General features: G+C 46.8%; 41 protein-coding genes and 1 tRNA gene. 2 read left to right on the top strand and 40 right to left on the bottom strand.

Annotation, left to right across the window (positions count from 1 at the left end):
• Positions 1-253: 253 nt before the first annotated feature.
• The 11 genes from lysS to tilS form a co-directional block, all read right to left on the bottom strand.
• Positions 254-1738, bottom strand: a complete 1485-nt coding sequence (gene lysS / locus CXF70_RS15775) for a lysine--tRNA ligase (RefSeq protein WP_101803443.1) — start codon at positions 1736-1738, stop codon at positions 254-256.
• A 157-nt stretch (positions 1739-1895) separates the two neighbouring features.
• On the bottom strand, positions 1896-2381 hold the full coding sequence (gene folK / locus CXF70_RS15770) for a 2-amino-4-hydroxy-6-hydroxymethyldihydropteridine diphosphokinase (RefSeq protein ID WP_101803442.1): 486 nt from the start codon (positions 2379-2381) through the stop codon (positions 1896-1898).
• Positions 2378-2743 carry a dihydroneopterin aldolase gene (folB, locus tag CXF70_RS15765; protein WP_101803441.1) on the bottom strand — a complete coding sequence of 122 codons (366 nt, stop codon included), beginning with the start codon at positions 2741-2743 and terminating at the stop codon, positions 2378-2380. The genes folK and folB overlap by 4 nt, the downstream gene beginning before the upstream one ends.
• On the bottom strand, positions 2743-3555 hold the full coding sequence (gene folP, locus CXF70_RS15760; RefSeq protein ID WP_233208661.1) for a dihydropteroate synthase: 813 nt from the start codon (positions 3553-3555) through the stop codon (positions 2743-2745). The genes folB and folP overlap by 1 nt, the downstream gene beginning before the upstream one ends.
• 130 nt (positions 3556-3685) lie before the next feature.
• The gene (gene cysK / locus CXF70_RS15755) at positions 3686-4618 is read right to left on the bottom strand and encodes a cysteine synthase A (RefSeq protein ID WP_084242222.1); all 933 of its coding nucleotides are present in this window, start codon (positions 4616-4618) and stop codon (positions 3686-3688) included.
• Positions 4619-4719: 101 nt separating this feature from the next.
• Positions 4720-5664, bottom strand: coding sequence for a peptidyl-prolyl cis-trans isomerase (locus tag CXF70_RS15750; RefSeq protein WP_101803440.1), 945 nt, complete (start codon positions 5662-5664; stop codon positions 4720-4722).
• Positions 5648-6529, bottom strand: a complete 882-nt coding sequence (hslO, locus tag CXF70_RS15745; protein ID WP_101803439.1) for an Hsp33 family molecular chaperone HslO — start codon at positions 6527-6529, stop codon at positions 5648-5650. Before hslO ends, CXF70_RS15750 begins: the two co-directional genes overlap by 17 nt.
• 18 nt (positions 6530-6547) lie before the next feature.
• Complete coding sequence (locus CXF70_RS15740) at positions 6548-7315, bottom strand: type III pantothenate kinase (RefSeq protein ID WP_101803438.1); 768 nt, start codon at positions 7313-7315, stop codon at positions 6548-6550.
• 113 nt (positions 7316-7428) lie between these two features.
• On the bottom strand, positions 7429-9441 hold the full coding sequence (gene ftsH, locus CXF70_RS15735) for an ATP-dependent zinc metalloprotease FtsH (RefSeq protein WP_101803437.1): 2013 nt from the start codon (positions 9439-9441) through the stop codon (positions 7429-7431).
• A 120-nt stretch (positions 9442-9561) separates the two neighbouring features.
• Positions 9562-10113 (bottom strand): hypoxanthine phosphoribosyltransferase, encoded by a 552-nt coding sequence (hpt, locus tag CXF70_RS15730; protein ID WP_084242227.1) that lies wholly within the window; start codon positions 10111-10113, stop codon positions 9562-9564.
• Between the two features lie 11 nt (positions 10114-10124).
• Positions 10125-11537 carry a tRNA lysidine(34) synthetase TilS gene (tilS, locus tag CXF70_RS15725; RefSeq protein ID WP_101803436.1) on the bottom strand — a complete coding sequence of 471 codons (1413 nt, stop codon included), beginning with the start codon at positions 11535-11537 and terminating at the stop codon, positions 10125-10127.
• Between the two features lie 120 nt (positions 11538-11657).
• On the opposite strand from tilS, the gene CXF70_RS15720 reads away from it, so the two are divergent.
• A tRNA-Met gene (locus CXF70_RS15720) sits at positions 11658-11731 on the top strand.
• 216 nt (positions 11732-11947) lie between these two features.
• Here CXF70_RS15720 and CXF70_RS15715 read toward each other — a convergent pair.
• The 20 genes from CXF70_RS15715 to metG form a co-directional block, all read right to left on the bottom strand.
• Entirely contained in the window at positions 11948-12367 is a 420-nt protein-coding gene (locus CXF70_RS15715; protein ID WP_084242229.1) for a S1 domain-containing RNA-binding protein, read from the bottom strand.
• A gap of 139 nt (positions 12368-12506) precedes the next feature.
• Positions 12507-12893, bottom strand: coding sequence for an FtsB family cell division protein (locus CXF70_RS15710; protein WP_084242230.1), 387 nt, complete (start codon positions 12891-12893; stop codon positions 12507-12509).
• 104 nt (positions 12894-12997) lie between these two features.
• A complete protein-coding gene (locus CXF70_RS15705) occupies positions 12998-13288 on the bottom strand; it encodes an RNA-binding S4 domain-containing protein (RefSeq protein ID WP_084242231.1) in 291 nt (96 codons plus the stop codon).
• 2 nt (positions 13289-13290) lie between these two features.
• Positions 13291-14754 carry a bifunctional methyltransferase/pyrophosphohydrolase YabN gene (gene yabN, locus CXF70_RS15700; protein ID WP_101803435.1) on the bottom strand — a complete coding sequence of 488 codons (1464 nt, stop codon included), beginning with the start codon at positions 14752-14754 and terminating at the stop codon, positions 13291-13293.
• On the bottom strand, positions 14751-16355 hold the full coding sequence (locus tag CXF70_RS15695; RefSeq protein WP_369916951.1) for a putative polysaccharide biosynthesis protein: 1605 nt from the start codon (positions 16353-16355) through the stop codon (positions 14751-14753). The genes yabN and CXF70_RS15695 overlap by 4 nt, the downstream gene beginning before the upstream one ends.
• Before the next feature lie 26 nt (positions 16356-16381).
• Entirely contained in the window at positions 16382-19915 is a 3534-nt protein-coding gene (gene mfd, locus CXF70_RS15690; protein WP_101803433.1) for a transcription-repair coupling factor, read from the bottom strand.
• Positions 19916-19978: 63 nt separating this feature from the next.
• Positions 19979-20542, bottom strand: coding sequence for an aminoacyl-tRNA hydrolase (pth, locus tag CXF70_RS15685; RefSeq protein WP_101803432.1), 564 nt, complete (start codon positions 20540-20542; stop codon positions 19979-19981).
• Positions 20543-20648: 106 nt separating this feature from the next.
• Entirely contained in the window at positions 20649-21308 is a 660-nt protein-coding gene (locus CXF70_RS15680) for a 50S ribosomal protein L25/general stress protein Ctc (protein ID WP_101803448.1), read from the bottom strand.
• 97 nt (positions 21309-21405) lie between these two features.
• A complete protein-coding gene (locus CXF70_RS15675) occupies positions 21406-22368 on the bottom strand; it encodes a ribose-phosphate diphosphokinase (RefSeq protein ID WP_084242236.1) in 963 nt (320 codons plus the stop codon).
• A 13-nt stretch (positions 22369-22381) separates the two neighbouring features.
• Entirely contained in the window at positions 22382-23755 is a 1374-nt protein-coding gene (gene glmU, locus CXF70_RS15670) for a bifunctional UDP-N-acetylglucosamine diphosphorylase/glucosamine-1-phosphate N-acetyltransferase GlmU (protein ID WP_101803431.1), read from the bottom strand.
• Between the two features lie 590 nt (positions 23756-24345).
• Positions 24346-24630: a septation regulator SpoVG gene (gene spoVG, locus CXF70_RS15665; protein ID WP_084242255.1), complete on the bottom strand. Its 285-nt coding sequence runs from the start codon at positions 24628-24630 to the stop codon at positions 24346-24348.
• Positions 24631-24783: 153 nt separating this feature from the next.
• Positions 24784-25158: a RidA family protein gene (locus tag CXF70_RS15660; RefSeq protein ID WP_084242239.1), complete on the bottom strand. Its 375-nt coding sequence runs from the start codon at positions 25156-25158 to the stop codon at positions 24784-24786.
• Positions 25159-25160: 2 nt separating this feature from the next.
• Complete coding sequence (gene purR, locus CXF70_RS15655) at positions 25161-25988, bottom strand: pur operon repressor (RefSeq protein WP_084242240.1); 828 nt, start codon at positions 25986-25988, stop codon at positions 25161-25163.
• Between the two features lie 56 nt (positions 25989-26044).
• The gene (gene ispE / locus CXF70_RS15650; protein ID WP_084242241.1) at positions 26045-26908 is read right to left on the bottom strand and encodes a 4-(cytidine 5'-diphospho)-2-C-methyl-D-erythritol kinase; all 864 of its coding nucleotides are present in this window, start codon (positions 26906-26908) and stop codon (positions 26045-26047) included.
• A 146-nt stretch (positions 26909-27054) separates the two neighbouring features.
• Positions 27055-27318, bottom strand: coding sequence for a biofilm formation stimulator Veg (veg, locus tag CXF70_RS15645; protein WP_071152415.1), 264 nt, complete (start codon positions 27316-27318; stop codon positions 27055-27057).
• Positions 27319-27478: 160 nt separating this feature from the next.
• Positions 27479-28357 (bottom strand): 16S rRNA (adenine(1518)-N(6)/adenine(1519)-N(6))-dimethyltransferase RsmA, encoded by an 879-nt coding sequence (rsmA, locus tag CXF70_RS15640; protein WP_101803430.1) that lies wholly within the window; start codon positions 28355-28357, stop codon positions 27479-27481.
• A complete protein-coding gene (gene rnmV, locus CXF70_RS15635) occupies positions 28354-28914 on the bottom strand; it encodes a ribonuclease M5 (RefSeq protein WP_101803429.1) in 561 nt (186 codons plus the stop codon). Before rnmV ends, rsmA begins: the two co-directional genes overlap by 4 nt.
• A 554-nt stretch (positions 28915-29468) precedes the next feature.
• Positions 29469-30776, bottom strand: coding sequence for a G5 and 3D domain-containing protein (locus tag CXF70_RS15630; RefSeq protein ID WP_233208660.1), 1308 nt, complete (start codon positions 30774-30776; stop codon positions 29469-29471).
• Positions 30777-30863: 87 nt separating this feature from the next.
• Complete coding sequence (locus tag CXF70_RS15625) at positions 30864-31631, bottom strand: TatD family hydrolase (RefSeq protein WP_101803428.1); 768 nt, start codon at positions 31629-31631, stop codon at positions 30864-30866.
• A gap of 191 nt (positions 31632-31822) precedes the next feature.
• A complete protein-coding gene (gene metG / locus CXF70_RS15620) occupies positions 31823-33781 on the bottom strand; it encodes a methionine--tRNA ligase (RefSeq protein ID WP_101803427.1) in 1959 nt (652 codons plus the stop codon).
• A 331-nt stretch (positions 33782-34112) separates the two neighbouring features.
• Between metG and CXF70_RS15615 the strand changes: the two genes are divergently transcribed.
• Positions 34113-34391: a transition state genes transcriptional regulator AbrB gene (locus CXF70_RS15615; protein WP_084242246.1), complete on the top strand. Its 279-nt coding sequence runs from the start codon at positions 34113-34115 to the stop codon at positions 34389-34391.
• Between the two features lie 42 nt (positions 34392-34433).
• Here the strand turns inward: CXF70_RS15615 and rsmI are convergent, their stop codons facing one another.
• The 9 genes from rsmI to CXF70_RS15570 all read right to left on the bottom strand — a co-directional run bounded on the left by rsmI (position 34434) and on the right by CXF70_RS15570 (position 41092).
• Positions 34434-35303, bottom strand: coding sequence for a 16S rRNA (cytidine(1402)-2'-O)-methyltransferase (rsmI, locus tag CXF70_RS15610; protein WP_101803426.1), 870 nt, complete (start codon positions 35301-35303; stop codon positions 34434-34436).
• On the bottom strand, positions 35303-35569 hold the full coding sequence (locus CXF70_RS15605) for a GIY-YIG nuclease family protein (protein ID WP_101803425.1): 267 nt from the start codon (positions 35567-35569) through the stop codon (positions 35303-35305). Before CXF70_RS15605 ends, rsmI begins: the two co-directional genes overlap by 1 nt.
• The gene (locus tag CXF70_RS15600) at positions 35556-36293 is read right to left on the bottom strand and encodes a tRNA1(Val) (adenine(37)-N6)-methyltransferase (RefSeq protein WP_101803446.1); all 738 of its coding nucleotides are present in this window, start codon (positions 36291-36293) and stop codon (positions 35556-35558) included. The genes CXF70_RS15605 and CXF70_RS15600 overlap by 14 nt, the downstream gene beginning before the upstream one ends.
• A 71-nt stretch (positions 36294-36364) precedes the next feature.
• The gene (gene yabA, locus CXF70_RS15595) at positions 36365-36727 is read right to left on the bottom strand and encodes a DNA replication initiation control protein YabA (protein WP_101803445.1); all 363 of its coding nucleotides are present in this window, start codon (positions 36725-36727) and stop codon (positions 36365-36367) included.
• 10 nt (positions 36728-36737) lie between these two features.
• Positions 36738-37550, bottom strand: a complete 813-nt coding sequence (locus tag CXF70_RS15590) for a PSP1 domain-containing protein (RefSeq protein ID WP_084242249.1) — start codon at positions 37548-37550, stop codon at positions 36738-36740.
• Positions 37551-37553: 3 nt separating this feature from the next.
• Positions 37554-38546: a DNA polymerase III subunit delta' gene (holB, locus tag CXF70_RS15585; protein ID WP_101803424.1), complete on the bottom strand. Its 993-nt coding sequence runs from the start codon at positions 38544-38546 to the stop codon at positions 37554-37556.
• An 80-nt stretch (positions 38547-38626) separates the two neighbouring features.
• Positions 38627-38956 carry a cyclic-di-AMP receptor gene (locus CXF70_RS15580; RefSeq protein WP_084242251.1) on the bottom strand — a complete coding sequence of 110 codons (330 nt, stop codon included), beginning with the start codon at positions 38954-38956 and terminating at the stop codon, positions 38627-38629.
• Between the two features lie 58 nt (positions 38957-39014).
• Positions 39015-39659 carry a dTMP kinase gene (gene tmk / locus CXF70_RS15575; protein ID WP_084242252.1) on the bottom strand — a complete coding sequence of 215 codons (645 nt, stop codon included), beginning with the start codon at positions 39657-39659 and terminating at the stop codon, positions 39015-39017.
• Complete coding sequence (locus tag CXF70_RS15570; protein WP_199172848.1) at positions 39656-41092, bottom strand: aminotransferase class I/II-fold pyridoxal phosphate-dependent enzyme; 1437 nt, start codon at positions 41090-41092, stop codon at positions 39656-39658. The genes tmk and CXF70_RS15570 overlap by 4 nt, the downstream gene beginning before the upstream one ends.
• Between the last annotated feature and the right edge of the window lie 189 nt (positions 41093-41281).

The following is a 41281-nucleotide window of genomic DNA, read 5'->3' as shown; positions in this document are numbered from 1 at the left end:
GTTTGTTTGTTGACGTTTTGCTGTTCAGTTTTCAAGGTTCATTTAATCTATATCGCCGTACCTGACAGCGACTTTTCAATATTACCAGCTTCTTTAAATGATGTCAACAATAAAATCGTTTAATCTTTTTGAAGCTTAAACGCGAATCAAAAACGCGACAAGAAATATTGTATCATTGCTTCTAAAAAAAGACAAGCGCTTTTTTAGAAAAAGAAAAAGCCCGTTTTAAAATGGGCTTTTCTTCTATAAAAGCTTAATCTCTCGGACGCATTTGGGGGAATAAAAGAACGTCTCTAATTGAGGCTGAATCAGTTAACAGCATTATCAATCTGTCGATGCCAATTCCCAAACCGCCAGTTGGAGGCATACCATATTCAAGTGCTTCAATAAAATCTTCATCCATTTCATGTGCTTCATCGTTGCCTTCTGCTTTTTCTATAAGTTGGGCTTCGAAACGTTGACGCTGGTCTATAGGATCATTTAATTCGGTAAAAGCATTTGCATGCTCTCTGCGTACAATAAATAATTCAAATCTGTCTGTGAAACGTTCATCTTCCGGGTTCTTTTTGGCAAGAGGTGAAATTTCAACTGGATGACCATAAATAAATGTAGGTTGCACCAATTGTTCTTCTACCTTTTGTTCAAAGAATTCGTTCAGAATATGACCTGTTTCCATAGTAGGTTTTATTTCAATATTATGTTCTTTCGCTAAAGCTTGTGCTTCTTCTTTGGCCATCGGCTTCCAAAAGTCCACGCCTACATATTCTTTAACGGCATCTGCCATATGGAGACGTTTCCAGCCTGGCGCAAGATTAATCTCTTCTCCATTGTAGCTGACAGTAGTCGTTCCAAGTACTTCTTGTGCCACATGAGCCACCAGATTCTCTGTAAGTTCCATTACATCGTTATAGTCTGCATATGCTTCATATAATTCGAGCATGGTGAATTCCGGGTTGTGACGAGTGGAGATTCCTTCGTTGCGGAATACACGGCCAATTTCATAAACCTTTTCAAGTCCGCCGACAATTAGGCGCTTCAAATGAAGTTCTATGGCGATCCGGATATATAATTCCATGTCCAACGCGTTATGATGCGTTACGAACGGGCGAGCGGCTGCTCCTCCGGCGATTGAATGCAGCATCGGCGTTTCAACCTCAAGAAAACCTAAGTTGTCCAGATAGCGGCGCATTGACTGGATAATTCGGCTGCGGAGAATGAAAGTCTCTTTGCTGTCTTCACTTGTAATTAAATCCAGATAGCGCTGACGGTAACGTTGTTCAACGTCTTTCAGTCCGTGAAATTTTTCAGGCAGCGGACGCAAAGCTTTTGTAAGAAACTCAACTTCTTTAGCTTTTACAGATAATTCACCAACATTAGTTTTAAAGACAGTACCCTTAACTCCGATAATGTCTCCTAAATCTGCTGTATTAAAGAAATTGTATGCTTCTTCTCCAATAGCATCTTTACGGACGTAGATCTGAATTTGGCCTTTTAAATCCTGAAGATGGGCAAATCCAGCTTTCCCTTTACCACGTTTTGTCATAATACGGCCGGCTATTACTACTTCGTGCCCCGCCTCTTCCAATTCTTCTTTGGAAAATTTATCGTATTGCTGTACGATTTCTTCAGATAAATGTGTGCGTTCGAAACGGGAGCCGAATGGATCCATTCCGCTATCACGTAAAGTTTGCATTTTTTGTCGTCTCACCAATATTTGATCATTTAACTCTTCTGACATTCCCTACACTCCTTTATTTATAAAAAACCACGCTCGTTCGTGTATTTATCTATTGTACACAATTTCTCATCTTCCTACATAAAAAAAGCTGCCGGAAATTTAAGACCGCTGAATATCCTCTGCTGACTTAACATTTCTTACAGCTTCAATTGCCATTCTATTCTTCAAGCAAAAATGATTCCACACTATTATAAGTCTTCCAAATCTCTATGCCCTCTCTTTCAGGTTCAATGAAATCCAGTTCCGGATCAAGTTCCAGCAACGGAACTAGCACAAAAGCGCGTTCATGCATCCGCGGATGCGGTATGACCAGATTTTCCGTTTCAAATTCATCCTGATTATAAAGCAGAATATCAAGGTCAATTGTCCGGGGGCCCCATCGAATTTCTCGTTTTCTATCCAATGTTTGTTCGATGTCCTGGCATATTTCCAGCAATTCATAAGCATTGAGATCAGTTTGCAATTGAACAACCATATTCAGAAATGCATCCTGCTCAGTAAATCCGACAGGAGCCGTTTCATATAAAGAAGAAATTTTCATAACATTGATTGCCGGATGCTCTTTCAATAAACGCACTGCCTGCCGGAGCATCCCCACACGATCCCCCATATTCGATCCGAGCGACAAATAACTTTTATTCATGTGAACGCTCCTCTGGTGATATCGACCGCTACGGATTTATAATGACCAGGAATCGGCGGATCGGGTTTGATCAATTGAATCCGAATCCCTTTTACTAATGAAAAAGTGGAAAGTATCTCAGCAGCAAGGCTTTCTGCTACTGCCTCCAGAAGCTTTTTCGGATTCCCCTCTATTACTGACTGGCATACACTGTAGACTTCCCCGTAATGGACGGTGTGCTCCAAGCCATCAGTTTCTCCAGCCTTTTTTAAATCTACAGCTAGCGAAACCGTCAAACGGAAGCGTTGACCAAGTTTCGTCTCTTCAGGAAAAACTCCGTGGTAACCATAGAACTCCATCTCATTCAAATGAATATAATCCATTATTCTGCCCCCTTGTAAGTTACTTTGCCATTCAGAACATCCGTTATTTTTAAAGCTCGCACTGTCTCTTTGACGTCATGAACACGAACGATGCTGCACCCTTTGCTCGCACCGTAGCAGGCCGTCGCCAAGGAACCTTCCAGCCGCTCGCTCACCGGTAGATCCAAAACCTTTCCGATCAATGATTTACGCGACGTCCCCAATAAAACCGGATAGCCCAATCCGCAAAATGGCTCCAATAATTGCATCATCTCGATGTTCTGTTGCGTAACTTTACCAAATCCAATGCCCGGATCAAGCCATATCTGATCTTTTTGAACACCGGCCGCCAAAGCGATTCGGATACTCTCTTCCATGTCATTTTTCACTTCATTCCAGAAATCTGTATATGACGTATCGTTACGGTTATGCATCAAAATGATGGGCACTTGATGTTTGGCCGCCACTGCCGCTATTGCAGAATCGTACTTTGCTCCCCAAATGTCATTGATAATATCGGCTCCTGCAGTGATAGCGGCTTCCGCTACTTCCGATTTATATGTATCGATTGAAATCGCAATATCCAACTCGGCTTTCAATGCCTTAATCGCCGGGACGACCCGGCTGATTTCCTCTTCGACAGAAATCTGTTTATGTCCCGGACGAGTAGACTCTCCGCCTATATCAATAATATCAGCGCCATCCGCCACCATTGCTTTTGCATGTTCCACAGCATTTTCGACAAAATTATACTTACCGCCATCGGAAAACGAATCGGGGGTTACATTCAATATACCCATTACCAGCGTTTTCGCATTAAAATCAATCTTCAAGATCGCCACCGTCCATTTCAATAAAAGCTTATTTTATTTCCCGGGAAATATTATCTGACTCTATCTTAACGCGAATAATCGGTTTTATACCACAAAAAAAGAGGCATGCGTCAGCATACCCCTCATTTTATCAGTTATTTTCTTCGAATTGGTATAACGGAGTGCTGAGGTAGCGTTCGCCGTTGGATGGAAGAACTGCCAGCACTTTCTTGCCTTTTCCGAGGCGTTTCGCCAGTTGAAGGGCTGCATATACTGCAGCACCTGAAGAAACGCCGCCCAGAATACCTTCTTCACGGGCAACTTTACGCGCCGTTTCGTAGGACTGGTCATTCGAGACTTGGATTACTTCATCGTAAATCTCTGTATTCAATACTTTTGGAACAAAGCCCGCTCCAATTCCCTGGATTTTATGTGGTCCTGGTTTACCACCCGATAAAACTGGTGAATCGGATGGCTCCACTGCTGCAATAAGAATATCAGGGTATTTCTCTTTCAATACTTGTCCGGCTCCCGTGATAGTTCCGCCTGTTCCGATACCTGAAACAAAGGCATCCAGCTGATCGCCCATCGCTTCCACGATTTCAGGACCCGTAGTCAGACGGTGAACTTCCGGATTTGCTTCGTTATTGAATTGCTGCGGCATGAACCAATTGTTTTCAGTTGCTTGCTGTTCGGCCATCTTGATCGCGCCGTTCATCCCTTCCGCTCCTGGAGTCAGAATAAGTTCCGCTCCATAAGCACGAAGAAGGTTGCGGCGTTCCATGCTCATCGTATCCGGCATAACCAAAATCGCTTTATAGCCTTTTGCAGCTGCAATCATTGCTAAGCCTATGCCGGTATTTCCGCTTGTCGGTTCGATGATAACATCGCCTTCTTTTAAATCTCCGGATTTTTCAGCCGCTTCGATCATGGACAGCGCAATGCGGTCTTTCACACTGCTGCCCGGGTTGAAATACTCCAATTTCAAGTAGACTTCCGCATCCTCTGCACCAGTCATACGATTTAACTTGACGATAGGCGTTTGCCCAATCAATCCTGTAATATCATTTGCAATACGAGCCATTATTCAACACTCCTAATCCCTAGTAGTTTAATCGGCATTTCATGGGTTCATCGTATCAATGTTTATCCCTCAATGTCAAACAGCTGGATTGGCTTTTGAATTTATTCGCCGTAGAACCATTCGGTGTCGAACTCCTGCCAGAATGCTTCCGGAGTCACGGATTGCGGCAATTGCTCCAAAGCCAGCTCACGGCTGATATGGCTTTCCACATCTTTGTATGTAAATGTCTGGCCATGCGCCTTATCGGTTACTGTTATTACAGCCACCCGGCCATCCGCCATCGTCAGCGGTTCCGACCATTTATCCGTTTCCACGGAAGCGACAGCATTCGTTACCGCCGCGTCGATAGTGGATTGGCCAGGGACCACATAGCCGATATCACCGCCGAGGCTGCCGGTTGCTGTATCGATCGAACGTTCCCGCGCCAGGGCTTCGAACGAAGAGCCGTTTTCAAGTTCTTCAATTACACCCTGTGCTTCTTCCGTTGATTGCAGCACAATCATCCGCGTTCTGTAGGAGTCCGGGATATCGTAAAGAGCCTGGTTGTCCTGATAGAAGGTTTCTATGGCAGCTTCTTCAATGACGACATCTTTCGTCAGCACTTTTTCAAGAATCAATTGCGACTTCACTTTTTCACGCATCCGCTCTTCATCAGCGGAATACAGTGTTTTTTCACTGCCGTCACGCGCTGAACGCATCATCGCCAGCTCCAGGTCCACTTCTTTGTCACTTACTTTGATGCCGTACTCCTTTGCCGCCGTTTCCATCACTTGGAGGTTGACGAGTTCAAGGAGTGTTTCGCGTCCATGCTGTTCTTCCATTGCCGCCATCCATTCCTGTCGGGTGATTTCTTTGCCGCTGACAGAAGCCACTTCTTCATTTCCCCCCGGATTGTCCGGTATCAGCCAGGCGATAAACCATAATAGATTTCCTGCGAATAAAATCAGCAACAGGTACATCAAAGGTTTTGTTTTTAATCTTCTTCTCGGTCTGCCCGCTTCACCCGGTGATGTGCCAGGGCGACCATGGTCACGATTGTAGCTCATCGATCATCGCTTCCAATTCTTCTTTTGAGTAACTGTAGGTTTCCAGACAGAAATGGCATTGCGTTTCAGCTGAGCCGTCTTCTTCAATCATTCTTTGGATTTCTTCTTTCCCCAAACTGATAATTCCTTCCGCAAAGCGTTCTTTGGAGCAATTGCATTCAAACTTCACCGGTATTGAATCCAGAATTTCAATATTGCCTTCACCAAAAATTTCTTTCAGAATATCTTCAGGGCTTAAGCCGCGTTTGATCATTGTTGAAACAGGATCGATTTGGGCCAGACGTTCTTCGAGCCTGGAAATCGCCCCTTCTTCCGCATCCGGCATGATTTGTACAATAAAACCGCCGGCGGCCAGAACGGAGTTGTCCGTATCCACCAGCACGCCAAGGCCCACTGAAGAAGGAATCTGTTCAGATACAGCAAAATAATAAGTCAGGTCTTCGGCAATTTCACCTGATACAATTGGACTCTGCCCCGTGAAAAAATCGCGCATGCCAAGGTCTTTGATTACTGAAAGCATGCCGTCTTTGCCGACTGCTCCGCCAACGTCCAATTTGCCGGCAGAACTGAGATCGAGATGAGTCTGGGGATTTTGGGGGTAGCCCCGCACTCCGCCACGGGCGTTGCTGTCCACAAGAATTGCACCCATAGGCCCGCCACCATCAATTTTCAAAACGACTTTGTCATCGCCCTTCAGCATTGCGCCGAACATAACGCCGCCTGTCATTAAGCGACCTACTGCCGCTGTAGCAGTCGGCCACATCATATGCCTCTTTTGTGCTTCCCCCACTGTTTCGGTGCTGTCCACCGCAAATGCCCGGACACTGCCGCCAAAGCCCAGTCCCCGCACTAAATAATCTGCCATTCCAATCGCCCTCTCTTGTTATGCTTCATTGCGCTTATAAATCAGGTAGAGTCCTTTTAATGTTAAAAATGGTTCCACTTTATCGATGAGCTTTGATTCCGACGCTATCAAGTTTGCCATTCCTCCAGTCGCAACGACCATCGGCTTTTCAGCACTTTGGTTTTTCATTCGTGCGATGATGCCTTCCGCCTGGCCGACAAAACCATAGACGATGCCGGCTTGCATAGCAGAGACCGTATTTTTTCCAACGACACTGTCCGGACGGGCAATTTCAATACGCGGCAATTTTGCCGCCCGGCTGTAGAGCGCTTCCGTTGAAATGCCGATTCCCGGCGCAATGGCTCCCCCCATGTATTGATGGGCTTCATTGATATAGCAATAGGTTGTCGCCGTACCGAAATCGGCAATAATGAGCGGGCCTCCGTATTCATGGATGGCTGCCACCGCATTCACGATCCGGTCTGCGCCTACTTCACGCGGATTATCGTATTTAATGTTCAAACCGGTTTTCAATCCTGGGCCTACAATCAATGGTTTAATATCAAAATATTTCAAAGCCATGCGTTCTAATGAAAACATGATCGGCGGAACTACCGATGACATGATAATGCCTTTGATATTCTTGAATTCCAATCCGGCGTCCTGCAGAAAGGCTTTGATCTTCATGCCATATTCATCTTCCGTTTTATGTCGGGCTGTTTCCATGCGCCAGTGATGAATCAGTGTATCCCGATCATAAATACCTATAGCGATATTGCTGTTGCCGATATCCATTACTAGAATCATTTCGCGGTCCCCATTTATCTGCAATTTTCCAAAATATCATACCATAGTTTCATAGGAAAGAAAAAAAGCTGGCGCCTATTCCCTAATGGAATCGGACGCCAGCTTTCAGCTTATTACTTACGGTCTTCCCGGATCGGATCTTTCACTTCTCCAGTGGATGGCTCTTCACTCGGAAGATCTCCAGCTGAAGGATCGCTTGGTGCTCCTGTTACGTCAGGAATTTCCGCGTCTTTTTCCAGGTCGACGTTTTTGTCTTCATACTCGCCGTTCAGTGCTTCATATGAACGCTCCGGCAAAGTACCATGTTCTTTCAGATGCTGAATTTGAGCGGCATCCAAAGTTTCAACTTCAAGCAATGTCTGCGCAAGCAATTCAAGAAGTTCTTTGTTGTCGGTAAGAATCTCTTTTGTGCGGATGTATTGCTCTTTGATGATGCGTTGGATTTCCTGGTCAATTTCAAATGCGATGGCATCTGAATAATTCTGTTCTGAATTAAAATCGCGCCCAAGGAAGACGTTTCCGCCTTGCGCCTGACCGAATTGGATCGGTCCGATCTTATCGCTCATGCCGTATTCCGTCACCATGCTGCGGGCGATAGCCGTTGCACGCTGGAAATCGTTATGCGCGCCGGTTGAAACTTCACCGAATGTCAGATCCTCGGCGACACGTCCGCCAAGCAATCCGGCAATCTTATCAAGCAACTCCGGTTTCGTCATAAAGTAACGGTCTTCACGTGGAAGCATTACAGCGTATCCGCCTGCTTGTCCGCGAGGAACGATGGTTACTTTATGAACGATATCCGCATCATCGAGTACCAAACCGATGACCGTATGGCCTGATTCATGGTAAGCGACGATATTGCGTTCTTTTTTCGAGATGACGCGATTCTTTTTAGCTGGTCCCGCAATTACACGGTCCGTAGCTTCATCGATATCGGACATATCAATTTTGAGTTTATTGCGGCGGGCTGCAACAAGTGCCGCCTCGTTCAATAAATTCTCCAGATCGGCGCCAGAGAAACCTGGCGTCCGCTGAGCGATAGCTTTCATGTCCACGCTCTCATCAAGCGGCTTGTTGCGCGCATGGACTTTCAATACTTCTTCGCGTCCTTTAACATCCGGACGGCCAACTGTGATCTGGCGGTCGAAACGGCCAGGGCGCAGAAGTGCCGGATCCAGGATATCCGGACGGTTAGTTGCAGCAATAATGATGATTCCTTCGTTAGCGCCGAAACCATCCATTTCAACCAATAGCTGGTTCAATGTCTGTTCACGTTCGTCATGTCCGCCGCCGAGGCCTGCACCACGCTGGCGTCCGACCGCATCAATCTCATCAATGAAGATGATACAAGGTGCGTTTTTCTTGGCGTTTTCGAACAGGTCACGGACACGGGATGCCCCGACCCCTACGAACATTTCCACGAAATCAGAACCACTGATCGAGAAGAACGGCGTTCCTGCTTCTCCTGCAACCGCACGGGCCAGCAATGTTTTACCGGTACCCGGAGGTCCGACCAACAAAATCCCTTTCGGTATACGCGCGCCGATATCGGCGAATCTGCGTGGATCTTTCAGGAAGTCGACCACTTCGACCAATTCCTGTTTCTCTTCGTCCGCTCCCGCTACATCATTGAAGCGCACTTTCTGCTTCTGATCGTCATACAGCTTCGCTTTACTTTTGCCGAAGTTCATCACACGGCCGCCTCCGCCGCCTTGTGACTGGTTTAGCAAGAAGAAGAAAAGGATGAAGATGATGATGAAGGGAATGATGCCAGTGAAGAACTGAACCCAACCGCTTGTCTGAGGAGCTTCAAGGTACTTGATTTCAGCACCGTCAGCTCGCGCAATTTCATCGATTTGATTCATTAAAGCTTCATTTTCCAACGGAATATTCGTTACAAACGTCTGGTCTTCATTGTAATCGTTCAATGAACCTGTAACTTCATAAACCATGGATGTAGGCTGTATCGTGACTTCCTGGATTTCTTCATTTTCCAATGCCTGCAAAAATTCGTCGTATCCTAATTCTTCAGTAGGTTGTCCACTATTATTAAATGTCCCCAGAATACCGATGATAACTAGGAAAATCAGTAAATAAAATATGGTGTATCGAAATATTCGATTCATCCCGAGCCTCCTCACAAAGTTTCCCAAAACTATACTAAATACTAACATAGGAACATTTAAGCATACAACGATAAGCACTCGCCTGACGGGCTAAATCGGCATCATGTGAACTACTTATGTCTATTCCTGTTCTTCGCTGTAAACCTCTGGCTTGAGAATCCCGATATAAGGCAGGTTGCGGTATTTTTCTGCAAAATCAAGGCCGTATCCGACAACGAATGCATCAGGCACTTCAAAGCCGATGTAATCCGCTTTCAAATCCACTTTACGGCCGGATGGCTTGTCAAGAAGCGTAACGATCTTGATCGAATTCGCTTTCCGGTATTTGAAGAGGTCCACCAAATAGCTGAGCGTCAGCCCGCTGTCGATGATATCTTCGATGATCAGCAGATCACGCCCTTCCACACTGGCATTAAGATCTTTGATGATTTTGACTTCGCCTGAAGAAACAGTTGCGTTGCCGTAGCTGGAAACATCCATGAAATCCATTTCCACATAGCCGTCAAAACGTTTCATCAAATCGCCCATAAAAGGCATAGCACCTTTTAATACGCCGATTGCCAAAGGATATTTATCCTTGTAATCATTTGTTAAGGTTTCTCCGAGTTCACGTGCTTTTTCCTGTAATCTTTCCTCAGAGATCAAGATTTCTTCGATGTCTTTCTGTAACATAAGTGGGCCTCCTATAATTCGCTTTCGCGATCTTCACATTTTTGTTCCATAAGCACCCAGTTATCCTGCTGGCGCGGGAAACGGCTGATATGCAGTGACGGGCGCAAACCCGACACCAGTAAAACTTCGCCATTGCTGTCTGTGATGACGGGCCATCCCTTCCGCAAAGGAGCGGGAACCTTCTCATCGATCATCAGCCTGGCTACTTTCTTGGAATTTCCCATACCCGGCAATTGGATCCGGTCTCCCGGGAGCCTGCTGCGAATCTTCAGCTGCGGCTCGGCAGTTTCCGAGAAATACCATGCAACAGCATCTTCCTGTTCTTCGAAATGCTGCATAGAAATCAGTTTATAACGAAAGTTATTCACGGCTCCTGACCATTCACCGGTAATCGGTGAATTGAATTCTGCAGGAGCCGCTTCCAAGTCTCGGCGACTGAATAAAACATAATCATATTGACGAATCATCATATAATTTTGCGGCAAATGCAAAAAAACGGTGCCAGAAGAACTCTGCATCATCCCCTGCACTTGGTCGGCAAGTTGTCTTGTGACATTTACTTGCTCGCCGCCATATAGATAGTTTAATAGTAGTAGAACCATTCTTTTTTGTAAAGCAGATGCATAGGATCTGAATCTTTCGGCTGACAACGAAATTTCCTGATTTTTTGCGGCAACCAGCAAATCCAATTTTTCCTGGGCCATTTCCATAAGGAAATTCTGATCTTCCTGCAGGCTTTCAGATAGTTCCACAAACTGTTTCGATACGTCAGCGTTTTCCTTCTTTAATTCGGGGACTACATTTTTTCGGATTCTGTTCCGGGTATAGATGTTTTCGGCGTTGCTTGGGTCTTCTCTGAAGGGAATCTCATTTTCTTTTGCGTAAATGGCGATCTCCTGTTTCGTCACTGCCAATTGAGGACGCACAAGCTGGCCGTTTCCGAACGGACGGCTCGATGGCATCCCGAACGAGCCGGATTGCAGCGTCCCCCGCAGACCCGACATCAGGATCGTTTCGAGCTGGTCGTCTGCATGATGGGCTGTGGCGAACTTTGTCGCTCCGGTCTGTTCCATCACTTCCTCAAAATAGCTGTAGCGTTCCTGGCGGCAGACTTGCTGTTTATTGCCGCCTGCAGTTTCAAGAATGGAAGGGATGGGAATGTCCCGGCTGTGGCAAGGGATATGCCATTGGCGGCAGACAGCTTCTGTAAACAGCCGGTCTTGGACGGATTCATCGGCGCGCAGCATGTGGTTGACATGGACAGCTTCGACAGTGATTCCCAGCGATGCCTCGCGCGTTTTCAAATAATGCAGCAATACCATCGAATCGATGCCGCCTGAACAGCCGAGAAGGACATGGTCTCCTGCTTCCAGAAGTTTATGCCTCGCTGCATAATCGGCCATCTGTTCATGGAAACTCTTCATCTCTGTTCGCCTCCCTCTTTTATGATGCGATCATTTATTTTATTGCAATAAAGTTTTTTGTAAAACGTGATTGACTTGTTGCGGTTTCGATAGTATGATATGAAATGTCCGTTTCAACATGGCGGCGTAGCTCAGCTGGCTAGAGCGTACGGTTCATACCCGTGAGGTCGGGGGTTCGATCCCCTCTGCCGCCATCTTATAGAAATAAGCGTCCCTTTCGCGGGGACGCTTATTTTTTATGCCTTCGATTCTGAAAAAGCCCGCATTTTGCTTTTTCAGTGACGATTCATCATGCGGCAGCAGAAAAAATTTGTTATAAAAAAACGCTTCCCGATTTGAGAAGCGTTCCATCATCAATATGGTTCAGCTGCGCTGAAGCATTTTTCCATGCCATTAAAACAGCTAGCAAGTTAGCCTCTTCTTGCACCTCGGCCGCCACGTTTGGATTCTGTAGCGCGCTTCAACGTCGTCATATTCTCTTCGCTGTCCTTCAGGAACTTCGCCATTTTTGTTTCAAAGTTCTCTTTAGGCGCGCGGTCAAACGAACGGTTGCTTGGACGTGGGCGTTGTGGACGATCTGTTGCGCCAGCTGGCTGTGGTTTTGCTTTGCGAATGGAAAGGCCGATTTTGCCGTCAGCTTCCACATTCATTACTTTAACTTCAACCATTTCCCCAACTTTTAAATGATCATTGATGTCTTTAACATAGTTGTCGGCGACTTCACTTATATGCACGAGGCCTGTTGCACCAGTTGGAAGCTGAACGAACGCTCCAAAATTTGTAATACCTGTAACTTTACCTTCTAACTTGCTGCCTACTTCAATCGACATAAAAAAAATGCTCCTCCTTAAAAATTAAGATGGCTACCAAAAGCCATAAAGTTAATATCCTAGGGTTTTATCCCTACTTTTTATTATAACCATGAAAAAAAGAGTGTCAACTGACGACTCTTTTAAACACGTTTTTTCTTCACTTTTCCGGTAAGGTGAAAATTATTTCGCCCTGTTCAGAAACGAACAGTTCTTTCTTAGCCAGTTTCGCCAAATATTCATCATCATTCAACAGGATAATCTGCTCTTCCAGTTGAGCCTGCTCTTTTTTGACTTCCTTAAGTGAAATCTGGGCTTCTTCCCGCAATTGCTCTTTTTCAGCAATTGTCTGGGATTGGGCATAAATGGTCGTGCCGATCCAAATGGTCGCCAGCAACACAATCAGCCCGAAGACAGCGAGTCTTCTGAACAGCCGCACTTTATGCGCCAGCTGTCTTTTTTCTTTCCGTTCCACTGAGCGGACATAGTCATTCCGTATTGAAGCGACTTCCGGCGCAGCGGTGGGTTTTTCTCTCTTCAAACTCATGACTTGTTTCCCCCTTTGCTTACGTTGTTGCCATTATACCTGAAAACCCTTACTTTTATAAGGGTTTTTTTCGTTTCTAAAAAATAAAATCGCTTTTCAAAGGCTCACGCTTCGTCATCGATGAACTCAGGTTCGATCTTATCCAGTTTTTCCTCTTTTAAAATCGTATACATATTGGCCGTCTCTTCTTTGCGGACATTTTCTTTCAGCATATCCACCCGTACCGTTACGACTTTTTGGCCAAAACGGATTTGCAGCTCATCGTTCTCTTTGATGACTGAGCTCGCTTTGGCTTTATTGCCATTTATGGTGATGCGGCCCTGGTCTGCCACTTGCTTGGCCAATGTCCGGCGTTTGATCAGCCGGGAAACTTTCAGGAATTTATCGAGGCGCATAATTATTCTCCCTTTCTTGCCAATAATTTGGCTTTATTCCAAAACTCATCAAGCTGTTCCAATGTGTAATCGCTGAAATTGCCGGTGCCTTCTTCCACTTTCTTCTCAACAAAACCGAAGCGGCTGCGGAATTTGCGGTTGGCCTGCACCATCGCCTGCTCCGGCGACAGGTCATAAAATCTCGCGATGTTCACGAGTGTAAACAAGAGGTCCCCCAGTTCATCCAGCTGATCCTCTTTTGAACCATTCGCCAGCTCATTACGGAATTCCTGCAGCTCTTCTTCGAACTTCTCCCAGGCACCTTCGGCATCCGACCAGGTAAAACCAACCTTCGCTGCTTTCTTCTGGTAATTATAAGAAGTCGTAAGTGAAGAACTGAATCGCTCCTGGCCCTCAAGCAAAGAATCAGCTGCCGGTTTTTCCTGCGCTTTGATTGCCTGCCAATTGCTGACGACTTCATCTGAGCCATCAACTTCAACATCGCTGAAAACATGCGGATGGCGGCGGATCATTTTAGCGCTGATCGATTCAAGCACATCTTCCAGCTGGAAATAACCGTTGTCCTGTCCGATTTGTGCATGAAGAAAGATCTGCAATAAAACATCGCCCAGTTCTTCGGCAATGGCATCATCGTCCTGTTCCTCAATCGCCTGCAAAAGTTCATGCGCTTCTTCCAATAGGTACGGCCTCAGACTTTCATGTGTCTGCTCACGGTCCCACGGACAGCCTTCCGGACTCCGCAGTTTCGCGATGACCGAGCGGAAAGTCTGCCATTCCTTCAGCCGTTCCTGCTGGTCAGCTGCCGGCGGTACATAAACGGTCGTCAGATTATCGATTTCCGCGGCATGGTCCAGTTCATGCAACGGCAACGTCTGCAATTTTTCCTGCGCCGATCCGGCCGCCGTCACAATCGTTACCGGATAATCATCCGGATATTTCTCCATCAGCGTCAATTTCGCTTCCGAAGCACTGAAAGTGTCATATATCTGGGCGATAAGAATATGCTGATCCATATTCAGCCGGTCGCTTTCCATTATGGTGCCGTCGACCAATTGGAAGCCGTCGATCGGGTCGATGCGGAGGGCGCCGAATATTGAATCGAGAAAACTGCTGCCGCCTTCAATCAATAATTGGCATTTGCCCGCCTTCTCCGCTTGGATCAGATGCTGCACAGTTTGTTCTGCAACAAGCGGATGGCCCGGAACCGCGTAAACGACTGGTCCTTCTTCGGACAGCTGGAGCAGCGTATCCGCAATTTCCTGATAGACCGGCGCGAATTCATCATGTTTCTCGTATATTTCATCAAAGCTGGTATAGACCAGACCCTCCTGCGCCAATTCAGTGAGCACGGGATGGTCTGCCGTCCGCACATACAAGCGCTCAGCTTTTTTTAACTTTTTATAGACACCGAGCGGCAGCTGGTCGAGATCGCCAGCGCCGAGTCCGATGATATGGATTGTATTCATCGTCTATCACCTTTTTTCTTTGAATTGATCGCTAATTGCAGCTTGGCCATCTTTCGGCCGAACGGCATGATATACCATTGCTTTTCCGTAATGATGCGGCTTTTCGCAATTATTACGAGGAACACAGCAGCCCCGAGCGGCACTGCTGTCAGCGCTGTTGCGCCCGCCGCTAAGCGGCTTGGCAACGCATCGAATAATGACCAATCAGCGAAGACCGCCCAGCCGAGCACTGCAGCCCCCATTGCAGCTGAAGCAATGAAGATCCAACTATAGAAACGTAAAGGCGCAAAGTGCAGCGGCCATTGATTTTTAAAATAAACCACCAAGCCGCAAACGATAAATGCCAAGCCCGCGTTTCCTGCTATAGCTGCCCCCATTACTCCATACATAGGAACGAGCAGCCAGTTGCCGATGACTTTTATCGCCAAACCGCCCGCCAAGAATAGCGCCGGTACCCTTACTTTACCGATGCCGTAAAGCAAAGCAGTAAGGATGAGCAGCAGCGACATCCAGACTATCTGCCAGCTGAAAACGATAAGCGCGGCTGATTGTTCCCTTGTCTGAAACAGCATTTCATTGACATAAGGCATGACAAACGTCAGTCCCGCCGCGGCCGCTATGGCGAATAACAATGAAATACGGTACGCCAGTTTAGCGTATAGCTCCGCTGACCGTCCATTTTCCTTACGCTGCATCTGAGCGACAAGCGGCACAATCGACAGGGCCAATGACGTTGCCACGAGCAACCCGAACTGGGCAAGCGGCTGGCCGCGGTCATAGATGCCTTTTAGCTCCATTGCCTGGAGAGTTCCAATTCCGCTGGCTTCAAGCAGACGAAAGACAGTGAAGGAATCTGCCATCTGAAAAATCAGCAGGATCAATGAACTCATGCTGACGCTCAAACTGATCGCCAGCATCTTTTTAACAGTTGGCCATAATTCGGCCGGTACGTGCTGCGGCTGTTTGATCGCAAATTTATTGAAGTAATAAATCAGCAGGCCCACTGCCGCGAGTTCTCCTGCAACTGCACCGAACATCGCCGTCTGTCCCGCGGCGTAGAGTGAAAAGCCGTTTATTACTACAAACCAGGTACCAAGCAATATGACAGTTACCCGGATTGCCTGCTCGATGACCTGCGCATATGCGACCGGCTGCATCCGGCTGCCTGCCTGGAAATAGCCTTTCATCACCGCCAGCGGCGCCATCAGTAAAACAGCAAATGAACCGGTTTTTAATAATGCACTTAACCGCGCATCGCCCATCCACGCCGCCAGTAGATCCGCCCCCAGAAAGAGGGCCGCGAATATGACCAGAGAAATGCTGGAAATCATCCAAAAAGCGATGCGGATAATGCCGCGGTGTTCATCTTGCTTAGAATCCGCCAGCATTTTGGAGACGGCCACCGCAAAACCGTAAGAAGTCCAGATGCCAAAGACAGCAATAAACGGATAAACCTGCTGGTAAATGTAGAAGCCCTGATCCCCGACCATGTTCTGGAATGGCACCCGGTAAACCGCACTGAGTATCTTCACGATCAGGCCGGCCAGCGTCAAAAGGACCGCACCTTTCATAAATGTCTTCATCGCACCTTCTGTGTTCAACCGGATTCACCCATTCCATCATCGGATTAATTTGTTGTTTCAACTTCCCGGAGAGATTCCGGCAATAATTTAATCATACCTTCCAGAACATCGAAAGGATGATGTTTGGCTGTTTTATTTTCATCGATTGCCATGACTAGCTGCTGGCCCGCCATGCTGAAGCCGACTGCACGGCCGTAAGCTGCCGATTCTTCGACAAGCTTGCCGCCGTTGACGGCCGCCGTACCTTTTTCGCTTAATTTAATGGAGGTGATCTTGCCGTTTTGCTTGATCGATTCAACGCCCACCTGGCTTCCCCACACTTTCATCAGGGCGATGCGCAGGAGACGGTCGGTTTCAAGCGGCATGTCGCCGAAACGGTCGATCAGTTCATCCTGCAGTTCTGCGACTTCCTCAGCTTCGTCTATGCCTTTGACCCGCTTGTACATCTGGATCTTCTGATAGCCGTCGCTGATATAGGAATCCGGTATATAGGCGTCGACATCCAGCGAAATTTCGATTTCCTGCACCGGCTCTTTCTTGACGCCGCTCTGGCGTTCTTCGATTGCTTCTTCCAGCATTTGGGAATAAAGATCAAAGCCTACCGAGTCAATAAAGCCATGCTGCTGGGAGCCCAACAGGTTCCCTGCTCCGCGGATCGTCAAATCACGCATGGCGATTTTAAAGCCGGAGCCAAGCTCCGTGAATTCCTTGATTGCCATCAGGCGCTTTTCCGCTACGTCCGTCAGCACTTTATCCCGCTGGTACATGAAGTAAGCGTAGGCGACACGGCTTGAACGGCCTACACGCCCCCGCAGCTGATAGAGCTGGGACAAGCCCATGCGGTCCGCGTTTTCTACAATCAGCGTGTTGACGTTCGGGATATCGATGCCTGTTTCAATGATCGTCGTCGTCACCAATACATCGTAATCGCCGTCCAGGAAACCGAGGATGATCGATTCAAGCTCGGTTTCGGACATCTGCCCGTGTGCATAGCCGATACGGGCCTCCGGCACCAATTGCTGGAGCTCTTCCACTTTCCGTGTCATATCGTCGACCCGGTTGTATAAATAAAACGCCTGTCCGCCGCGTGCCATTTCGCGTTCGATCGCTTCACGCACGAGGGCACCGTTCTGCTCCATCACATAGCTTTGGACGGGGAATCGGTTTGCCGGCGGCGTTTCAATGACAGACAGGTCGCGCACTCCGATCATCGACATATGAAGCGTCCGCGGAATCGGTGTCGCCGTCAAAGTCAGCACGTCGACATTGGTCTTCATCTGCTTGATCTTCTCTTTATGGGTGACGCCGAAGCGCTGTTCTTCATCAATGATCAATAACCCCAGATCTTTATAATGCATGTCTTTCGAAAGGATCCGGTGGGTTCCCACTACAACATCCACAGAACCGTTCTTCAGGCCTTTAACGGTTTCCGCCTGTTGCTTTTTCGAACGAAAACGGCTCATAAGGCCCACTTCGATCGGATAATCCTTAAAGCGTTCACTCATCGTATCGAAATGCTGCTGTGCCAGAATCGTCGTCGGCACGAGGAAAGCCACTTGTTTGCCATCCAGTACCGCTTTAAAGGCGGCGCGTATGGCGACTTCCGTTTTGCCGTAGCCGACATCTCCGCAAATCAGCCGGTCCATCGGCCGTTCTTTTTCCATATCCTTTTTGACTTCATTGATTGAACGAAGCTGGTCGACAGTTTCGTCGTAAGGGAACTCCGATTCAAATTGCCGCTGCATATCCTGCTCTTTCGAGAAGGCATAGCCTTTCAGCGCTTCCCGCTCGGCATAAAGCTTGATCAGGTCGTCTGCAATGTCCTGCACCGCTTTAGAAACTTTCGCACGGGTTTTCTTCCACTCGGCGCCGCCCATTTTATGGAGCTTCGGCTCTTTTTCTTCGGAAGCGATGTATTTCTGGATCAAATCAATCTGATCGACCGGCACGAATAATTTATCATCCGCTTTATAGACGATATGGAGATAATCTTTATGGACGCCTTTGACTTCCAGGGTCTCGATGCCGACGTAACGTCCGATTCCGTGATGGACATGGACAATATAATCGCCCGGTTTGATTTCTGAATAGCTTTTGATGCGTTCAGCATTAGTCAGTTTCTGCGCACGTGTCTTTTTCTTCGGCTGCTGTTTGAACAATTCCGAATCGGTAATGACGGCAAAGCGCTGCAATGACATTTCAAAGCCGTTTGCCAGATCTCCGTCCGCCAAATACACTTTGCCTGGCTGAACTGCCGTAGACTCCGTAAGAATTTCAGCTTCAATTCCGTAATCTTCGAGCACCGAACGGACCTTCCGCAGCCTTTTGTCGCCTTCAGCTATGACGAATACACGGAATTTCCCCATCACCCAGCGTTCCATTTCCGCTTTCAATAAATTCATCTGGCCATGGAACGATTGCATCGGCTTACTGGAGAAGGCAATCGATTTCTTGACTGAAACCATCGGGAACGTCCGCACAAATAAAGACAGGTAAGTGACCTTTTGTTTCATTTGGCCAATCAATTCACGGAACGTATAGGACAGATTGACACCTTGAAGGAATTTCCCTTCCTCCAATAAAGAGACGATCCATTCCCCTTCTTCACGTTCCAGGGTTTCCGTCATTTCCTGGATACGGCCCAGTTCGTCGAAAAATACGTAACCATTTCCCGGGAAATAATCCGCTAAAGAAGCAGATTGGGTTTCTACAAGAGAGGCATATTTAGCTGCCTGGTCTGGAATATCCCCTTGCCGGAGGATATCGATATCATGCTGAATGTACTGCAGCAACAACTCTTTCGTATCATCAGCCTTTGTTTTCTTCAATGTAAAAGCTAATTGTTCTTCAATACGGTCTGCCAAAGCGCTTCTTTGCGCTTTATCGAGCACCAGTTCGTTGGCGGGAAGAATGCATAACGAAGCGATTTTTTTCAGTGAGCGCTGGTCTTCCGCGTCAAAAATACGGATAGAGTCGACTTCCGTATCGAATAATTCAATACGGACCGGATGTTCGAAGTTCAGCGGATAGACATCGAGGATGCCGCCGCGAAGTGCAAATTCCCCAGGTGCCGTCACCATTGTGGTACGGGAATAGCCCATAGCCACCAACTTTAAAAGCCATTGGTCAGCATCCAGCTCTTCTCCGTCTTCCACCCGTAAAGTAGAAGCATCCCATTGTTTTCTCGAAGGCAGTAATTTCCGCATGCCGGCTACTGGCGTAATGTAGATGCCTTTACCGGTATTCGCCATATGATCCAGTGTATCAATCCGGTGAGCGCGAAGCTCCGGACCTGAAAAAGAGACATCCGCTGCAATCAGTTCTTCTGCCGGATATAAATGGACCAGTTCTTCGCCCAATAACTTCACCAAGTCATCATAGACGCGCTGCGCATGCAAAAGGTTCGGTGTTACGATCAGCATCGGTTCTTCAAGCTCACCGTAGAGAGTGCGGTAGAAGAAAGTACGCCCGCTCCCCGATAACCCTGAAACCAGCTGATGATCCTGCCCTTTCTTCAAATCAGCAATTAACTTTTGTACGTGTGAATCCTCTGAAAAAGCTTCTAAAATATGATTCATGAAGATTCCTCCTTTCCCGGGAAACAGAAAAAAGCTCTGAACGCGTTATGCGCCAAAGCGAATCTATGCTCCATTGTATTTGGTCATGACTTCTATGAACGGTTTGCCCAGCCAAAATTCACAGGCTTCAGCTGATTTTTGGACCGCTTCTGCCATATCCGCGCTTTCCTCTTTCGAAAATCTGGATAAGACATAATCCGGCACTTTCATTCCTGCAGGCGGGCGGCTGATGCCGATGCGGATCCGATTGAAATTCTGGGTGCCCAGATGCTGAATCAAGGACTTGATGCCGTTATGCCCTCCAGCGCTTCCTTTCTGGCGCAGCCTCAATTGCCCTGTCGGCAAGTCCAGATCATCATAGATGACAATGATATCATCAATATCAATATCGTAATAATCCATCAGGGCACTGACGCTTTCACCCGATAAATTCATGTACGTCAAGGGCTTCAGCAACACCACTTTGCCTTCGGGGCGGTGGATGACCGAATACATGCCCTTGAATTTCGCCTGTGTCAGCGGGGCATTCCATTTAGAAGCCAGATGATCGATTACATGGAAACCGATATTATGGCGGGTCTGTTCATATGTTTTGCCTGGATTGCCCAGGCCAATAATCAATTTCATCGCAACTCGTCCTTTGCTTTTCACTGCTGTCTATTTTACCACATACTCTTATTAATGAAAAAACAGGGACTGCCAGAAGACAGTCCCTGTTTTCTTCTGTTAAATTTTAAGCTTCTTTATCTTCGTCAGAATCGGATTCTTCGTCACTTCCGACCACTTCCGGCTCAGCGCCTTCAGTTTCAGGAGTTTCTTCAAGCTCATCCATCTCTTCCTGTGTACGAGGTGCAGTCACTGAAACCAATAGGAAATCATCTTCATCGAGGATTTCATATGATACAGTATCACGGATATCACCGACTGAGATGTGATCACCGATTTCAAGTTTGCTTACATCCACTTCAAGCGCATCCGGAATATCCGATGGCTTGACTTTGATATGGACTTCACGGTTCGGCTGGTTGACGATGCCGCCTTCTTTTTCACCAGCAGCTTCACCGACAGTATGGACAGCCGCCGCGACTTCAAGTTCATCAGACATATTGATCGCCAGGAAATCCACGTGTTTGAAGTTGCCTTTTAAAGCGTCCATTTGATAGTCGCTCATTACGACATTGAACGTTTTGCCATCCAGTTCAAGATTGATGACGCCGTTTCTTCCAGATTCACGCAAAGTCTTAATCAGATCTATCTCAGAAACTGTCAGCGGAGTCGATTCGGCCTGATAGCCGTAGACGATTCCCGGTACATCACCTTTACCTCTTAATTCTGTTAACGATGAATGCGGTGTACCGCTTTCTCTTTTTTGTGCTTTCATTTTTGTAGCCATATACATTTCACCCTCCAAGTTTTATAAATGTTCGTAGTTAGTGGATACCCTTAAACATTTATCATCAAACCTTGGAGGGTGAGAAAGGAATTTATACTCAGTCGAATAACGTGCTGACTGATTTCTGTTCGTGCACACGCACGATTGTTTCAGCCAATAATTTAGCTACCGACAATTGCTTGATTTTCGGGGATTTCTTCTCTTCAGGCAAAGCGATTGAATTCGTAATGATCAATTTCTTGATGACAGAATCATCGATGCGCTGAATAGCCGGGCCAGATAGTACCGGGTGCGTACAGCACGCGTAAACTTCTTTCGCTCCGCTTTCAATCAATGCACTGGCAGCAATTGAAATTGTGCCGGCCGTGTCGATGATGTCATCGATGATGATGGCTGTTTTGCCTTCTACATTACCGACGATATTCATGACTTCCGCTACATTCGGACGCGGACGGCGTTTATCGATGATGGCAATCGGCGCTTTCAGGCGATCCGCCATTTTACGCGCACGTGTCACACCACCGTGGTCAGGTGAAACGACGATGACATTTTCAAGGTCGATGCCGCTTTCATTCAGGAAGTATTCCGAGATAAGAGGTACTGCTACTAAGTGGTCGATCAAAATATCAAAGAAGCCTTGGATTTGAGGCGCATGCAGATCCAGTACAACCACACGTGTAGCTCCGGCTGTCTCCAAAAGATTCGCTACCAGTTTTGCCGTAATCGGCTCACGCGAACGCGCTTTACGGTCCTGGCGGGCATAGCCGTAATAAGGAATGACTACGTTGACAGTCCGTGCTGAAGCACGTTTAACCGCATCAATCATGATCAGCAGCTCCATCAGGTTCTCATTGACAGGCTGTGAAGTGGATTGGACGATGAAGACATCATAGCCGCGAATACTTTCTTCGATGTTGATCTGGATTTCTCCGTCACTGAAGTGTGTAACCGAACTCTTTCCTAGCGGAATGCCTACATTTTCAGCAATTTCTTCCGCTAATTCCCTATTCGAATTCAATGAAAAGATTTTCAGTTTACTGTCTGCATTTTGATAACCCATTAAGGTGTACCTCCTATTTTTTCACGTTTAATTTTGAAGCATAACCATCTTTGTTTTCCTGGCGGGCACGCGCAATCGCCAGCGCGTCATTCGGCACGTCTTTGGAAATTGTCGAGCCTGCCGCTACATAAGAACCTTTGCCGATTGTTACCGGCGCAATAAGATTTGAATTGCACCCGATGAACGAATCATCTTCAATTTTCGTGACATGTTTATTTTTACCGTCGTAATTGACTGTAATGGTACCGCAGCCGATATTGACGTTTGTTCCCACTTCCGCGTCGCCGATATAGCTCAGGTGTGAAATTTTACTGCCATTGCCAAGCGCAGCTTTTTTCACTTCGACAAAATTGCCGATTTTGACTTTATTGCCAAGATTGCTCTCCGGACGGACGTGCGCAAATGGACCAACAGTTGTATCCGTGCCAATCGAGCTGTTGTAGATTTCTGAAGAACGGATTTCTGTCCGGTCACCGATCGTACTTGAAACGATACGGCTGTTGGATGAAATGAAGCAATCTTCCCCGATGACCGTACGCCCTTCGATGATGACGTTCGGATAAAGGACCGTGTCAGCCCCGATTTCAGCTTCTGCACTGATATAAGTAGAAGCCGGATCGATGATGGAAACACCGTTACGCATATGTTTTTCAGCGATGCGCGCGCGCATGATGCCTTCCGCCTGGCTGAGTGCCACACGGTCGTTGACGCCAAGGGTCTCATCAAAGCTGTCTGTAGCATACGCAGCGACAATTTCACTTTGCTTCTGAAGGATTTCGATGACATCCGGCAGGTAATATTCACCCTGGACGTTATCATTCGAAACCAGCTTCAGCGCTTCGAACAATGCTTCGTTGTCAAAGCAGTATGTGCCTGTGTTGATCTCTTTGACTTGCTGTTCATCTGGAGAGGCATCTTTTTGCTCAACGATTTTTGAAACCTGTCCATTGCCGTCACGGATGATGCGGCCATAGCCAGCCGGATTGTCGGCGATTGCTGTAAGAATAGTCGCTTTAGCTTCTGTCTCTTTATGATGGTCCAGAAGTGACTGCATTGTTTCAGCGCGTATCAACGGCGTATCTCCGCAAACAACCAAAGTCGTCCCCGGTTTGCCTTCAATCAATGAAGCTGCCTGCTGTACAGCGTGTGCTGTACCCAATTGCTCTTCCTGCAATGCGTATTCGCTGCTGTCGCCCAGCTGCTCCCGCACTTTTTCAGCTCCGTGTCCGACAATCGTAACGATTTTCTCGACACCCAGCTGTGAAACGTTTCCGGTTACATGCTCAACCATCGGCATGCCGCAAACCGGATGCAAAACTTTATACAATTTCGATTTCATTCGCGTGCCTTGTCCGGCCGCAAGTATTACTGCATATGTACTCGTCATGTATCCATCCTCCGTCCATAAGATTTTGTTCAATTATTATCTATTCCGCAACGCGTCCGCGTCTGAGCGCAAAAAAAAGCCGTTACGGCATACTTTTTGCAGCGGCCTGCTGTGAACAAGCGCATGCATTTTCTCTCTATTAAGAAGCTTTTGCCCTTCGGCTTTCCGCTCCAATGACTTATTCCCCCACTGCAAACCCATGGGTCTGTTGTAAAAAAGCACAGACGTAAAAATGCAATTTACAATAGCGTAAGCTGCACCAATGATTCGGCTTTTCTTAACTATATCGGAAAAACCTTGATTTTTCAAGGTTCGTGGCAGTGTGAAAAGAAAAGCGGAAACGGCCGATAAGCTCCGACAAGCATAAGACGATCCGGCGAAGCGGCATGTTTTCAGCCGCACAGCCGGAGTGGCTTATGACTCGAGGAGTTGGCCGTTGGAGTCTGGACACAGAAAAGCGATAGCACCCCTTAAACTCTGAAGCACCGCGTAAGAATACATTGCCCACGCCTACCGCATAAAGACCAGCCATTTTCTCTTCATAATAAAAAGAGCCTGCATTCTGCTTCAGGCTCTTCTGTCTGTTAAATTCATACGCCCGCTTCTTCAAACACGGGATCATTCTCACTTTGTTCATAAGCAGCCAACACAGCTTGCTGAAGCTTACTTCGAGTACCTGAGTTAATCGGATGCGCTATATCTCTGAATTCGCCATCCGGAGTCCGCTTACTGGGCATCGCTACGAACAAGCCGTCATTTCCATCAATCACCCGAATATCATGTACAACAAACTCGTTGTCCAGGGTGATGGAAGCGATTGCTCTCATACGGCCATCCGTCTGAACCCGTCTCAACCTCACATCAGTTACTTCCATTCTCATCACCTCTCCCCTAAGATGTTATTTTTGGAGCTTTTTATGGTATTCGCTATTAAGGACTAATCTCCTTCAAAAATTACAAAATTTATTAGAATATTTTGTTTTTATAATAAAAAAATAAAACTGCCTGTAAAAGGCAGCTTCATTTCCTTACTTAACTTTCGCAATAACTTCTATTTCCACTTTCACATCTTTTGGCAAACGGGCCACTTCGACTGTTGAGCGTGCTGGTTTATGGTCGCCGAAATAAGAAGCATAAATTTCATTCAGTGCAGCAAAATCATTCATGTCCTTGATGAAAACAGTTGTTTTGATAACGTTATCCAGTGAAGAACCTGCTTCTGCCAAAACCGCTTTCAAATTGGCAAAGACCTGATGCGTCTGTTCGCCGATCGCATCCCCGGCAATCTCGCCAGCAGGCGTCAATGGAATCTGTCCGGAACTATAGAACATGTCGCCTGACACCACACCTTGTGAATATGGGCCGATTGCGGCCGCTGCCTGATCAGTTGCTACATATTTCATAATCAATAACCTCCATCTGAGAAATAGTTTCCTTCTTGCAATTCAATCTTACGTTCTTTTTCGCTGACTTCGCGCAATTTAACAAGCGATAAATACTTTTCAACCAATTGTTCATCTTTATGTTCCGCTTCCACAAGAACTGCCACTCCAGCAAGCGTGCATTCGAATTCTTCAAGAAGATTCTTCATGCCGTTCATCGTGCCGCCGACCTTCATGAAATCATCGGTGATCAGCACACGCTGGCCGCTCTTCATGCTGCGCTTCGATAACACCATCGTCTGGATGCGCCGGGATGAACCCGATACATAATTGATGCTGACAGTGGAACCTTCGGTGACTTTGCTGTCCCTGCGTACGATAACGACCGGCACATTCAGATGGCGTGCAATGGCATGTGCAATCGGGATGCCTTTGGTCGCCACTGTCATGATGACGTCGATTTTCTCATGGGCAAACGCCGAGGCAAACACTTTGCCTACGCGGTTCATGATGTCTGGATTGCCCAGCACATCAGTCATATACAAATAACCGCCAGGCAAAAGCCGCTCAGAATGGCTCAATTCGCTGATCAATTCCTGCATGATGGCTCTGATTTCCGGTTCCCGCAGTTTCGGAATATATTTCACTCCCCCTGCAGCTCCCGGCACTGTAGCCAATAACCCGATGCCTTTTTGCTCAAACGTTTCTTTTACGATTCCCAGATCTTCACTGATGGACGACTTAGCCGATTGATATAAATCGGAAAAATACGTCAGCGGAATCAATTTATGTGGATGCTCCAATAAGTAATGCGTCATGTCTACTAAACGTTCACTGCGTTTCCACTTCATTTTCCACTCTCCTGAACACGAATGATTTATAGAAAACTTACCATAATTATCCGTCTTTAAGCAAGTGGGTCCCGTTCGCCGACTAATCTGACCGCATATACTTCCGCACAGAAGCCGCGCAGACCATTATAGATGCGCGGAATCCGCGCTTCCTGCTGCACCAACCCGAAGACAGTCGGACCGCTGCCGCTCATAAGCACTGCATCTGCACCGAACTTTTTCATCTGGTCTTTAATCTGTGCCACTTCGGGATACAAGGATAATGTGACGCTTTCCAGCGCATTGCCTAAATTCGCACAAACTCCGTCATAATCTTTATTTTCAATCGCTTTAATCATAGCCCCGGTATTCGGGTGCTCCGCTTTATTGACATCGAAGGCACCGTAAACTTCAGCAGTCGAAACACCGATTGTCGGCTTGGCAAGAATGACCCAGCAATTCGGCGGTGTCGGAAGCTGCTGGATGATTTCACCCCGGCCTTTTGCGAGCGCCGTCCCCCCGTAGACACAGAAAGCGACGTCTGACCCGATTTTCGTGCCCAGTTCCGCCAGCTCATCCAACGAAAGATTCAGCTTCCATAGCTTATTCAAGCCTTTCAGTGTAGCGGCTGCGTCGCTGCTTCCACCTGCCAGTCCGGCAGCTACCGGAATCTGCTTATCGAGTTTGATGATGACACCTGATTTAATATGATAGGTATCTTTTAATAGTTTCGCTGCCTGATAGGCAAGATTGCGCGAATCATTCGGCACAAAGCGATCGGCTGATTCTATGTGGATGCCGCGTTCGGTTTCCATCAGCCCGATGCGGTCTGCAAGATCCACAGTAGTCATGATCATTTCGACCTCATGGTAATTGTCCGGTCTTTTATGTAGTACATCCAATGTTAAATTGATTTTGGCAGGTGCCTTCACATAGAGCATCTCCACTGTCTCCTTTTATAATCTGATGAAAACTATTTTAACACATGCCAAAGGATTCGGGAGTTTTTGGCAAAAAAACAAAAAACCCATACGCTGCCGAAAACGGCAAAGTATGGGCTTCCAAAAGAAATATAGATATAGTTCGATTATTTAACGACTAAAGCGTCTTCTGTTCCTTCATACACAGTGATTTCCACTGCTTCTGTCAGGATGTCCGCGTAGCTGTAGGACACTCTTTCAAATGCATGTTCATCTTGATCTAACTCAATTACGAACACGGAGTGATATGTTTCGCGCAGGATTCCGGCACGTTCGACCGTTTTCTTGCGACCTCCGTTTGCTTTCAACAGCAATCGTTTCCCTAAATGCAAATCCAACGACTTCTTGATATCCGCCAAAGTTTTGGGCATTTTGTCTACACCTCACTATAAATAAACCTTACTACAAAATGCCCAAATTGTCAAATAAATTTTTAATTTTATCTTGGAATCCGCTTGGTGTCAATATTTATTTATCCGAAATAACACTTTTTATTCGAGTTGTGCCGTTTTTTCAACAGAATAACGGAAATCAGCCAAAATAGCCGTAAAGCTTGTCAGCGAGGCCGCCGAATTCCTTGATGCTCAGGGTTTCCCCGCGTCTTGCCGGATCAATGCCCGCTTCTTCCAGAGCCTTCAAGATCAAGTCCTTCTTTTCTTTGCCGTCCGGCATTGCCGCCTGCAGATTATTGAATATCGTCTTGCGGCGCTGTACAAAAGAGCCTCTCGTCACTTTAAAGAAGAAGTCTTCATCGATGACTTCCACTTGCGGCGTTGTGCGCTTCGTCATTTTTATGACCGCTGAGTCGACATTCGGCTGCGGCATGAAGACGCCCTTTGGCACCGTCAAAGCCATTTCCGCTTCTGTATAGTACTGGATCGCGATAGATAATGAACCATAAGCTTTTGTTCCGGGCTTGGCTGTGATCCGTTCCGCCACTTCTTTTTGAAGCATGACCACGAGTCCGCGAATAGGCAGTTTCTCCAACAGCAGCTTCATGATGATCGGTGTGGTTACGTAATACGGCAAATTGGCCACTACCATAATATCTTCGTAGCCTTCGAGTTCTTGCGCAATGGCGTCCGCCACATCCGCTTTCAGAATATCGGAATGGATGATACTGACATTGTCATAAGGGGACAGCGTATCATCAAGCACAGGCAACAGGCGCTGGTCAATTTCAAAAGCCAGCACTTTTCCGGCGGCACGTGCCAGGTGTTCTGTCAAAGCTCCAATGCCGGGCCCTATTTCGATAGCTGCCGATTGTTTCGTCAAATCTGCCTGGCTGACGATTTTCCGCAGAATATTCGGGTCGATCAAAAAGTTCTGTCCAAGGCTTTTCTTCACAGTCAGGCCGTGTTTCGCCATTATTTCCTGGGTGCGTATGGGTGTTGCTATATCTTTCATCATTTTCGTTCCTCCTGATTCAGCGCCTGCACCGCTTCGATGAATTGCTGTTTCGTTATGCCGAACATATGCAGCCGCTTGGCAAGCTGTTTGCCGTTGGTATAGCCGATCTGCAGAAGATTACCGATATTTGTTCGGCGCTGCCTTGCCTGCGGATGGGCCACAAGCTTGGCTATAATCAAATCTTCCATAGTGATTTCAGCCGGTTCTTCATTGTTCCAAAGTGTATGGACGGAAGCCAGTGCTTCCCGGATATCTTCGTCTTTGGCATGTTCAATGCCAAGACCTTTGCCGTTCTTCGCAATGGTTTTTTCCTTCGCTAAAAACGCGTGCTTGGCCGTGGGCACGTATTCCTCAATAATAGCACGGATCCGCCTGCCTGGATAATCAGGATCTGTAAATACAATCACCCCGCGTTTAGATGCGGCGTGCGCGATTTTTTTCAATGTCTCTTCGGAAATAGCGGAGCCGTTCGTTTCTATCGTATCGGCTTCCACCGCGCGTTTGACGGCAACCGTATCATCCTTGCCTTCGACTACAATCACTTCTTTGATTTTCATTATTCTTTCCTCGTTTCAAATTCTTTTGCTTTATATAAGTTGAACTAATAATTTTTAATAATTGGTATTCCGCAAAATAGCTGCGAAGACTTGAACGAAGCTTGCGAAGTCAAGTCTTTGCGACGAAGAAGCGCAGCGATGCAGGAGCACAATGTTTTTTCCTGGCGGCTTGCGCTGAGCTAACTCGTACTCGTTTCACTTCGCCCGAGTGGATCTCAGCACTTCGGTCGAAACAGAGTTGGAAAGGCAACTCTGTTTCTGTTCCCCTGGGAGTCTTCGCTGTTTTGCTTCATATCTTTAGGTACCTCTCTCAGCAAAGACGAGTGATTTTCTTGATTTATTGCGATAGGCAAGGTTCGCCACACGAAGATGGCGCAACCTTTGCGACGAGCAGTGCGCAGTGGCATAATCTTTGCACTGTCCAAAGCGCCGAAACGATACATACATGTTGTTTCATCATTTCAATTATTCTACTTGTTTTAGTTTACCGCGTTCCGGCTAAACATGTAAAAAGCTTTCCCGGGCTGCCCCGGGAAAGCTTTCCAATTTCTTCATTAATCCAGAATTTTGATTTTCACTTGCTGGCGGCCAAATGCCAAAGCCGCAGAGCGGTCCGCCATGAAGATATCGATTTTGTTGCCTTTGATTGCACCGCCGGTATCGCCAGCGATTGCATGGCCATATCCTTCAACCCATACTTTCGAGCCGAGCGGAATAACGGAAGGGTCAACTGCGATCACTTTCAAGTGCGGGTTCGCTTTCAAGTTGATGCCTGTTGCAGTGATGCCTGAGCAGCCTGTGCATGAAGCCGTATAAGCAGTTGCCGATACGTAGAATTCACGGCTGCTTGATGGTTCACTGCTTTGAACTGGTGCTGCAGTTTTTGTTGTTTTAGTCGATGTTGCTGCCGGCTGTGGTGCTGCCGCTTTTTTCGGAGCAGGAGCTGCCGCTGTTGTATCATTTCCACGGGAAACACTTGCGACAACAGTTTTCGTTCCGACTGCTACTACTTGTTTCTTCGCTTCTTTGATGACTTTCTCGCCTTTAAGTTCACGTTTTACTTCTTTGCCGTTTTCCATGACAACTTCGTAAGTCTTTTCTACAAGACCTTCTTCGCCTTTTTGGACTACTTTTTCAGATCCTTTCAAAAGAGAGGAATCTTTCTTCGTTTCCTTGGCGAATTTCACTGAATCTTCCACTACATCGGTGACCTTTTCTACACGAACAACTTTAACTTCAGATCCGGGAAGGATTAATTCATCCATATCTTTTTCTACGCGATCAAGATCGCTCAAAGTGATTTTATGCTGTTTTAAAAAGTCAGCGACCGTAGTCGAAGTGGACCATACTTTCTTTTCTTCCAGTCCATCAAAGATTGTCACTTCATAAGCTTTTTCAACAGAAATAGCTGTGTTTGCATCTACTTCTTCGTTTAACGCAGGTGTTACTTTATCGTGTTCAGTGATTTCAATTTCCGCTTTAGCCAGAATATCTTCGACTGTATTCGAAGTCGTCCAGGCTGATGTCGGTTTGCCATCGACTGTAATCGTGAATTGGTCGGCTTCCGTCCATTCAATCACGATATCTTTATCGATTGAAGCTTCTGCTGTATGGCTTAAATAGTCATCCTGCCCTACTTCGATTGACTGTTCCGCAAGAAATGCCCCTACAGTTTCTGCATGGGTTTTAACTTCTTCTTTTTCGCCATTGGAAATCATCGTAACCGTGTTTTTCGTACCTTCATAAATTGCGAAAGCCATAACCGCCACAAACATCAGCACCGTAGCCAACGTGATGATCACTGATTTCTTTTTGGATGTTTTTATTGTTGAGTAATTATTATCCTCGTCTTCTTTCGTCAAATGTAACTCCTCCTCATTCACCTGTGTGATTATATAGACTCATTTAGTTGCATGTCAATTAGAACGGTTTTCAGCCATTCTTTCTCTTTAGTTCAATTTAAAGAATCTTTCAGCGTTCTGTGTGGTGATTTTTGCCACTTCTTCCACCGGCAAATCCTTCAAGCGGGCAATCTCTTCCGCCACCAGCGTTACGTATGAAGGTTCATTGCGTTTTCCGCGGTAAGGGTGAGGCGCAAGATAAGGCGCGTCCGTTTCGATCAAGAGATGTTCGAGTGGAATCTGTTCTGCGACTTCCTTAGGCTTTTTGGCATTCTTGAATGTGACCGGTCCGCCAAGTGAAATCATGAAATTCATGTCGATGCTGATCTGGGCCGTTTCGACGCTCCCGCCGAAACAGTGCATGATACCGCCGACTTCCGCTGCATTTTCCTCTTTCAGGATGCTGAGGACATCTTCTGTCGCGTCCCGATTATGGATGATGATCGGCAGCTCCAGCTTTTTCGCCAGCCGGATCTGCTTGCGGAATACTTCCTGCTGGATGTCCTTGGGCGATTTGTCCCAATGGTAGTCCAGGCCGGTTTCACCGATGCCGACGACTTTCGGATGTGCCGACAGCTCTTCGATCCATTCCAGATCCGCTTCCGTGCAATCAACCGCATCAACCGGATGCCAGCCGATCACCGCATAAAGGAAATCGTATTCTTCTATTAATGCCATGGCACGTTCAATCGTTTTGCGATCAAAACCGATGACAATCATTTTTGTAACATTGTTTTCTAATGCGCGTTCGATGACTTCTTTCAAGTCATCGTCGTATTGGTCAGCATTTAAATGTACGTGAGTATCAATAAACATATGCATTCTCCTTACGCTAAGCTTTATTTTATCCGTAATCTTCATTTCTTTCTTCTCAGTAATATTACATTTGTATAACAAAACATCTTTTTTGCATGACAAATTGCCTGTAATCCATCCAGAAAAGACTGCAAAATTCACCATAATAAAAATGGCCCGCTCAGTCAAGCGGACCATCTTATGATAAGGGTTTATTTAATTTTTGCGCCGTTCGGCAATTTCTCGGCAATGGATGCCATTGTCAGGAAGCCATCTTTTTCGCCGGCCAAAATCATGCCCTGCGATAACTCACCGCGTAATTTCACTGGTTTCAAGTTCGCAACGACTACCACTTTTTTACCGACCAATTCTTCCGGCTTGTAATGTTCGGCAATGCCCGAAACCACTTGGCGCTGTTCATAGCCCAAGTCCAGCTGCAGTTTCAGCAGCTTCGACGTTTTCGGCACCGGCTCGCAAGCTGTAACCGTTGCTGCACGAAGGTCGACCTTCGCAAAATCTTCAATCGTGATTTCCGGTACGTCCGGCACGTCTTCGATTGCTTCTTCTTCCGGTTCCGCAGCAGCTCCACCACGCATTTGGTCTCGGATATATGCAACTTCGGGTTCGATTTCAAGACGCGGGAAGATCGGCGTCCCTTTGGCAGCCACTATTGTGTTGGCAGGAATTTTGCCGAAACCGTCCAGCGTTTCCCAAGCCAGATATTCTTCCGACAAGCCAAGCTGTTCGATGATTTGCTTCGGCGCATTCGGCAGGAATGGCTGAAGCATAACCGCTGTCATGCGCAAGCTTTCCGCCAAGTGGGCCATGACCGAAGCAAGCTGTTCTTTCGTCGCTTCGTCTTTCGCCAAGACCCACGGCTGTGTTTCATCTATATATTTATTGGTTCTTGAAATCAGCACCCAAACTTCGCTCAGCACCATGCTGAACTGCATTTTCTCCATGTGCTTCTCATAAGTTTCGACCGTTTCTTTCGCCACGCGCTGCAGTGTCGCGTCAAACTCCGTCTTTTCACCGGAAATTTGCGGCACTTCCCCATCAAAGTATTTATTGATCATGGACACTGTCCGGTTCAATAAATTCCCGAGGTCGTTGGCAAGATCGTAATTTGTCCGTTCGATAAACGCTTCCGGAGAAAATACGCCGTCAGAACCGAAAGGCAGCTCGCGCAAAAGGAAGTAGCGTGTGGCATCGAGGCCATAGCGCTCTACCAGCATTTCCGGATACACGACATTGCCTTTCGATTTTGACATTTTGCCGTCTTTCATCATGATGAAGCCGTGGGCGAAAACTTTTTTCGGCAATGGCAAATCAAGCGCCATCAGGAAAATCGGCCAATAGATCGTGTGGAAACGGACGATATCCTTACCAACCACGTGAACATCCGCCGGCCAGTATTTATTGAATAGTGAATCGTCCTCAGAGCCGTAGCCCAGCGATGTAATATAATTCGACAAAGCATCCACCCACACGTAAATAACGTGCTTCGGATCTCCAGGAACCGGAATCCCCCAGTCAAATGATGTGCGGGAAACGGAAAGATCTTCAAGACCTGGTTTGATGAAGTTATTGATCATTTCATTTTTACGGGATTCAGGCTCGATAAATTCGACATTATTCTCGTAATAGTCCAGGAGACGGGCTGCATATTTCTTCATATTGAAGAAATACGATTCTTCCTTCACTTTATGGACAGGGCGGCCGCAGTCGGGGCACTTGCCATTATCCAACTGGCTTACTGTATAGAAGGACTCACAAGGCGTGCAGTACCAGCCTTCGTAATGGCCCTTATAGATGTCTCCGTTATCGAGGAACTTCTGGAAAATCTTTTCCACGCCTTCTTTATGGCGGGCTTCAGTGGTCTGGATAAAATCGTCATAAGTGATGTCCATCGTTTTCCAGACACTTTTTGCAGCTTCCGCCATGCCATTTACATATTCCTGTGGTGCAAGGCCGGCTTCCTGCGCTTTTTCCTCTATTTTCTGGCCATGTTCATCCATGCCCGTCAAAAAGCGGACATCAAAGCCGCGAAGGCGTTTATAGCGCGCCATCGCATCGGATGCAACCGTTGTATAAGCGGTTCCGATATGGAATTTTCCGCTTGGATAATAAATCGGAGTCGTTAAATAATATGTCTCTTTGTTTGCAGTCACGAAAAATTCCTCCAGTTTGTTTGTATAAAGTTTATTTTAACGAAGTCCGCAATTTTGTACAATCTTTCAATCTTAGGGGTTCAACGGTATTTTTTGTCAAAATATTATATCTAAAAATTCTGTTTAATTTTACCAATTGTCGAATTTTGCCCTTTTAAAGCACTTCTTTTTAAAGATTTCAATAATATATATCATAAATTATGGTATTTCATTATAAATCCGATAGTTTTATGTTGACCTGGAAGAAAGGAGTTGGTATGATTTATGACAGGAAGTGGTAATTGTCGAATTTTGGCGAAAACATCTATAAAATTCAAGGGGGACGAATATTATGAAATCAACAGGTATCGTACGTAAAGTTGACGAATTGGGCCGTGTAGTTATTCCAATCGAATTGCGCCGCACATTGGGCATCGCAGAGAAAGACGCTTTGGAGATCTATGTCGATGATGACAAGATCATCTTGAAAAAATATATGCCGAACATGACTTGCGCTGTAACAGGCGAAGTATCAGACGACAACATGAAACTTGTCGGCGGCAAATTGGTCTTGAGTTCTGAAGGCGCAGAAATGCTGATGAAAGAAATTCAAGGCAACTTGAAAAAATAAGTTTTTTAAAACCGGAGCGCCTGTGGCGCCCCGGTTTTTTCTTTAAGTGTGATAAGCCTGGTAAACATCCCGTTTCGACAATTTCCGGTCTGCCGAGACTTTTTTGATCGCCTCTTTGGAGGAAAGCTGTTCCCGCTCCATCACTTCTTCAACATGCTCTTCTATGGTGAGGTCTTCCCACCAGACCGTCGTTTCGACCGGATCCGGTTCCGCATTCCCTTCGATGACGATGCAGAATTCACCGCGTATTTCATTGGCGTCTGACCAGTCCACCGCTTGTTCCACCGTGCCGCGCAGGAATTCCTCGAATTTCTTGGTCACTTCCCGCGCCAGAACAATCCGGCGCTCATTGCCGAAATTCTTCTGGATGCTTTTCAGGCTTTCCTTCAGCCGGTGCGGCGCTTCATAAAAAATAAGCGTCTCGCGGTTTTGGCTCAATAGTTCAAGTTCAGCCTGGCGCTCTTTTTTACCCCGTGACAGGAAGCCGTAGAACTGGAATGGCTGAGGTGCAATGCCGGAAGCAATGAGCGCACTGAGCGCTGCATTGGCTCCGGGAATTGGCACGACCGGAAAGCCTTCCGCTATCGCCCGCTTCACAATATCTTCACCCGGGTCAGATATGCACGGCATGCCAGCATCGCTGACAAGCGCCACAGATCTGCCTTCTTCCAGATAGCCGAGTATTTTATGGCCGCCACTTTCCTGATTATGCTCATGATAGCTGACCAGCTTTGTTTGAATATCAAAGTAATTGCACAATTTCTTTGTATTTCTCGTGTCTTCCGCTGCGATGATATCGACTTCTTTCAAAATGCGCAGCGCACGGACCGTCATGTCTTCGAGATTGCCGATCGGCGTCGCAACGAGGTATAAAGTTGCTGTTGTTTCCTGAAAACTTTTTTGGGATTTCATCAGGCCTGCTCCTTCCCTTCAGCAATATAACGGATTTTTTTCGCTTTCGTTAATTGCTTGAAGGCATATTCCGCCTTCATCGCTTCCGGTTTTGTTTCAAATTCTTCGGAATGGATCATTTTCACCGGTCCTCTCGCGCGGGTGTATTTCGCGCCTTTGCCGGCATTATGCGTCTCCAGCCGTTTCTGCAAATCATTGGTATAGCCAGCGTAATAGGAATTATCGGCACATTCAAGGACATAGAAATAATGGCTATTTGTCTCCATAAAGCATTTCCCGCACTTCTTCCATGTATTCCCCGTCGTCTCCGTAGACAATCAACGGCGGCAGGATTTTCAGATCAGGCTTGCCGTCTTTTATTCCTTCAATCAATAAAGTATTAGCTTCTTTCCCGGCTTTCGGATAGACCAGCCGCACACGTTTCGGCTCGAGCCGGTTAGCGCGCATGGCGGTGATCAGGTCGATCAGCCGTCCTGAGCGGTGCACAAAGGCCGCTTTGCCGCCCTGCTTCAATAACTGGCTGGCAGAACGCACCGCCTCGTCCAGCGTCAAATGGAGCTCATGGCGCGCAATCGCCATATGTTCACTTATGTTCTTATCGCTCATATTATCCGCAGGGAAATACGGCGGGTTGCATGTCACCACATCGTATTTCTCAAAACCCAGCGTTTCCGGGATCGTTTTGACATCCCCCTGCAAAATGCTGATCTGTTCCTCCAGCCCGTTATAGGCCACACTGCGATCAGCCATATGCACTAACCGCTCCTGCAGCTCGACCCCAATGATCTGTGATTCCGTCCGAGCGCTTAAAAATAGCGGAATCGCCCCGTTTCCTGTACATAAATCCACAATCTTCCCGCGTTTCAACGGCACATAAGCGAACCGCGCCAACAACACCGCATCGAGTGAAAACGAAAATACGGATGGGCTTTGAATGATCCGCAATTCCTCCGCCAATAAATAATCCAGCCGTTCGTCGTCCAACAGCATATTTTCAACTCCTCCACAAAACAAAAAGCTGCCGCCACGCGAAGTGACGGAAGCTTTTGTTGAATTTGCCATCAATTCTGCTTGTTTAAAAATGAAAGGCAGAACAGGCAATCATCACCTTTTCGGGAACTGCCAAAATGTACATGGCAGACATGATAGCCTTCTTGATAAAGGCGGGCCAGATTATCATAACCTTCGCCGATATCCATGACCGCTCTTTCGAGTTTAACAGGATCCACAGCCGCTGCAGCTTCCGGAACCGCTTCATGAAGCTCATCCAGACGCGCACGCAAATGATGATTTTCCAGCTGAAGCGCATGATGTTCTTCCATCGTATGCGCCACCACTGCTTTCAATTCACGGAACTGCTGCTGCATCGATTCCAGCTGCTGTTCAAAATCCATCACTGTATCCAAAAAGTTCTTATCTTTCACACCAACCACCTCACGCTCTCGTTCCTTGGTCCATTATCTCACTTAATGCATATTCAAGTGTCTGTTCCTGCTCAGAAAGGCGGATTTTCAATACGCGTTCCAGAATATTCATGCCGACAACACGTCCTTCGCCATCCGGAGTCGCAACCCGGGTGCCGACATCCGGCATTTCTTTTTTCGCTTGCTCATATTCATCGTTCTCGTATTTCAGGCAGCACATCAAGCGTCCGCACAGACCTGAAATTTTAGACGGATTCAAGGACAGATTCTGGTCTTTCGCCATCTTGATCGAAACCGGTTCAAAATCACCCAGGAATGTCGAACAGCAAAGCATGCGTCCGCATGGTCCGATGCCGCCGAGCATTTTCGCTTCATCTCTTACACCGATTTGGCGAAGTTCGATGCGCGTCCGGAATATTGACGCCAGATCCTTAACAAGGTTCCGGAAATCGACGCGGCCTTCCGCAGTGAAATAAAATATCACTTTATTGCGGTCAAATGTATATTCCACATCAACCAGTTTCATATCGAGCCGATGTTCTTCAATCTTGCCTGTACCTGTTTCAAATGCGCGCTGCGCTTCCTGGCGGTTATCTTCCACCTGCTGGCGGTCGCGTTCACTTGCTACACGCACAACTTGCTTCAGCGGCAATACGACATCGTTTTCGCCGACCGTCTTGACCGGTACGACCACTTTTCCATATTCCACTCCACGAGCTGTTTCAACGATGACATAATCATCTTTTTCGATCGTAAATTCACCTGGATCGAAATAATATATTTTACCCGCTTTTTTAAAGCGGACACCTATGACATTATACAATTTTTACCCCTCCCGCAGATTCAGTATTAATTGCTCCATCAGCAGCGTTCGGTTCATATTGCGAGGCAATTGCTGTTTGGCCTGTAAAATGGCCTGCAGCTGTTTTGACAACACAGTAAAAGAACGCTGAAGAGCCATCTGCTTCCAAGTTTCTTCCATGTCTGGATACGTTCTTGCTGTCTCGAGTCCTGCCTTTACCGAAGCAATGTCCCGATATGCAAATAATAACATGTCCAGGCCTCTTTCGGTATCTTCTTTTTCCTTAAACAACGGAAGCCAGTCGGACTGCAGCATAAGAAGTGCCTCGTGTACATTGTTGCTGACCACTTCCACCAGTTTTAAAACGGTCTTTCTTGCCTGTGGAAATTGTTCATCCGCACTGAGTGCCAGCGCTTCTTCTTCACTTTGCGTCAGCATGCTGACCGTTGCGGCCATAGAAGCCGTCATGCCCCCTGCAATCAACTTTTCCATTAGTACTGGGCGTGACAGCGGCTGAAACGTTACAAGCTGGCAACGGGAACGGATCGTGCTCATGATCGCATTCAGCCGTTCTGTCTGAAGAATAGCGGTGACATTGAATTCCGGTTCCTCTAAAAACTTCAGCAAAGCGTTGGCGGAAGCATTATTCATCCGGTCCGCTTCCTGAATGACATATATTTTCCGGCCTGTATTCAAACCGGTTTTATTCATTGAATAAATCAGTTCACGGATCTGGTCGATTTTGATGTTTTGGCCATCCGGCTCAATAAACACGATATTCGGGTGATTCCCGGAGTCATATAATTGGCAACTTCTGCATGTTCCACATGGAACATTTTGCTGCGGATTTTCGCAAAGCAGCAATTTCACAAAAAAATGAGTCACTTCTTTTATTCCTGAACCGGCAGGCCCTTCAAAAAGGAAGGCATGTGCCAGCCGGTCTTTTTCAAAAGCTCCTTGCAGCCTCTTCATCACAATCGGCTGCATCTGCTCGAATTCTTCGGTTGTCATCTGCACAAGCTCACCTTCCGCCTTTTTAAAAAAATCCCGTGTTCCAAGGGAGCACGGGTGTCATGTATTTCATCGTTAAACGCTGCTTAGAAATGATGGAATTGCTCAATCGGCAACACGAAAATCGTGGCGCCGCCCACTTCCACTTCCACAGGATATGGTATATACGAATCCGCGTTTCCGCCCATAGGTGAAACAGGTGCTACCATCTGTTCACGCGAACGGCAATTTTCCCGGATCAAATCCATTAATTTAGGGACAAGGCTGTCATCAACCCCGATTAAAAAAGTCGTATTCCCTGAGCGCAAAAACCCTCCTGTACTGGCAAGCTTGGTAGCCCGGAAATCATTTTTTGTCAAAGCATTGGATAATCGGTTACTGTCTTGGTCCTGTACAACTGCAACGACGAGTTTCATCAGCACTCACTCCTTTTTATTGGTGTTTCTTCTATATAATTATAACACGAACAATTAATTACGCTGTATAACTTTCCATGCCTTTTTTAATCGCTGCCAGTGCTGCCGCCACAACTTCTTCCGGCTCTTTGGAAGCATCGATTCTGACAATGCGATCGGGATATCGGCGTGAAACCTCCTGGTAGCCCTCATACACTTTTTGGTGGAACGGTAATTTCTCCATATCCAAGCGGTTCTGTTCCCTTCCGCTGTTTGCCGCAATCCTTTGCAGACCGATTTCAGGCGGCACATCAAATAATAAGGTCAAATCCGGCCAAGTGTCTTGAATTGCGAATTCATTGATGGAAAGAACTTCATCAATGCCAAGGCCGCGCGCATGCCCCTGGTAAGCCAGAGAACTGTCGATAAAGCGGTCGCAAAGCACCACTTTCCCCTGCTGCAGCGCTGGCACCACTTTCTCAACGAGATGCTGTCGCCGGGCGGCTGCATAAAGAAGCGCTTCTGTACGCCCGTCCATTGCCGTGTGGTTTTTATTTAAAATCACCTCACGGATCTTTTCAGCAATCTCAATGCCTCCCGGTTCCCGCGTCAAAACAGCCTCGATACCTAAAGGCTGCAATTGTTTCATCAACTGCTCAATAGCTGTCGTCTTGCCAGCTCCTTCAGGCCCTTCAATCGTAATAAAATATCCTGGTTTGTTCATTCCTCGTTTCCTCCATGCTGTATGACCAAAAGTTGCTTTTCAGCCAGATTATGTTCACCTTGAATTACTGCACCTGCTGCCAAATGATCCATCAATTGCTCCAATTTTACGTGTGTCCATATCTCTCCCGGCAGTGCTAGCGGAACTCCGGGCGGATAGGGAGTGACCATTGCTGCTGAATGGCGGCCCATCGCTTTTGTATAGGAAATCCATTCCGAATCTGCTAAATCTATCGCTTCATAGGAAATCTCCGGTTCACTGATGGCAATAGGCTCCTGGCGTGTTACCGGCAGTTCCTTATCCGTCTGCTCTTTTCGAAGTTCTTGTACAGCTTCCCGGATCCGGCTTCTGATTTCCGCAAATGGATAGGTGTGACTTTGTTTCATTAATGGCAATACCATCACCACTTGCCGTGAATCAGCCATTTCAGCATATACATTCATTTCTTCAAGTTTTCCCTGAAGTCTGAAACCATTATATCCTGCCATCCTCAACATGATTTTGAGCGGATCATGAGCTTCAAAAACTTCAAGCCCTGAAATCGACTGCAGGCTCTCTATAAACAGCTTTCGTTTCTCTACAAAATGCTGCAGATCCGGTCCTGAATACGTTTGAATATACGCTCTTGCATCATCCAATGAGGCCATGATCAAATAGGAAGGGCTGCTTGATTGGAACATGCGCAGATATTTGCTGATCCTTTTTGCATTAATGCGTTCATTATTTATATGAAGAAAAGATCCCATCGTCATAGCGGGCAATGTCTTGTGGGCAGACTGCACTACCGCATCTGCGCCATAAGAGAATGCAGACTTCGGAAATGGCCCACCGGCAAGCAAGTGAGCACCGTGAGCTTCATCAACCAACACCGGAATATCGAATAGATGACTGTACTTTATTATTTCTTCTATTTCCGGTCCAGCCATGCCGTAATAATTGGGATAAGTCAAAATCAAAGCTTTCGCTTCCGGATATTGCTGGATAGCATCTTGCAAGGTTTTGAGTGATACGCCTTCCGCACTTTGGGACGCTTCACTCCATTCCGGCGCGAGATACACTGGCCGCAATTTGGCCAATTCCAACGCATGAAAAATCGATTTATGGGAGTTTCGCTGAACCAGTACACAGTCCCCTTCTTTGCAGACTGCATGAATCATCGCTAGATTTCCGCTTGTTGAACCATTCACCAAAAAGAAGCTTTGATCAGCTCCGTAGGCTTCAGCCAGCAAATCCTGGGCTTCTTTAATAGCGCCGTCCGGATAATGCAGATCATCCAATCCACTCAATTCAGTTTGATCATACTGTAAAGACGATCGTATTTCATCCGGCAAACCGGATAATTCCCCGTGCTTGTGCCCTGGAACATGAAATGAAACCGGCCGCTGTTGCTGAAACTTCTTTAACGCTTCCACTAAAGGGCGCCGTTGCGTCATATAATTCATCCTCATATCTTTCTTATTCCTTCTATTATAACGAACTTGAGCAGCAATGAGCAAAGTGGCTTCAATGAAAGCACTTCAGCTGTTCTTTTTATCGGCAAGTGCCTTGTCATAAACGTTATTTCCAATAAAGTTTATGACAAAAAAGGCCGCTACCGCTTGCGCGGTAACGACCTTTCTTTC

The organism is Planomicrobium sp. MB-3u-38 (genome assembly GCF_002836425.1).
Lineage (GTDB): Bacteria > Bacillota > Bacilli > Bacillales_A > Planococcaceae > Planococcus > Planococcus okeanokoites.
The sequence above is the reverse complement of the archived record's forward strand: the minus strand, read 5'-3'. Positions and strand labels throughout refer to the sequence as shown.

Excerpts from the sequence above, each read along its gene's own strand:
- lysS (WP_101803443.1), bottom strand. The coding sequence starts at position 1,738 with ATGTCAGAAGAGTTAAATGATCAAATATTGGTGAGACGACAAAAAATG.
- folK (WP_101803442.1), bottom strand. The coding sequence starts at position 2,381 with ATGAATAAAAGTTATTTGTCGCTCGGATCGAATATGGGGGATCGTGTG.
- folB (WP_101803441.1), bottom strand. The coding sequence starts at position 2,743 with ATGGATTATATTCATTTGAATGAGATGGAGTTCTATGGTTACCACGGA.
- cysK (WP_084242222.1), bottom strand. The coding sequence starts at position 4,618 with ATGGCTCGTATTGCAAATGATATTACAGGATTGATTGGGCAAACGCCT.
- CXF70_RS15750 (WP_101803440.1), bottom strand. The coding sequence starts at position 5,664 with ATGAGCTACAATCGTGACCATGGTCGCCCTGGCACATCACCGGGTGAA.
- hslO (WP_101803439.1), bottom strand. The coding sequence starts at position 6,529 with ATGGCAGATTATTTAGTGCGGGGACTGGGCTTTGGCGGCAGTGTCCGG.
- CXF70_RS15740 (WP_101803438.1), bottom strand. The coding sequence starts at position 7,315 with ATGATTCTAGTAATGGATATCGGCAACAGCAATATCGCTATAGGTATT.
- ftsH (WP_101803437.1), bottom strand. The coding sequence starts at position 9,441 with ATGAATCGAATATTTCGATACACCATATTTTATTTACTGATTTTCCTA.
- hpt (WP_084242227.1), bottom strand. The coding sequence starts at position 10,113 with ATGTTACAGAAAGACATCGAAGAAATCTTGATCTCTGAGGAAAGATTA.
- tilS (WP_101803436.1), bottom strand. The coding sequence starts at position 11,537 with ATGAAGAGTTTCCATGAACAGATGGCCGATTATGCAGCGAGGCATAAA.
- CXF70_RS15715 (WP_084242229.1), bottom strand. The coding sequence starts at position 12,367 with ATGTCGATTGAAGTAGGCAGCAAGTTAGAAGGTAAAGTTACAGGTATT.
- CXF70_RS15710 (WP_084242230.1), bottom strand. The coding sequence starts at position 12,893 with ATGAGTTTGAAGAGAGAAAAACCCACCGCTGCGCCGGAAGTCGCTTCA.
- CXF70_RS15705 (WP_084242231.1), bottom strand. The coding sequence starts at position 13,288 with ATGCGCCTCGATAAATTCCTGAAAGTTTCCCGGCTGATCAAACGCCGG.
- yabN (WP_101803435.1), bottom strand. The coding sequence starts at position 14,754 with ATGAATACAATCCATATCATCGGACTCGGCGCTGGCGATCTCGACCAG.
- mfd (WP_101803433.1), bottom strand. The coding sequence starts at position 19,915 with ATGAATCATATTTTAGAAGCTTTTTCAGAGGATTCACACGTACAAAAG.
- pth (WP_101803432.1), bottom strand. The coding sequence starts at position 20,542 with ATGAAATTGATTATTGGCCTGGGCAATCCAGGCAAAACATATGAACAG.
- CXF70_RS15680 (WP_101803448.1), bottom strand. The coding sequence starts at position 21,308 with ATGGCTACAAAAATGAAAGCACAAAAAAGAGAAAGCGGTACACCGCAT.
- CXF70_RS15675 (WP_084242236.1), bottom strand. The coding sequence starts at position 22,368 with ATGGGTTATCAAAATGCAGACAGTAAACTGAAAATCTTTTCATTGAAT.
- glmU (WP_101803431.1), bottom strand. The coding sequence starts at position 23,755 with ATGACGAGTACATATGCAGTAATACTTGCGGCCGGACAAGGCACGCGA.
- spoVG (WP_084242255.1), bottom strand. The coding sequence starts at position 24,630 with ATGGAAGTAACTGATGTGAGGTTGAGACGGGTTCAGACGGATGGCCGT.
- CXF70_RS15660 (WP_084242239.1), bottom strand. The coding sequence starts at position 25,158 with ATGAAATATGTAGCAACTGATCAGGCAGCGGCCGCAATCGGCCCATAT.
- purR (WP_084242240.1), bottom strand. The coding sequence starts at position 25,988 with ATGAAGTGGAAACGCAGTGAACGTTTAGTAGACATGACGCATTACTTA.
- ispE (WP_084242241.1), bottom strand. The coding sequence starts at position 26,908 with ATGCTCTATGTGAAGGCACCTGCCAAAATCAATTTAACATTGGATGTA.
- veg (WP_071152415.1), bottom strand. The coding sequence starts at position 27,318 with ATGCCCAAAACTTTGGCGGATATCAAGAAGTCGTTGGATTTGCATTTA.
- rsmA (WP_101803430.1), bottom strand. The coding sequence starts at position 28,357 with ATGATGAAAGATATAGCAACACCCATACGCACCCAGGAAATAATGGCG.
- rnmV (WP_101803429.1), bottom strand. The coding sequence starts at position 28,914 with ATGAAAATCAAAGAAGTGATTGTAGTCGAAGGCAAGGATGATACGGTT.
- CXF70_RS15625 (WP_101803428.1), bottom strand. The coding sequence starts at position 31,631 with ATGTTTATTGATACTCACGTACATTTAAATGCTGACCAATACGACGAT.
- CXF70_RS15615 (WP_084242246.1), top strand. The coding sequence starts at position 34,113 with ATGAAATCAACAGGTATCGTACGTAAAGTTGACGAATTGGGCCGTGTA.
- rsmI (WP_101803426.1), bottom strand. The coding sequence starts at position 35,303 with ATGAAATCCCAAAAAAGTTTTCAGGAAACAACAGCAACTTTATACCTC.
- CXF70_RS15605 (WP_101803425.1), bottom strand. The coding sequence starts at position 35,569 with ATGGAGACAAATAGCCATTATTTCTATGTCCTTGAATGTGCCGATAAT.
- CXF70_RS15600 (WP_101803446.1), bottom strand. The coding sequence starts at position 36,293 with ATGCTGTTGGACGACGAACGGCTGGATTATTTATTGGCGGAGGAATTG.
- CXF70_RS15580 (WP_084242251.1), bottom strand. The coding sequence starts at position 38,956 with ATGAAACTCGTCGTTGCAGTTGTACAGGACCAAGACAGTAACCGATTA.
- tmk (WP_084242252.1), bottom strand. The coding sequence starts at position 39,659 with ATGAACAAACCAGGATATTTTATTACGATTGAAGGGCCTGAAGGAGCT.
- CXF70_RS15570 (WP_199172848.1), bottom strand. The coding sequence starts at position 41,092 with ATGACGCAACGGCGCCCTTTAGTGGAAGCGTTAAAGAAGTTTCAGCAA.